Annotated in this window: 50 protein-coding genes (1 of these 50 running past the window's edge); 40 read left to right on the forward strand and 10 right to left on the reverse strand. The window is 73.9% G+C overall.

Annotated elements, in window-relative coordinates:
- Positions 1–86: 86 nt before the first annotated feature.
- Positions 87–824 carry a D-Ala-D-Ala carboxypeptidase family metallohydrolase gene (locus ACLQ2V_RS19890; protein ID WP_425720023.1) on the reverse strand — a complete coding sequence of 246 codons (738 nt, stop codon included), beginning with the start codon at positions 822–824 and terminating at the stop codon, positions 87–89.
- 386 nt (positions 825–1,210) lie between these two features.
- Here ACLQ2V_RS19890 and ACLQ2V_RS19895 point away from each other — a divergent pair, with 386 nt between their 5' ends.
- Positions 1,211–1,723, forward strand: a complete 513-nt coding sequence (locus tag ACLQ2V_RS19895) for an HIT family protein (protein ID WP_425720125.1) — start codon at positions 1,211–1,213, stop codon at positions 1,721–1,723.
- Between the two features lie 168 nt (positions 1,724–1,891).
- Here ACLQ2V_RS19895 and ACLQ2V_RS19900 read toward each other — a convergent pair whose 3' ends face one another.
- A complete protein-coding gene (locus ACLQ2V_RS19900) occupies positions 1,892–4,015 on the reverse strand; it encodes an elongation factor G-like protein EF-G2 (RefSeq protein ID WP_425720024.1) in 2,124 nt (707 codons plus the stop codon).
- Between the two features lie 244 nt (positions 4,016–4,259).
- Here ACLQ2V_RS19900 and pgsA point away from each other — a divergent pair, with 244 nt between their 5' ends.
- From pgsA to ACLQ2V_RS19940, 8 genes are all read left to right on the forward strand, one after another.
- Positions 4,260–4,889 (forward strand): phosphatidylinositol phosphate synthase, encoded by a 630-nt coding sequence (gene pgsA / locus ACLQ2V_RS19905; protein WP_425720025.1) that lies wholly within the window; start codon positions 4,260–4,262, stop codon positions 4,887–4,889.
- Positions 4,886–5,836 (forward strand): phosphatidylinositol mannoside acyltransferase, encoded by a 951-nt coding sequence (locus tag ACLQ2V_RS19910; protein ID WP_425720026.1) that lies wholly within the window; start codon positions 4,886–4,888, stop codon positions 5,834–5,836. Before pgsA ends, ACLQ2V_RS19910 begins: the two co-directional genes overlap by 4 nt.
- Positions 5,837–5,853: 17 nt before the next feature.
- Complete coding sequence (locus tag ACLQ2V_RS19915; RefSeq protein ID WP_425720027.1) at positions 5,854–7,014, forward strand: glycosyltransferase family 4 protein; 1,161 nt, start codon at positions 5,854–5,856, stop codon at positions 7,012–7,014.
- An 86-nt stretch (positions 7,015–7,100) separates the two neighbouring features.
- Positions 7,101–7,601: a hypothetical protein gene (locus tag ACLQ2V_RS19920; RefSeq protein ID WP_425720028.1), complete on the forward strand. Its 501-nt coding sequence runs from the start codon at positions 7,101–7,103 to the stop codon at positions 7,599–7,601.
- A 177-nt stretch (positions 7,602–7,778) separates the two neighbouring features.
- Positions 7,779–8,696, forward strand: coding sequence for a pyridoxal 5'-phosphate synthase lyase subunit PdxS (pdxS, locus tag ACLQ2V_RS19925; protein ID WP_425720029.1), 918 nt, complete (start codon positions 7,779–7,781; stop codon positions 8,694–8,696).
- A gap of 79 nt (positions 8,697–8,775) precedes the next feature.
- Positions 8,776–9,381, forward strand: coding sequence for a pyridoxal 5'-phosphate synthase glutaminase subunit PdxT (gene pdxT, locus ACLQ2V_RS19930; protein ID WP_425720030.1), 606 nt, complete (start codon positions 8,776–8,778; stop codon positions 9,379–9,381).
- A 264-nt stretch (positions 9,382–9,645) separates the two neighbouring features.
- Positions 9,646–10,395 (forward strand): YebC/PmpR family DNA-binding transcriptional regulator, encoded by a 750-nt coding sequence (locus ACLQ2V_RS19935; RefSeq protein ID WP_425720031.1) that lies wholly within the window; start codon positions 9,646–9,648, stop codon positions 10,393–10,395.
- 171 nt (positions 10,396–10,566) lie between these two features.
- Positions 10,567–11,223, forward strand: a complete 657-nt coding sequence (locus ACLQ2V_RS19940; RefSeq protein ID WP_425720032.1) for a DUF402 domain-containing protein — start codon at positions 10,567–10,569, stop codon at positions 11,221–11,223.
- A 46-nt stretch (positions 11,224–11,269) separates the two neighbouring features.
- Here ACLQ2V_RS19940 and ACLQ2V_RS19945 read toward each other — a convergent pair whose 3' ends face one another.
- From ACLQ2V_RS19945 to ACLQ2V_RS19960, 4 genes are all read right to left on the reverse strand, one after another.
- Positions 11,270–12,331 carry an ABC transporter permease gene (locus tag ACLQ2V_RS19945; protein ID WP_425720033.1) on the reverse strand — a complete coding sequence of 354 codons (1,062 nt, stop codon included), beginning with the start codon at positions 12,329–12,331 and terminating at the stop codon, positions 11,270–11,272.
- On the reverse strand, positions 12,328–13,221 hold the full coding sequence (locus ACLQ2V_RS19950) for an ABC transporter ATP-binding protein (protein ID WP_425720034.1): 894 nt from the start codon (positions 13,219–13,221) through the stop codon (positions 12,328–12,330). Before ACLQ2V_RS19950 ends, ACLQ2V_RS19945 begins: the two co-directional genes overlap by 4 nt.
- Positions 13,222–13,413: 192 nt before the next feature.
- A complete protein-coding gene (locus ACLQ2V_RS19955; protein ID WP_425720035.1) occupies positions 13,414–14,355 on the reverse strand; it encodes a permease prefix domain 1-containing protein in 942 nt (313 codons plus the stop codon).
- Positions 14,352–14,693: a PadR family transcriptional regulator gene (locus ACLQ2V_RS19960; protein WP_425720036.1), complete on the reverse strand. Its 342-nt coding sequence runs from the start codon at positions 14,691–14,693 to the stop codon at positions 14,352–14,354. The genes ACLQ2V_RS19955 and ACLQ2V_RS19960 overlap by 4 nt, the downstream gene beginning before the upstream one ends.
- 233 nt (positions 14,694–14,926) lie before the next feature.
- Here ACLQ2V_RS19960 and dnaE point away from each other — a divergent pair, with 233 nt between their 5' ends.
- From dnaE to ACLQ2V_RS20015, 11 genes are all read left to right on the forward strand, one after another.
- Positions 14,927–18,463: a DNA polymerase III subunit alpha gene (gene dnaE / locus ACLQ2V_RS19965; RefSeq protein WP_425720037.1), complete on the forward strand. Its 3,537-nt coding sequence runs from the start codon at positions 14,927–14,929 to the stop codon at positions 18,461–18,463.
- 69 nt (positions 18,464–18,532) lie between these two features.
- Positions 18,533–19,570 carry an aminotransferase class V-fold PLP-dependent enzyme gene (locus ACLQ2V_RS19970; protein ID WP_425720038.1) on the forward strand — a complete coding sequence of 346 codons (1,038 nt, stop codon included), beginning with the start codon at positions 18,533–18,535 and terminating at the stop codon, positions 19,568–19,570.
- A 143-nt stretch (positions 19,571–19,713) separates the two neighbouring features.
- Positions 19,714–20,331 carry a transcriptional regulator gene (locus tag ACLQ2V_RS19975; RefSeq protein WP_425720039.1) on the forward strand — a complete coding sequence of 206 codons (618 nt, stop codon included), beginning with the start codon at positions 19,714–19,716 and terminating at the stop codon, positions 20,329–20,331.
- A 168-nt stretch (positions 20,332–20,499) separates the two neighbouring features.
- A complete protein-coding gene (gene ruvC, locus ACLQ2V_RS19980) occupies positions 20,500–21,027 on the forward strand; it encodes a crossover junction endodeoxyribonuclease RuvC (RefSeq protein WP_425720040.1) in 528 nt (175 codons plus the stop codon).
- Entirely contained in the window at positions 21,024–21,626 is a 603-nt protein-coding gene (gene ruvA, locus ACLQ2V_RS19985; RefSeq protein ID WP_425720041.1) for a Holliday junction branch migration protein RuvA, read from the forward strand. The genes ruvC and ruvA overlap by 4 nt, the downstream gene beginning before the upstream one ends.
- Positions 21,623–22,693, forward strand: coding sequence for a Holliday junction branch migration DNA helicase RuvB (gene ruvB / locus ACLQ2V_RS19990; protein ID WP_425720042.1), 1,071 nt, complete (start codon positions 21,623–21,625; stop codon positions 22,691–22,693). Before ruvA ends, ruvB begins: the two co-directional genes overlap by 4 nt.
- A gap of 180 nt (positions 22,694–22,873) precedes the next feature.
- The gene (yajC, locus tag ACLQ2V_RS19995) at positions 22,874–23,188 is read left to right on the forward strand and encodes a preprotein translocase subunit YajC (protein WP_425720043.1); all 315 of its coding nucleotides are present in this window, start codon (positions 22,874–22,876) and stop codon (positions 23,186–23,188) included.
- Positions 23,189–23,410: 222 nt separating this feature from the next.
- Positions 23,411–25,327, forward strand: a complete 1,917-nt coding sequence (secD, locus tag ACLQ2V_RS20000; protein WP_425720044.1) for a protein translocase subunit SecD — start codon at positions 23,411–23,413, stop codon at positions 25,325–25,327.
- 1 nt (position 25,328) lies between these two features.
- Positions 25,329–26,525, forward strand: coding sequence for a protein translocase subunit SecF (gene secF / locus ACLQ2V_RS20005; RefSeq protein WP_425720045.1), 1,197 nt, complete (start codon positions 25,329–25,331; stop codon positions 26,523–26,525).
- A 44-nt stretch (positions 26,526–26,569) separates the two neighbouring features.
- Positions 26,570–27,193, forward strand: coding sequence for an adenine phosphoribosyltransferase (locus ACLQ2V_RS20010; protein WP_425720046.1), 624 nt, complete (start codon positions 26,570–26,572; stop codon positions 27,191–27,193).
- 435 nt (positions 27,194–27,628) lie between these two features.
- On the forward strand, positions 27,629–30,100 hold the full coding sequence (locus tag ACLQ2V_RS20015; RefSeq protein WP_425720126.1) for a RelA/SpoT family protein: 2,472 nt from the start codon (positions 27,629–27,631) through the stop codon (positions 30,098–30,100).
- Between the two features lie 69 nt (positions 30,101–30,169).
- On the opposite strand, the gene ACLQ2V_RS20020 is transcribed toward ACLQ2V_RS20015, so the two are convergent.
- Together ACLQ2V_RS20020 and ACLQ2V_RS20025 are read right to left on the reverse strand one after the other, a co-directional pair.
- A complete protein-coding gene (locus ACLQ2V_RS20020) occupies positions 30,170–31,003 on the reverse strand; it encodes a peptidylprolyl isomerase (RefSeq protein ID WP_425720047.1) in 834 nt (277 codons plus the stop codon).
- A gap of 61 nt (positions 31,004–31,064) precedes the next feature.
- Positions 31,065–31,955, reverse strand: a complete 891-nt coding sequence (locus tag ACLQ2V_RS20025; RefSeq protein WP_425720048.1) for a peptidylprolyl isomerase — start codon at positions 31,953–31,955, stop codon at positions 31,065–31,067.
- Between the two features lie 240 nt (positions 31,956–32,195).
- Between ACLQ2V_RS20025 and ACLQ2V_RS20030 the strand changes: the two genes are divergently transcribed.
- The 9 genes from ACLQ2V_RS20030 (at position 32,196) to ACLQ2V_RS20070 (ending at position 43,324) form a co-directional block, all read left to right on the forward strand.
- Positions 32,196–32,915 carry an MBL fold metallo-hydrolase gene (locus ACLQ2V_RS20030; RefSeq protein ID WP_425720049.1) on the forward strand — a complete coding sequence of 240 codons (720 nt, stop codon included), beginning with the start codon at positions 32,196–32,198 and terminating at the stop codon, positions 32,913–32,915.
- Between the two features lie 98 nt (positions 32,916–33,013).
- Positions 33,014–34,342 carry a histidine--tRNA ligase gene (gene hisS / locus ACLQ2V_RS20035; protein WP_425720050.1) on the forward strand — a complete coding sequence of 443 codons (1,329 nt, stop codon included), beginning with the start codon at positions 33,014–33,016 and terminating at the stop codon, positions 34,340–34,342.
- A 109-nt stretch (positions 34,343–34,451) separates the two neighbouring features.
- The gene (locus ACLQ2V_RS20040) at positions 34,452–35,390 is read left to right on the forward strand and encodes an acyl-ACP desaturase (protein WP_425720051.1); all 939 of its coding nucleotides are present in this window, start codon (positions 34,452–34,454) and stop codon (positions 35,388–35,390) included.
- Between the two features lie 330 nt (positions 35,391–35,720).
- Complete coding sequence (locus ACLQ2V_RS20045; RefSeq protein WP_425720052.1) at positions 35,721–36,770, forward strand: S1 family peptidase; 1,050 nt, start codon at positions 35,721–35,723, stop codon at positions 36,768–36,770.
- Between the two features lie 139 nt (positions 36,771–36,909).
- Entirely contained in the window at positions 36,910–38,532 is a 1,623-nt protein-coding gene (locus ACLQ2V_RS20050; protein ID WP_425720053.1) for an MFS transporter, read from the forward strand.
- A 131-nt stretch (positions 38,533–38,663) separates the two neighbouring features.
- Complete coding sequence (aspS, locus tag ACLQ2V_RS20055; protein WP_425720054.1) at positions 38,664–40,484, forward strand: aspartate--tRNA ligase; 1,821 nt, start codon at positions 38,664–38,666, stop codon at positions 40,482–40,484.
- Between the two features lie 74 nt (positions 40,485–40,558).
- Positions 40,559–41,374, forward strand: coding sequence for a sugar nucleotide-binding protein (locus ACLQ2V_RS20060; protein WP_425720055.1), 816 nt, complete (start codon positions 40,559–40,561; stop codon positions 41,372–41,374).
- A gap of 85 nt (positions 41,375–41,459) precedes the next feature.
- Complete coding sequence (locus tag ACLQ2V_RS20065) at positions 41,460–42,053, forward strand: ArsR/SmtB family transcription factor (protein ID WP_425720056.1); 594 nt, start codon at positions 41,460–41,462, stop codon at positions 42,051–42,053.
- The gene (locus ACLQ2V_RS20070; RefSeq protein WP_425720057.1) at positions 42,050–43,324 is read left to right on the forward strand and encodes an MFS transporter; all 1,275 of its coding nucleotides are present in this window, start codon (positions 42,050–42,052) and stop codon (positions 43,322–43,324) included. Before ACLQ2V_RS20065 ends, ACLQ2V_RS20070 begins: the two co-directional genes overlap by 4 nt.
- 106 nt (positions 43,325–43,430) lie before the next feature.
- On the opposite strand, the gene ACLQ2V_RS20075 is transcribed toward ACLQ2V_RS20070, so the two are convergent.
- Entirely contained in the window at positions 43,431–44,168 is a 738-nt protein-coding gene (locus ACLQ2V_RS20075) for a GNAT family N-acetyltransferase (protein WP_425720058.1), read from the reverse strand.
- A 177-nt stretch (positions 44,169–44,345) separates the two neighbouring features.
- On the opposite strand from ACLQ2V_RS20075, the gene ACLQ2V_RS20080 reads away from it, so the two are divergent.
- The 11 genes from ACLQ2V_RS20080 (at position 44,346) to ACLQ2V_RS20130 (ending at position 57,045) form a co-directional block, all read left to right on the forward strand.
- Positions 44,346–44,570, forward strand: a complete 225-nt coding sequence (locus ACLQ2V_RS20080) for a hypothetical protein (protein ID WP_425720059.1) — start codon at positions 44,346–44,348, stop codon at positions 44,568–44,570.
- Positions 44,571–44,645: 75 nt separating this feature from the next.
- Positions 44,646–46,142, forward strand: coding sequence for a replication-associated recombination protein A (locus ACLQ2V_RS20085; RefSeq protein WP_425720060.1), 1,497 nt, complete (start codon positions 44,646–44,648; stop codon positions 46,140–46,142).
- A 2,246-nt stretch (positions 46,143–48,388) separates the two neighbouring features.
- A complete protein-coding gene (locus ACLQ2V_RS20090) occupies positions 48,389–49,000 on the forward strand; it encodes a hypothetical protein (protein ID WP_425720127.1) in 612 nt (203 codons plus the stop codon).
- Positions 49,001–49,151: 151 nt separating this feature from the next.
- Positions 49,152–49,613 (forward strand): DUF948 domain-containing protein, encoded by a 462-nt coding sequence (locus ACLQ2V_RS20095; RefSeq protein WP_425720061.1) that lies wholly within the window; start codon positions 49,152–49,154, stop codon positions 49,611–49,613.
- A gap of 28 nt (positions 49,614–49,641) precedes the next feature.
- Positions 49,642–49,947, forward strand: a complete 306-nt coding sequence (locus tag ACLQ2V_RS20100; protein WP_425720062.1) for a hypothetical protein — start codon at positions 49,642–49,644, stop codon at positions 49,945–49,947.
- Entirely contained in the window at positions 49,944–52,622 is a 2,679-nt protein-coding gene (gene alaS / locus ACLQ2V_RS20105) for an alanine--tRNA ligase (RefSeq protein WP_425720063.1), read from the forward strand. The genes ACLQ2V_RS20100 and alaS overlap by 4 nt, the downstream gene beginning before the upstream one ends.
- A gap of 72 nt (positions 52,623–52,694) precedes the next feature.
- Entirely contained in the window at positions 52,695–53,153 is a 459-nt protein-coding gene (ruvX, locus tag ACLQ2V_RS20110; RefSeq protein WP_425720064.1) for a Holliday junction resolvase RuvX, read from the forward strand.
- Positions 53,150–54,352 (forward strand): endolytic transglycosylase MltG, encoded by a 1,203-nt coding sequence (mltG, locus tag ACLQ2V_RS20115; RefSeq protein WP_425720065.1) that lies wholly within the window; start codon positions 53,150–53,152, stop codon positions 54,350–54,352. The genes ruvX and mltG overlap by 4 nt, the downstream gene beginning before the upstream one ends.
- On the forward strand, positions 54,352–55,194 hold the full coding sequence (locus ACLQ2V_RS20120; protein ID WP_425720066.1) for a shikimate dehydrogenase: 843 nt from the start codon (positions 54,352–54,354) through the stop codon (positions 55,192–55,194). The genes mltG and ACLQ2V_RS20120 overlap by 1 nt, the downstream gene beginning before the upstream one ends.
- A 112-nt stretch (positions 55,195–55,306) precedes the next feature.
- Positions 55,307–56,485, forward strand: a complete 1,179-nt coding sequence (aroC, locus tag ACLQ2V_RS20125; RefSeq protein ID WP_425720067.1) for a chorismate synthase — start codon at positions 55,307–55,309, stop codon at positions 56,483–56,485.
- Between the two features lie 53 nt (positions 56,486–56,538).
- A complete protein-coding gene (locus ACLQ2V_RS20130; protein ID WP_425720128.1) occupies positions 56,539–57,045 on the forward strand; it encodes a shikimate kinase in 507 nt (168 codons plus the stop codon).
- Here ACLQ2V_RS20130 and ACLQ2V_RS20135 read toward each other — a convergent pair.
- Positions 57,035–57,671, reverse strand: the 3' portion of a protein-coding gene (locus ACLQ2V_RS20135; RefSeq protein ID WP_425720068.1) for a cytochrome c oxidase assembly protein. It continues 158 nt past the right edge of the window; the window shows 637 of its 795 coding nt (coding positions 159–795); the start codon falls outside the window, past its right edge; the stop codon is at positions 57,035–57,037. The genes ACLQ2V_RS20130 and ACLQ2V_RS20135 overlap by 11 nt on opposite strands.

The following is a 57,671-nucleotide window of genomic DNA, read 5'->3' on the forward strand; positions in this document are numbered from 1 at the left end:
CGCCCCCGGGCCGGGGCGCCCCCGCGCGCCCGCCGCGGGCGCGGCCGCCCCCGGGGGGGCGCCCCCCCCCCGCCGCGCGTACGGGATCAGATGCCGCAGTTCGGCGCCGACCAGCCACCGACCGCAGCGACGTGGGTGTGGTCGTTGTGGTCCGGGTAGCCGGGGCCGAGGATCTGCCCGAAGCCGTGGTAGCGGGCCTGCTGGGCCAGGCGGCAGAACGACGGGGAGCCGACCAGGTCCACTCCGTCGCCGTACATGTGTCGGCTGTTGGACGCCCCGCCGACCGCGCTGTTGCAGGAGGCGCTGCGGAAGCCGCTGCTGATGCTGATGTTCACGTCGCCGAGGGCGTGCCGCAGGGCCTGGAGCTTCCACATCGACACGAGCGCGTTGAACCGGGCGGTGCTCGCGGAGACCGCGCCGCCGGCCCAGGTGCTGTTGCAGTTGTTCAGCTCGGCGTAGCTGAAGTTGACCGGGGTGCAGTCGTCGTCCTGGAGCGCGTAGAGCTTGTTGAAGGTCTGCGTGCCGGCGGCACCGTCGGCGGTGAGGCCGTACGCCTGCTGGAAGCGGATCAGCGCGGCGCGGGTGCCCGGGCCGAAGCTGCCGTCGATGGCCACGGAGGAGTTGTAGCCGGGGTAGCCGGCGATGCGGATCTGGAGCTGCCGGACGTCCTCGCCGGTGGCGCCGGAGGTGAGCGCCCGACCCCAGGTGTAGCAGCCGTCGGCGTGTGCGGCGCCGGTGGTCGCGGTCAGGCCCACCAGGGTGGCGGCGGCGGCGAGTACGCAGGCGGTCAGCGCCTTGCCGAGCCGGCGGAATGCGGTCTTCACAAATTTCCCCCATCGACGTTCGTCATGATCGATCGAAGGGCAGTCTCTATTGACGGGGGTCGCTGCGTCAAGATCTGCGTCCCCCTGTTCCTGCCGGCGGCACCGCCGCCCGTGTCCGCCGCCCGTGCCCGCCGCCCGGCCGTTGCCGCCATCAGCGTCCGCCCGTCGTGCCGCCGTCGTCCGCCCGTCGTGCCGTCGCCGTCCGCCCGTCGTGCCGCCGTCGTCCGCCCGTCGTGCCCCGCCGTCAACCCGCCCCGGCCCCGGCCGGTATCCGTCCCGCAGCCGTTCTGCGGCCTTCGGCGGGCCCGTGCTCCGGCGCTCGACGGCGCGCGGCGGGAACGTAGGATCGTGGCGTGACAGGGGAGGAACGGCACACGGACAGCGACATGACCGACGGCCTGGATCGGCTCTGGACCCCGCACCGGATGACCTACGTCACCGGTGAGGACCGTCCCGAGGGCGGCTACGAGCCGGTCACCGGCTGCCCGTTCTGCCGGGCACCCGGGCTGCCGCCGCAGGAGAGCCTGGTGGTCGCCCGGGGCGAGCACGTCTTCGCCGTGCTCAACCTCTACCCGTACAACCCGGGGCACCTGCTGGTCTGCCCCTACCGGCACGTGGCCGACTACACCGACCTGGACCTGCCGGAGACCACCGAGCTGGCCGCGTTCACCCAGACCGCGATGCGGGTGGTCCGCAAGGTCAGCAGCGCGCACGGGTTCAACCTGGGCATGAACCAGGGCGGGGTGGCCGGGGCCGGGATCGCCGCGCACCTGCACCAGCACGTGGTGCCCCGCTGGGGCGGCGACGCCAACTTCATGCCGGTGATCGGGCGCACCAAGGTCCTGCCCCAGTTGCTCACCGACACCCGGGATCTGCTCACCCGCGCCTGGCCGCACTGACCACCCCACCCCACCCCCCCGCCCCGCCCCCCGCCCCACCCCCACCCCGTCGATCATGGACTTGTGGTGCCGGATATGAAGCATTTATCCGGCGTTTCCCCCACCACGAGTCCATGATCGACGCGCCGGGCGGGCGGGGGCGGGCGGGGGCGGGCGGGGGTTAGGGGGTTAGGGGGTGGGGAGGGGGGTGTGGCGGAGGTAGGTGCGGCGGAAGGTGCCGGCGCCGGAGGTGAGCGCGCGCAGCTCGACGGCGTACCGGAGCAGTTCGGTGGCCGGCACCTCGGCGCGGACCAGGGTCCGGCCGTCGGCCTCCGGGTCCGCCTCGGTGCCGAGCACCCGGCCGCGCCGGCCGGCGAGGTCACCGAGCACCGCGCCGACGACGTGGTCCGGCACCCGGATGATCACCTCGTCCACCGGCTCCAGCAGGGTCGGTCGGCCGCGCTCGGCGGCGTCGCGCAGGGCCAGCGCCCCGGCGGTCTGGAACGCCGCGTCGGACGAGTCGACGCTGTGCGCCTTGCCGTCGACCAGGGTGACCCGCAGGTCCACCACCGGGTGACCGGCGAGGACTCCCCGCTCCAACTGCGCCCGCACGCCCTTCTCCACGGAGGGGATGTAGTGGTGCGGCACCGCGCCGCCGACCACCCGGTCGACGAACTCGAAGCCGGCGCCCGGGGGCAGCGGCTCCACCTCGATGTCGGCCACGGCGAACTGCCCGTGACCCCCGGACTGCTTGACGTGCCGGCCGTGACCCCGGGCGGGGGCGGTGAAGGTCTCCCGCAGCGGCACCCGGACCGGCTCGGTGTCCAGCTCGGCGCCGCCGCCGCGCAGCCGGTCGAGCACCACGTCGGCGTGCGCCTCGCCCATGCACCAGAGCACCAGCTGATGGGTCTGCGGGTTGCGTTCCAGCCGCAGCGTCGGGTCGCCGGCGACCAGCCGGGCCAGGTTGCGCGCCAGGGTGTCCTCGTCGGCGCGGCTGCGGGCGACGACCGCCACCGGCAGCAGCGGCTCGGGCATCTCCCACGGGGCGACCAGCAGCGGGTCGTCCTTGGCCGAGATCGTGTCGCCGGTCTCGGCGCTGCCCGACTTGGTGATCGCGCAGATGTCGCCGGCCACGCAGGCCGGCACCTCGCGCAGGGCCGCGCCCAGCGGGGTGTAGACGTGCCCGACCCGCTCGTCGGCGTCGTGGTCGGGGTGGCCCCGCTCGGCCAGGCCGTGCCCGGCGACGTGCACCGTCTGCTCGGGGCGCAGGGTCCCGGAGAAGACCCGGACCAGGGAGACCCGCCCGAGGTGCCGGTCCACGGTCGTGCGGACCACCTCGGCGACGAGCGGGCCGTCGGGGTCGCAGGTCAGCGGCGGCCGGGGGGAGCCGTCGGCGCCGGTGACGGCGGGCAGCTCGCGCTCCGGCGGCGCCGGGAACGCCGAGACCAGCCCGTCGAGCAGCACGTCCAGCCCGAGGCCGGTGGCCGCGCAGACCGGCAGCACCGGGTGGAAGTGCCCCCGGGCGACGGCCTTCTCCAGGTCGGCGACGAGCACCCCGGTGTCGATCTCCTCGCCGGCGAGGTAGCGGTCCATCAGGGTCTCGTCCTCGCTCTCGGCGATGATCCCCTCGATCAGCTCGTTGCGGGACTCGGCGATCGCCGGCAGGTGCTCCGGCTCCGGCTCGCGCACCTGCGCCGGCAGGCCGGCGGTGTAGTCGAACACCCGGCGGGTGACCAGGCCGAGCAGCCCCGCCACCGACTCGCCGTCGTCGCCGAGCATCGTCAGGTGCAGCGGGAGCACGTTGTCGCCGAAGACCCGCTGGCAGAGCGCCACGGCGTTGTCGAAGTCGGCGCGCGGGTGGTCGAGCCGGGTCACCGCGACCGCCCGGGGCATGCCGACGGCGGCGCACTCCTCCCAGAGCGCGGCCGTGGCGGCGTCCATCCCGTCGACGGCGGAGACCACGAAGAGCGCGGCGTCGGCGGCGCGCAGGCCGGCGCGCAGCTCGCCGACGAAGTCGGCGTAGCCGGGGGTGTCCAACAGGTTGATCTTGACGCCGGCGTGCAGCAGCGGGGCGCAGGCCAGGCTCACCGAACGCTGCTGGCGCACCGCCGCCGGGTCGTGGTCGCAGACCGTGGTGCCGTCGGCGACCGTGCCGGCCCGACCGATCGTGCCGGTCGCCGCCAGCAGCGCCTCGACCAGGGTCGTCTTGCCCGCCCCGGAGTGCCCGACGAGCACCACGTTGCGTACGCCGGTGGGCTCGGTCACCACCGGCACGCCGCCGGCGGCACCCTTGTCGTGACTCCTCTGCGCCATGGGGCGCCTCCCTCAGCCGTGGTTGGTGGCCGCCGCCGTGCGACGGGAAGCGGCCCGGTGCGGGCTCCGCGGCGTCATCCTCCGGCGGTCCGCCGGGTGACGGGCACGGGACGGCCCCGGGGTGAGCTGGCTCACTCCCAGGTGCGATCCCACACCCGCCGCGGGGGCACGCACAAGTCTTCCCCGGGCGGGTCGGCGACCGGGCGTATCGTCGCCGGAGGCAGGCCGTTATCGTGGGACCCCCATGGCGAAGATCTTCCAAGTGTCGGTCCGGGCGGGGATGACCCGCGTCGTCGAGCCGATCGCACGCGGCCTGCTCCGGGCGGGCGTGTCCCCCAACGCTGTCACCGTGACCGGCACCCTCGGGGTGCTCGCCGGCGCGCTCGGCCTCGGTGCCCGTGGCCATCTGGTCGCCGGTGCCCTCGTCGTGACCTTCTTCGCGCTCACCGACCTGCTCGACGGGACGATGGCGCGGATGAGCGGCGGTTCGACGAGATTCGGGGCGTTCCTCGACTCGAGCATGGACCGGGTGGCCGACAGCGCCGTCTTCGGCGCGGTGGCCTACTGGCTGGCCACCCAGGGCGACCACGGCGGGGTCGCGGCGGCGCTGCTCTGCCTGGCCGCCGGCGGCCTGGTCTCCTACGTCAAGGCCCGCGCCGAGGGGCTCGGGATGACCTGCAACGTGGGCATCGCCGAGCGCACCGAGCGGCTGCTCATCGTCGGCGTGGGCGGCATCCTCACCGGCGTCGGCGTCCCGTACGCCCTGCAGGTCGCGCTCTGGCTGCTGGCCGCCGTGTCGATCTTCACCGTCGGGCAGCGGATGGCCCACGTCTACCGGCAGGCCGTCACGGCCCCGCAGGGGCCGCAGGGGTGAACCTCACCGAGCTCGGCTACGTCGCCGGCTGGCGTCTGGTCCGCGCGCTGCCCCGGCCCGTGGCCGCGGCGGCCTTCCGGGTGGGCGCCGACCGCGCCCACCGCGCAAACGGCAGGGGTACGGCCCGACTGCGCGCCAACCTGCGCCGGGTCGTCGGCCCCGAACTGCCCGAGACGGAGCTGGACGACCTGCTCCGGCGGGCCCTGCGCTCCTACGCCCGGTACTGGATGGAGGCGTTCCGGCTGCCCGCGCTGAGCCGCGAGCAGATCCTCGCCGGGTTCCGGCTCGACCCGCAGGGGGTGCGGTGGCTGGCCGCCGACGTCGCCGCCGGCCGGGGCGCGGTGGTGGCGCTGCCGCACGCCGGCAACTGGGACGCCGCCGGCGCCTGGGTGGCCGCCACCGGCTGGCCGATCACCACGGTCGCCGAACGACTCAAGCCCGAGGGCCTCTACCAGCGCTTCCTGGCCTTCCGCCGGAGCCTGGGCATGGAGATCCTGCCCACCCACGGCGGCGAGCGGCCCGCCTTCGACGTGCTGGTGGAGCGGCTGGCCGCCGGGACGGTGGTGCCACTGCTGGCCGACCGGGACCTCTCCGCCCGGGGCGTCGAGGTCGACTTCTTCGGCGGGCGGACCCGGATGCCGGCCGGCCCGGCCCTGCTGGCGATCCGCACCGGCGCACCGCTCTACGTCGCCTCGTTGTGGTACGAGGCGGACGTCGCCTGCGCCGCGCTCTCCGAGCCGCTGCCCCTGCCCGACCCGGCCAGCGGCACGCTCGACCAGCGGGTGCGGGTGTTGACCCAGCGGATTGCCGACGGTCTGGCGGCGGGCATCGCCCGACATCCGCAAGACTGGCACATGTTGCAGCGGATGTGGCTGGACCAGCTCGGCACCGGCGACGACGGGCCCCGGCCCGTCGACACACCGCCGGCCGCCACCGGGACGGTCTGAGGCTAAGGGGCGCTGGAATGCGGATCGGCATCGTGTGCCCGTACTCCTTCGACGTGCCCGGCGGGGTGCAGAACCACGTCATCGACCTGGCCGAGGCGCTGATCGGGCTGGGGCACGAGGTGAGCGTCCTCGCGCCGGCCGACGAGGACTCCCCGCTGCCGCCGTACGTGGTGCCGGCGGGCCGCGCCGTGCCGCTGCCGTACAACGGGTCGGTGGCCCGGATCGCGTTCGGCCCGGTCTCCACCGCCCGGGTGCGGCGGTGGATCGCCCGGGGTGAATTCGACGTGCTGCACGTGCACGAGCCGCTGACGCTGAGCCTGTCGATGCTCGCCGTGCTCTCCGCCCGGGGGCCGGTGGTGGCGACCTTCCACACCGCGATGACCCGCTCCCGGGTGCTCGCCGCCGCGCAGGGGCTGCTGCAGATCGTGCTGGAGCGGATCACCGCCCGGATCGCGGTCAGCGCGCTGGCCCGCAAGGTGCAGGTGGAGCACATGGACGGCGGGGCGGTGGAGATCCCCAACGGGGTCACCGTGGCCAAGTTCGCCCACTCCACCGCGCTGCCCGGCTGGCCGGGGGAGTGCGCCACCGGCACCGGCGGCACGCTGGGCTTCCTCGGCCGCTTCACCGAGGCCCGCAAGGGCTTCCCGATCCTGCGCGACGCCTTCGTCGAGCTGGCCCGCTCCCGGCCGGGGCTGCGGCTGCTGGTGGCCGGGCCGGGCGAGGCCGACGACCTGTTCGGCCGCTTCCCCGCCGACCTGCGCGACCGGGTCACCTTCCTCGGCTTGGTCTCCGAGCCGGACAAGGCGCGGATGCTGCGCAGCGTGCACCTCTACGTGGCGCCGAACACCGGCGGGGAGTCGTTCGGGATGATCCTCACCGAGGCGCTCGCCGCCGGCACCACGGTCGTGGCCAGCGACCTGGACGCGTTCCGCCGGGTGCTCGACGGCGGCCGGGCCGGGCAGCTCTTCCCGGTCGGGGACGCGTCCGCGCTGCGCTCGGCCCTGGCCGGGCTGCTCGACGACCCGGCCCGGCGGGCCGCGCTGACCGCCTGCGGCGACCAGGTGGTGGCGCACTTCGACTGGCCGGTGGTCGCCCGGCGGGTGCTGGAGGTCTACGCGGCGGCGATCGAGGCGACCGACGGGCGGGTCATCGACCAGGAGTGGGCGGAGCCGGGCTGACCCCGGCGCGGCCGGTGGTGCCCACACCGACGCGGAGGTGGTCGGCGGCTCACGCCCCGGCCGGAGGCGAACGGAGCAGCACTACGATGCCGGGCATGTGGTGGTGGGTGGGCGCGGTGGCGGTCGTCGGGCTGCTCTCGGCGTACCTGACCTGGACCGTGGGCCGGGTCGAGCGGCTGCGCCTGCGCGCGGAGGCCGCGACCCGGGCCCTGGAGGCGCACCTGCTGCGCCGGGCCGCCGCCGCCGCGGTGCTGGCGGAGCGGCGCTACGGCGTGGAGCTCTACGCGGCGGCGCGGATCGCCCTCGACGCGGAGCCGCAGGAGCGGGAGGCGGCGGAGAACGACCTGACCCGGCAGTTGCGGGCGGCCCGGCTGGACCCGACCGACCCGGACTGCGAGCCGGTGATCGCGGCGAGCCGGCGGCTGGCCCTGGCCCGGCAGGTGCACACCGACCTGGTCCGCGACGCCCGCACGGCGCGGGGGCGACCGCTGGTGCGGCTGCTGCGGATGGGGCGTCGGCACCCGTGGCCGCGCTACTTCGACATCGACGACCCGACCCTGGTCTTCCCCGCCGACGTGCCCGCCTGAGGGCCTGTTGTGGTGGGTTGGACCCGGTTGCGTGGTTCGTCCGGTCGGGTGGCCGCCGGTGGTGATGACGGCCACAGAGCAAGCCACCCGGGGTCTGATTGGCTGTCGGAGGGGCGTTGACCCCGTCGTAACATTCAGGCTGAGCCACCCCCCGAGCACGCCGAGGAGCGATTACCCGTGCCCGACACCACTTCCCCGAACACCGGTGCCAACCCCGTCGTCGGCACCGCCCGCGTGAAGCGCGGCATGGCCGAGATGCTCAAGGGCGGCGTGATCATGGACGTGGTCACCGCCGAGCAGGCCAAGATCGCCGAGGACGCCGGGGCCGTCGCGGTGATGGCCCTGGAGCGGGTCCCCGCCGACATCCGCGCCCAGGGCGGGGTGTCCCGGATGAGCGACCCCGACATGATCGACGGCATCATCAACGCCGTCTCGATCCCGGTGATGGCCAAGGCCCGCATCGGCCACTTCGTCGAGGCGCAGATCCTGCAGTCGCTCGGCGTGGACTACGTCGACGAGTCCGAGGTGCTGACCCCGGCCGACTACGCCAACCACATCGACAAGTGGGCGTTCACCGTTCCCTTCGTCTGCGGGGCGACCAACCTGGGCGAGGCGCTGCGCCGGATCACCGAGGGCGCGGCCATGATCCGCTCCAAGGGCGAGGCCGGCACCGGTGACGTCTCCAACGCCACCACCCACATGCGCAAGATCCGCCAGGAGATCCGCCGGCTGCAGAACCTGCCCACCGACGAGCTCTTCGTCGCGGCCAAGGAGCTGCAGGCCCCGTACGACCTGGTCAAGGAGATCGCCGAGACCGGCAAGCTCCCGGTGGTGCTCTTCACCGCCGGCGGCATCGCCACCCCGGCCGACGCCGCCATGATGATGCAGCTCGGCGCCGAGGGCGTCTTCGTCGGCTCCGGCATCTTCAAGTCCGGCAACCCGGCCCAGCGGGCCGCCGCCATCGTCAAGGCCACCACCTTCCACGACGACCCGGACGTGCTGGCCAAGGTCTCCCGGGGCCTCGGCGAGGCCATGGTCGGCATCAACGTCGACGAGATCCCGCAGCCGCACCGCCTGGCCGAGCGCGGCTGGTGACGGCACGGAAAGGGGCCCGTTCCCGACGCCTTCGGCGGGGGAGGGGCCCCTTTCCGACGATTACAGGAGGGAGACGACCGTGTCGGCACCCGAGATCGGTGTGCTCGCGCTGCAGGGCGACGTCCGGGAGCACATCGCGGCCCTGACCGGCGCGGGGGCCGCCGCCCGCCCGGTGCGCCGCCCCGAGGAGTTGGCCGCCGTCGACGCCCTGGTGATTCCCGGCGGCGAGTCCACCACCATCAGCAAGCTCGCCGACATCTTCGAGATGCGCGAGCCGATCGAGAAGCGGATCGCCGCCGGGATGCCGGTCTACGGCTCCTGCGCCGGCATGATCATGCTGGCCACCGAGGTGCTGGACGGCCGCCCAGACCAGCGGGGCTTCGCCGGCATCGAGATGACCGTCCGGCGCAACGCCTTCGGCCGGCAGGTCGACTCGTTCGAGGCGCCGGTGGTGGTCGCCGGGGTCGACGGCGAGCCGTTCCACGCGGTCTTCATCCGGGCGCCGTGGGTCGAGCGGGTCGGCGCGGGCGTCGACGTCCTCGGCGAGGTGACCGAGGGGCCGTCGGCCGGGCGGATCGTCGCGGTGCGGCAGGGCAACCTGCTGGCCACCTCGTTCCACCCCGAGCTGACCGGCGACCTGCGCCTGCACCGCTACTTCGTGGACCTGGTCCGCGCCACAGTCTGACCGGCGGGCCCCGACCGGCGTGGTGCCGGGCGGCCCGGGTGCTGCGGTGGTGCCGGGTGTTCCCGTGGTGCGACGGTGGCGGGTGTGACGCCGCCGGGTGCCTCCTCGGTAGGATTACCGGCGGTTCGGCAGGGCCGCGGTCCGCCGCCCGCCACGCGGAGCCGCCCGGCCCCGGCCTCCGGTCGGTGGCGCGCGGCGCCCGGTGGTGGCGCGGAGTCGGTGCGGGCAGTCGGCGCAGGCGTGATCAACAGACGGAGGTAGCAGATGTCCGGCCACTCAAAGTGGGCGACCACCAAGCACAAGAAGGCCGTGATCGACGCCAAGCGCGGCAAGATGTTCGCCAAGCTGATCAAGAACGTCGAGGTCGCGGCCCGCACCGGCGGCGGCGACCCCTCCGGCAACCCCACCCTCTACGACGCCATCCAGAAGGCGAAGAAGAGCTCCGTACCGAACGACAACATCGACCGGGCGGTCAAGCGCGGCTCCGGCCTGGAGGCCGGCGGCGCCGACTGGCAGACCATCATGTACGAGGGGTACGGCCCGAACGGCGTCGCCATGCTCATCGAGTGCCTGACGGACAACCGCAACCGGGCGGCGACCGAGGTGCGCACCGCGCTGACCCGCAACGGCGGCTCGCTGGCCGACGCCGGCTCGGTGTCGTACATGTTCTCCCGCAAGGGCGTGGTGATCGTTCCCAAGGCCGGCACCACCGAGGACGACGTGATGTTGGCGGTCCTCGACGCCGGTGCGGAGGAGGTCAACGACATCGGCGAGGCCTACGAGGTGGTCTCCGAGCCGACCGACCTGGTCGCCGTGCGCACCGCCCTGCAGGACGCCGGCATCGAGTACGAGTCGGCCGAGTCCTCCCTCATCCCCAGCATGAACGTCCCGCTCGACGAGGACGGCGCCCGCAAGATCTTCCGGCTGATCGACGTGCTGGAGGACTGCGACGACGTGCAGAACGTCTACGCCAACTTCGACGTCTCCGACGAGGTCATGGCCGCCGTCGACTGACCCCGCCGGCTGCGGCGCGCGCAGTGGGTGCCCGGAGCGCCGCCGGCTGCTGACACCGGTCGGCCGGCGGCGGTGCTCCGGGCACCCACCTGCCCGTACGCGATCGGCGACGCCGGACCCGCCGGGTTCGTGATCCCGGGCGCGGGGGCCTCGCCTCGCTAGACTGCCCGGGTGGTTCATCCGATTCGTCCCGATGGTGGCGAAGGTCGGGCGGGCGGGGGGCGCCGCTTCGCGCCCGGCGACCTGGTCGTGCGACGCGAGGTCCTCCGCGACGAGGTGTGGTTCGGCTGCCCGACGATCTGCGTCGAGGACTCGCCGGACCTGCTGGCGCTCTACCTGCCCCCGGGCGCGGAGTTCGGGTTCCCCGCGACCGGGCGGTTTCCGTGCGGCCGGCACCCGTGGCAGGTCGGCGGGCATCGGGCGTGGCGCGGGCATGGCAAGTTGATGCTGCACCGCCCGGGCGAGGCGCACTCCGTCGACGTCTTCTGGGCCGGGCCGGAGCGGGCCTTCGCGGGGTGGTACTTCAACCTCCAGGATCCGGTGCGGCGGACACCGATCGGGGTGGACACCCTCGACCACGAGCTCGACCTGTGGTGGGAGGCCGACGCCGACGGGTACGTCTGGAAGGACGTGGAGTTGTTCGCCCAGCGCCTCGACGAGGGACGCTACCCGGGCCGGGCCGACGCCATCCGGGCCGAGGGCGACCGGATCGCCGCACTCCTGGACGCGGGGCAGCGCTGGTGGGACGAGTCCTGGTCGGCCTGGCAGCCGGACCCGGCCTGGCCGGTGCCGGCGTTGCCGCCGGGCTGGGACACCGTCGCGCCGTAGCGCCCCGCACTCCGCAGGCGGCAGGAGTGCGGGGCGCGCGTCCCGGTCAGCCCGCCGTCTCGCGCGAGCGCCAGGCCGCCCGGATCGAGGTGCGGCCGTTGGTACGCAGCAGCGAGCCCTCGTACACCCGGGCCCCGGCGGCCACGAACGCGGCGGCGGCCACCAGCAGCAGGGCCAGCGAGACCAGCGGCTCCCAGCCGGCGGCGTCGCCGTGGAACAGCCGCAGCGGCATGGCCGTCGGCGAGGAGAACGGCACGTAGGAGAGCACCGTCATGGCCGTCGGGTTGTCGTTGAGGAAGCTCACGGCGAAGAACGGCGCCATGATCGCGATCTGCACGGGCGTCGACACGGCGGAGACGTCCTCCTGCCGGTTGGCCAGCGCCCCGGCCGCCCCCCACATGGCCGCGAGCAGCACGAAGCCGAGCAGGAAGAACGGCAGGAACCAGCCGATCGCCGGGGCCAGCAGCGAGAGCAGCTCGCCGCTGTCGCCGAACCGCATGCCGACCACGGTGATCAGGGCGATCAAAGCGATCTGCCCGAAGGCCAGCACCGTCCCGGCAAGGATCTTGCCGGCCAGCAGTGCCCGCGCCGGCACCGCCGCCACCAGGATCTCCACGATCCGGGTCTGCTTCTCCTCGACGACGCTCTGCGCGATCTGCAGGCCGAAGATCTGCGAGGTGATGAAGAAGATGAACGCGAAGATGAGCGGCACCAGGTAGGCCAGCACCGGGTCCAGCGCGTCGGGGTCCAGCAGCCGCAGCGCGGGCCGCGTGCTCAGCGCCGTCATCACGTCGTCGGGCGCCTCGTCCATGGCCAGCACCGTCGGCCCGGAGACCACCGCGGCGTCGACGTCGCCGTCGCGTACGGCCCGCTCGGCGGCGGCGTCGTCGGCGACGGTGCGTACGTCGAGCCCCGCCGCGCGCAGCGGAGCGGCCGCCGCCTCGGTGACCGCCACGCTGGTCGTGCCGCCGGCGAAGATCGCCGGCAGGATGGTCGCGCCGGCGACGATCAGCAGGAAGAACAGGGTGCTGTACAGGAAGGTCTTGTCGCGCAGCGTGACCCGGACCTGCCGGGCGGCGACGAGCCGGGTGGCCTGGACGGTGTTCACTGGGTGACCTCTCGGAAGATCTCGGCGAGCGACGGGCTGACCGGGCGGAACGCGCGGACCGGCCCACGGGCCAGCGCCGCGTGCAGCACGCGCTGCTCGTCCGCGCCGGGCGCGAGGTCGAAGACGGCGCGGGCGCCGTCCAGGTCGACCAGGGTCACCCCGGGCTGGTCCCGCAGCCAGCCGGCGTCGGTCTGCACCACCAACTCGTAACGGGGCACCGTGTACGCCGCGCGCAGCTCGTCGCGGCTGCCGGCGGCCCGGATCGCGCCGCCGCTGATGATCACCAGGTCGTCGCAGAGCCGCTCGACGACGTCCAGTTGATGGCTGGAGAAGAGCACCGGTGCCCCCGCGGCGGCCCGTTCCCGCAGGACCCCCACGACCGTGTCCACGGCCATCGGGTCGAGGCCGGAGAATGGCTCGTCGAGCACCAGCACCTCGGGGTCGTGCACGAGGGCGGCGGCGATCTGGGCGCGCTGCTGGTTGCCCAGCGACAGCGTCTCCAGCAGATCGTCGCCGCGCTCGGCGAGCCCGACCCGCTCCAACAGCGCGTCGGTGTTGCGGCGGGCGGCGGTGGGCGTCATCCCGTGCAGCCGGCCCAGGTAGACCACCTGCTCCCGGGCGCTCATCTTGGGGTAGAGGCCGCGTTCCTCGGGCATGTAGCCGAAGCGTTGGCGGGCCTGGCGGGTCAGGGGCGTGCCCTGCCAGGTGACCTGGCCGGCGTCCGGGGCGAGTACCCCGAGGATGATCCGCATGGTGGTGGTCTTGCCGGCGCCGTTGCCGCCCACGAAGCCGGTCATCCGGCCGGCCGCCACGTCGAAGGACACGTTCTGAAGCACCTGACGGTCGCCGAAGCTGCGGTCGACGCCGTCGAGGTGGAGCACGTTGGTCACGGGACCCACGTTAGGCGGCGGGCCGCCGGGCGTCGTCCGCCGCGAGATCGAACGTGAGGTCCCTCTCGCACCGACGGGCACCCGGGGGCCCGGCCGGGACGCGGTGGCCCGGACGAGGCTGCCGGGCCCGGTGCCCGGACAACGCGGCGGCCCGGCACGCCGTGGGGCGTGCCGGGCCGCCGTGCCGGTGGGTCAGCCGCGGTTGCGGTGCGCCTTGACGGCGCTGTCGATGACGCTCCAGAGCGCCACCAGCACGGTGCCCACGACCACGGCGAGCGCCAGGTGCCGCAGGTTGTCGCCCTCGCCGAGCCACTCGAAGCGGGCCACGAAGTCGGGGTTGAGCAGCCGGTCGGTCGACATCAGCCAGACCACCGGCGCGGCGAACGCCACGTCGAGGGCCGCGTTCGCGGCGACCAGCGGCCAGGTCCAGCGGCCGACCCGGTACTTGGCGATCTCCAGGCCGATGCTGGCGACCAGCACCGCGATCAGCAGCGGCAGCCAGAAGCTCCACAGCGCCGGATCGAGGATCGGCAGGTTGCCGTCGTCGCCGGCCGGCACGAACGACCGGAAGTGCTGCAACGGCAGGTACGCGATGAGGAGCACCAGGAAACCGATCGAGCAGGCGGCGTCGACCAGGGTGATCTGCCGGCCGGTGGTGTCCTCCGGCAGTCGGTCGACGCTCCAGGCGGGCAGGTGCAGGGGGGTGTTGGTGCGTTCCAGGACCGCGAAGACCACGGTGACCCAGAAGGCGATCTGGACGGCCACCGTGATGGCGGCGGAGATGCCCTTGCCGATGCCCTGGCCGCCGTCGGCGGCCTCGACCAGGCCGACCAGCACGCCGACCAGCGCCGGGACGAAGCTGAGCAGCAGCTTCAGCAGCCGCTCCCAGGCCAGGTAGTAGGTCGGGCCGATGAGCTGCAACCGGCGGTCGGCGTACCGGGCGGCGAGCGTGTCCGGGTCGCCCAGCTCGGTGAGCACCTCACGCTCGGCGGCGGCGGCGTCCTGTCCGCCGGCCGTGCGGCCCTCGACCATGTCCTCGATCGAGGCGCGCAGCTCGGTGGCGATGCCCTCGCGGCGGGCGGCCGGCACCGAGCGCAGGGTCGCGGCGAGGTAGCGGTCGGTCAGGGTGGTCATCGGTCGGCTCCTTCGATCAGCCCGGTCAGGGAGGTCTGCACTGCGGCGAGGTCGGTGAGCAGGCGGTTCAGCACCGACTCGCCGTCGGCGCTGGTCCGGTAGAACTTGCGGGGCCGGCTCTCCTCGGTGTTCCACTCGCTGGTCAGCAGGCCCTGCTCCTCCAGCCGCCGCAGCAGCGGGTAGAGCGTGTTGGCCTCGACCGGGAAGCCGCAGTCGGAGAGGCGTTCCAGCAACGCGTAGCCGTAGTCGGGGCGGCGCAGCGCGACCAGGCTCGCCACCACGACGGTGCCTCGACGCAGCTCCTGGAGGTGAGTCCGGAGGATCTCATCGCTAACCATGCATCACACCATAGTGTGTGCCACACACCATTGTCTAGCGTTACATCATCGTGCCCGACGGTATCGGTGTGTTCGGGCATGACGAGTCGGGCAACCGACTCCGGCGTCGGCACGGAGATCCGCGCCACCCGCCCCGCCGCCCCCCGCGCGGCTGCTGGAGGTGGCCCGGCGGCCGGGGATAGGGTGTGCCGACCGACCTCGACAACCCATGAGACCGACGCGGGGGGCCACGCATGGGCGATTCGTTCGCGCATCTGCACGTGCACACGGAGTACTCGATGCTCGACGGTGCGGCCCGGCTGAAGGACCTCTTCGCCGAGGCCAACCGGCTCGGGATGCCGGCGGTCGCGATGACCGACCACGGCAACATGCACGGCGCGAACGACTTCTACAAGCAGGCCATGGCCGCGGGGATCACCCCGATCCTGGGCGTCGAGGCGTACGTGGCGCCGGAGTCGCGCTACCACAAGGCGCGGGTGAAGTGGGGCCGGCCGGAGCAGAAGAGCGACGACATCTCCGGCAACGGCGCCATCACCCACAAGACCATGTGGGCGCGCAACGCCAAGGGGCTGAAGAACCTCTTCACCCTCAACTCCCGCGCCTCGATGGAGGGCCACTACGTCAAGTGGCCCCGGATGGACATGGAGCTGATCGCCGAGCACGCCGAGGGGATCATGGCCACCACCGGCTGCCCGTCGGGCGCGGTGCAGACCCGGCTGCGGCTCGGCCAGTTCGACGAGGCGCTCAAGGTCGCCTCCGCGTACCAGGACATCTTCGGCAAGGAGCACTACTTCCTGGAGCTGATGGACCACGGGCTGAGCATCGAGCAGCGGGTCCGCGAGGGGCTCACCGAGATCGGCAAGAAGCTCGGCATCCCGCCGGTGGTCACCAACGACTCGCACTACACCCACGAGGCGCAGGCCGAGGCGCACGACGTCCTGCTCTGCGTGCAGACCGGCAGCAACGTCGCCGACCCGAACCGGTTCCGCTTCGAGGGCGGCGGCTACTTCATCAAGTCCGCCGAGCAGATGCGCGCGGTGGACTCCTCAGAGCTGTGGTTGGAGGGCTGCCGCAACACTTTGCTGGTCGCCGAGAAGGTCGACCCGGCCGGGATGTTCGAGTTCCACAACCTGATGCCCCGCTTCCCCGTGCCCGAGGGGGAGACCGAGGAGTCCTGGTTCCGCAAGGAGACCTTCGTCGGGCTGGCCCGCCGCTACCCCGGCGGTATCCCCGAGGGCCACGTCGTGCAGGCGGAGTACGAGCTGGGCGTCATCATCCAGATGGGCTTCCCGTCGTACTTCCTCGTGGTCGCCGACTTCATCCAGTGGGCGAAGAACCAGGGCATCGCGGTGGGCCCGGGGCGTGGCTCGGCCGCCGGCTCCCTGGTGGCGTACGCGCTGGGCATCACCGACCTGGACCCGATCCAGCACGGGCTGATCTTCGAGCGGTTCCTCAACCCCGAGCGCGTCTCGATGCCGGACGTCGACATCGACTTCGACGAGCGTCGGCGCGGCGAGGTGATCAAGTACGTCACCGACAAGTGGGGCGAGGACAAGGTCGCCCAGATCGCCACCTTCGGCACGATCAAGGCGAAGGCCGCGATCAAGGACTCGGCCCGGGTGCTGGGCTTCCCGTACGCCGTCGGCGACCGGATCACCAAGGCGATGCCCCCGGCCGTGATGGGCAAGGACATCCCGCTCACCGGCATCTTCGACCCGAAGCACCCCCGCTACGCCGAGGCCGGCGAGATCCGTGGCCTGTACGAGTCGGACCCGGACGTGCGCAAGGTGATCGACACGGCGAAGGGCATCGAGGGGCTGATCCGGCAGACCGGCGTGCACGCCGCGGGCGTCATCATGTCCGCCGAGCCGATCATCGACCACATCCCGCTGATGCGCCGGGACGCCGACGGGGTGATCATCACCCAGTTCGACTACCCGACGTGCGAGTCGCTCGGGCTGCTGAAGATGGACTTCCTCGGCCTGCGCAACCTGACGATCATCGATGACGCGGTCAAGAACATCAAGCTCAACCACGGCCTCGACCTGGACCTGCTGGGGCTGCCGCTGGACGACCAGGCCGCCTACGACCTGCTCGCCCGGGGCGACACCCTGGGCGTGTTCCAGCTCGACGGCGGGCCGATGCGCTCGCTGCTGCGGCTGATGAAGCCGGACAACTTCGAGGACATCTCCGCCGTCCTGGCGCTCTACCGGCCCGGCCCGATGGGCGTGGACTCGCACACCAACTACGCGCTGCGCAAGAACGGCCTGCAGGAGATCACCCCGATCCACCCGGAGCTGGCGGAGCCGCTGCGGGAGATCCTGGCCCCCACCCACGGCCTGATCGTCTACCAGGAGCAGGTGCAGCGCGCCGCGCAGATCCTCGCCGGCTACACCCTGGGCCAGGCCGACCTGCTGCGCCGGGCGATGGGCAAGAAGAAGAAGGAGATCCTGGACAAGGAGTTCGTCCCGTTCCGGGACGGCTGCCGCGAGCGCGGCTACTCCGACGAGGCCATCCAGGCGGTCTGGGACGTGCTCGTCCCGTTCGCCGGGTACGCCTTCAACAAGGCCCACTCCGCCGCGTACGGGCTGGTCTCCTACTGGACGGCGTACCTCAAGGCGCACTACCCCGCCGAGTACATGGCCGGGCTGCTCACCTCCGTCGGCGACGACAAGGACAAGATGGCGCTCTACCTGGCGGAGTGCCGGCGGATGGGCATCCAGGTCCTGCCGCCCGACGTCAACACCTCCGCCGGGCCGTTCACCCCGGTCGGCAAGGACATCCGCTTCGGCCTCGCCGCGATCCGCAACGTCGGCGCGAACGTCGTCGCGTCGATCATGCGCTGCCGGCAGGAGAAGGGCGAGTACGCCGACTTCTACGACTTCCTCTCCAAGGTCGACGCGGTGGTCTGCAACAAGAAGACCATCGAATCGCTGATCAAGGCCGGGGCGTTCGACGTGATGGGCCACCCCCGCAAGGGGCTGCTGGCCGTGCACGCCGACGCCATCGACGCGTACGCCGACGTCAAGCGCAAGGAGGCCGTCGGCCAGTACGACCTCTTCGGCGCGGGCTTCGGCGACGCCGAGGCCCCCGGTGGCAGCACCACGGTCATGCCCACCATCGGCGACGCCGAGTGGGACAAGCGCGACAAGCTGGCCTTCGAGCGGGAGATGCTCGGCCTCTACGTTTCCGACCACCCGCTCTTCGGCCTGGAGCACGTGCTCGGCGCGGCGGCCGACTGCACCATCGCCTCCCTCTCCGAGGAGGGCACCGTCCCCGACGGGGCGGTGGTCACCCTCGCCGGCATCCTCTCCGGGGTGCAGCGCCGGGTCACCAAGCAGGGCCGGGCCTGGGCGTCGGCCACCCTGGAGGACCTCGCCGGCGGGGTGGAGGCACTCTTCTTCCCCAACACCTACGAGGTGATCGGCCAGTACATCGCCGAGGACGCGATCGTGGTGGTCAAGGGGCGGGTGGACCGCCGCGACGACACCCCCCGGATCATGGCGATGGACATGCAGATGCCCGACGTCAGCAGCACCCCGGGGAGCAAGCCGGTCACCCTGACCATCCCGGTGCACCGCTGCACGCCTCCGCTGGTGGAACGGCTCAAGGAGACCCTGGTGCTGCACCCCGGCGACACCGAGGTGCACGTCAAGCTGCAGAACGGCGGCAAGACCACCACGCTGCGGCTCGGGCCGTTCCGGGTCGCCGCCACCACCGCGCTGATGGGCGACCTGAAGAGCGTCCTCGGCCCGGCCAACGTGAGCTGACCGGCGGGTGGCCACGGGCGGCGGATTGGCTCTGCCCGGCCGACCCCGGCGGGCCATAGCGTCGACGGCATGGAGCTGGAGCAGGCGCGGAAGTTGTGGCAACCGGAACCCGGCTGGCTGAACACGGCGACCTACGGGCTGCCGCCCGAGCCGGCCTGGGCGGCGTTGCAGGAGGCGCTGGCCGACTGGCGGGTGGGGCGCACCTACTACGACAACTGGGAGGCGGCGACCGGGCGGTCCCGGGCGGCCTTCGCCGGGCTGGTCGGGGTGTCGGCGGCCGACGTCGCGATCGGCAGCACGGTCTCCCAGGTGCTGGCCCCGGTCGCGGCGTGTCTGCCGGCCGGCGCGACGGTGCTGGCTCCGGAGATCGAGTTCACCGCCAACCTCTTCCCCTGGCTGGCGCAGGCCGAGCGGGGCGTCACGGTGCGCACGGTGCCGGCCGCCGACCTGGCCGCCGCGATCGACGCCGACACCGACCTGGTCGCGTTCAGCCTGGTGCAGTCCGCCGACGGCACCATCGCCGCGTACGACGAGATCGTCGCCGCCGCCCGCGCGCACGACGCCCTGGTGGTCGTGGACGCCACCCAGGCATGCGGCTGGCTGCCCTTCGACGCCGGCCGCGCCGACGTGGTCGCGGTCGGCGGCTACAAGTGGCTGATGGCCCCGCGCGGCACCGCCTTCGCCTACCTGGCCCCCGCGCTGCGCGAGCGGCTGCGCCCCGACGCGGCCGGCTGGTACGCCGCCGAGGACCCCACCGCCGCCTTCTACGGCCCGCCGCTGCGGCTGGCCGCCGACGCCCGCCGGTTCGACATCTCCCCGGCCTGGTTCAGCTGGGTCGGGGCCGCCCCCGCCCTGGACCTGCTGGCCGAGGTCGGGGTGGCGGCGGTGCGTGCGCACAACGTGGCGCTGGCCAACCGGTTCCTCGCCGGGTTGGGCCGCCCGCCCGGCGAGAGCGCGATCGTCACCGTCGAGGTGCCCGGGGCCTCGGAGCGGCTGGAGCGCGCCGGGGTGCGGGCGGCGGTGCGCGCCGGCCGGGTCCGGGCCTCGTTCCACCTCTACACCTGCGAGGCCGACGTGGACCTGGCCCTGGCCGCGCTGACCGACTGACGCCCGCACCGGACGCGGTGGGCCCCGCCGCGCGGCGAACCCGCGCCCGCCCCACCGCGCGACGAAATCCGACGCTCCCCGCATCCGAACCGTGCCGCCCGGACGAACCCTGCGGTAGTGACCGTCTATCCGGGGGGTTCGTCGTGCGGACAGATCCGATGCCGGCCGAGGTCGTCGAGGGCCTGCGCGGGCGGCTCGCCGCCGCCGCCGAGGACCTGGACGCCAACCAGGTCGCCGCCCTGCTGCTGCAGGTGACGGCCGAGTACGGGGTGGCGGCGTGCTGGGAGCAGCTGTGCGTCCCGCTGCTGGCCACCCTGCGGGGGCGGACCGCCTTCGAGGTCGCCACCGAGCACGCCCTCGTCGAGGGGGTCCGCGTCGGCCTGGACGGGGTCGGTCGTGAGCCCGCCCGGCACCTGCCCGCCGGTGGCGTGCTGCTGGCCGGTGCGGAACAGGAGACGCACTGCCTGGGCCTGCACGCGCTCGCCGCCGCGCTGCGCGAGCGGGGGCGGGGCTGCCTGCTGCTCGGGCCCGCGCTGCCGTGGGTGGCGCTGGACCGCGCCGTGCGCCGCGCCGGCCCGACGACCGTGGTGGTCTGGGCGCAGACCCCGGTCGCCGGCCGCGCCCACCGCCTGGCCCGCCTCGCCCGCGCCTTCCCGGGGGTACGGGTGCATGCGGCCGGGCCGGGCTGGGCGGAGCCGCTGGCGCCCCCGTCGGCCCGCCTCGCCACCCTCACCGCCGCGACGGCCGCCTGCCTGCGCTGAGGGTGCCGCCGAGCCGGCCGGCGTGCCGACCATTCTGGACCGCACCGCCGCGCCGGTCGTCCGCCCCGCGCCCGGCCGGGGTGCCGGCGTGTCCCCGGCGGAGGGTGTCCGGGGCGACCAGTAGGGTGTCGAACACACGTACTGCCGGCGAGTCGGGGAGGTGGCGGGGTGCGGGTGCTCGGCGTCGACCCGGGGCTGACCCGGTGCGGGGTGGGCGTGGTCGAGGGCGTGCCGGGGCGGCCCTGCACCCTGGTCGCCTACCACGTGGTGCGCACCGACCCCGACGACGACCTGCCGCTGCGCCTGCTGCACCTGGACCGCGCGCTCACCGACCTGGTCGCCGAGCACCAGCCGGACGCCGTGGCCGTCGAGCGGGTGTTCAGCCAGCACAACGTCCGCACCGTGATGGGCACCGCCCAGGCCAGCGGGATCGCCGTGCTGGCCGGGGCGCGGGCCGGGCTGCCCGTGCAGACGTACACCCCGAGCGAGGTCAAGGCGGCCGTGACCGGCTCCGGCACCGCGGACAAGGCGCAGATCACGGCCATGGTCACCCGGCTGCTGCGGCTGGCCGAGCCGCCGCGCCCGGCCGATGCGGCCGACGCCCTCGCGCTGGCCATCTGCCACGTCTGGCGCGGCGGCACGCGCTCGAAGCTGGCCGAGGCGACCGACCGGGCCCGACGAGGAGGAGCACGATGATCGCCAGTGTGCGCGGCACGGTGACCGCGACCGGCCCGGACCACGCGGTGGTGGAGGTCGGCGGGGTGGGCCTGGCGGTGCACTGCGCCCCCGGCACGCTCGCCGACCTGCGGGTCGGCCAGCCCGCCCGGCTGGCGACCAGCCTGGTCGTCCGGGAGGACTCGCTCACCCTCTACGGCTTCGCCGACGACGACGCCAAGCAGCTCTTCGAGCTGCTCCAGACCGCCAGCGGGGTGGGGCCCCGGCTGGCCCAGGCGGTGCTCGCCGTGCACCCCCCCGACGCGGTGCGCCGGGCGATCGCCAACGCCGATACCTCCGCGCTGACCCGGGTGCCCGGCATCGGCAAGAAGGGCGCCGAGCGGCTGGTGCTGGAGCTGCGGGACCGGATCGGCCCGGTGCCGGTGGGCGCCGACGGCGCGGCCGGGGTGACCGGGGGCGGCTGGTCCGAGCAGGTCCGCCAGGCCCTGGTGGGGCTGGGCTGGACGGCCGGGCAGGCCGATCAGGCGGTCGCCGCCGTGGCGGAGACCGTCGACGGTCCGCCGCCGCCGGTGCCGGTGCTGCTCAAGCAGGCCATCCGGCTGCTCGGGCGGACCAGGTGACCGGCCCGGACGGCGGGCTGGTCTCGGCGTACGCCAGCGACGCCGAGCGGGACGCCGAGGTCAGCGTCCGGCCCAAGCGGCTGGAGGAGTTCATCGCCCAGCACCGGGTCCGCGACCAGCTCGACCTGCTGCTGCAGGGGGCGATGCGGCGCGGCGCCCCACCCGACCACATCCTGCTGTCAGGGCCCCCTGGCTTAGGTAAGACGACCCTGGCCAACATCGTGGCGGCCGAGCTGGGCGCGGGCATCCGGGTGACCAGCGGCCCGGTGATCGAGCGCTCGGGCGACCTCGCGGCGATCCTGACCAGCCTCGCCGAGGGCGACGTGCTCTTCATCGACGAGATCCACCGCATCGCGAAGCCGGCCGAGGAGCTGCTCTACAGCGCGATGGAGGACTTCCGGGTCGACGTGATCGTCGGCAAGGGGCCGGGGGCCACCGCGATCCCGCTGGACGTGGAGCCGTTCACCCTGGTCGGCGCGACCACCCGGTCGGGCCTGCTGACCGGCCCGATGCGGGACCGCTTCGGCTTCGTCGCGCACCTGGACTTCTACTCCCCGGCCGACCTGGAGGTCCTGCTGCGCCGCTCGGCGCGCATCCTCGGCGTGCCGATCACCGACGAGGGCGCGGTGGAGATCGCCGGCCGGTCCCGGGGGACCCCCCGCATCGCCAACCGGCTGCTGCGCCGGGTGCGCGACTTCGCCGAGGTCCGGGCCGACGGCGTGGTCACCCTGGAGACCGCCCGCGCGGCCCTGACGGTGTACGACGTCGACGCGCTCGGGCTGGACCGGCTGGACCGGGCCGTGCTCAGCGCGCTGGTCGACTCGTTCCGGGGCGGCCCCGTGGGGCTCTCCACCCTGGCCGTGGCCGTGGGGGAGCAGCCGGACACGGTCGAGGAGGTCTGCGAGCCGTTCCTGGTCCGGGCGGGGCTGCTGGCCCGCACGCCCCGGGGTCGGGTGGCCACGGAGGCGGCCTGGCGGCACCTCGGCCGTACCCCGCCAAATGGTACATTCGGCACCGATGTTCGCACCGGGCCCGATCTTTTCTCGGTCCCGCCGGATCAGCCGTGATCCCACCGTGATCTGTGCCGCCTGCGGCATTCCCAGGTCCAGGGGCTAGACTCGCCGCCGTCTGCACAGGATGTGAGAATCCGCCTCCGCTCCGGCACCCCGCCGAGCCGGAGGCCAATCGGAAGGTCAGTAACCTTGCTCGTTTACGCAGCAGAGGGCGGCGGCGGAGCCGGCGGTCTCATGCCGATCCTGATGATCGCCCTGCTCTTCGGCGTCATGTACTTCATGATGATCCGCCCCCAGCAGAAGCGCCGCCGCGAGGCGGAGCAGATGCAGGCCGCCCTCGCCCCGGGCGACGAGGTGGTCACCATCGGCGGTCTCTACGGCACGGTCGCCAGCGTGGACGACGACACCGTCCTGCTCGAGGTCGCTCCCGGCGTGCAGACCCGCTACGCCCGGCCGGCCATCGCCCGCGTGGTCAGCCAGGCGGATCGCGTCGAGGCGGTCGAGGCGACGGAGCCGCTCACCGAGGACGCCGCGGCCGTCAAGGAGTGACCGCCTCCCCTGACGGGGCAGCGGAGACGACGTTAAAACTGGATAGTTGGGTCGACACCCGACGCCGACATCTCCAAAGCTGCCGGTCGATGCCCCCACATCGACTCCGGTCAGCTGTGTCGGCGTCGGGCCGCCGGCCCGGACACCCGTCGCCGGGACCCCCGGCCCGACTTCTCGTGTCGCCGCAGCGGCGGCGCGACCGTAACAGGGAGACAGACAGCCGTGGCACCACCATCCCAGGGACAGATGCGGCCCGGACGGCAACTCGCCGTGCTCGGGCTCATCTTCGTCGTCCTCTATCTCTTGGTGTTCTTCTCGGGCGGTGCCAGCGGTGGCTTCAAGGACCGGCTCGAGCCCCGGCTCGGCCTGGACCTGATCGGCGGCACCCGGCTGACGCTGGAGGCGACGAACAGCCTCGACGGCAAGCCCCCGACGGCGGAGAACCTCGAAGAGGCCCGCCAGATCATCGAGAGCCGGGTCAACGCCTACGGCGTGGCCGAGGCCGAGGTGGTCACCGAGGGCAACCGGAACATCGTCGTCTCCCTGCCCGGCGAGAACCGCGAGCTGACCGACGTCGGCGACGCCGCCGAGCTGCGCTTCCGCAAGGTGCTCAAGGTCGCCGACGGCAGCGGCACGGTGACCCCACCGGCGGCCAACGCGACCCCGGTGCCCTCCGGCAGCGCCGCCCCGGCCCCGTCGGGCAGCGCCGCGCCCAAGCCGTCGGCCAGCGCCTCCGGCGGGGCGAAGGCGACCGCATCGCCGAGCGCCGGCGGTCAGGGTGGCATGGCCCCGGCCCCGACCCCGTCGGCGTCCGCCGCGTCGCCGAGTGCCGCCGCGCCGTCGGCGAGCGCCAGCGCCGAGCCGGTGCCACAGGGCGTGGAGGATCAGCGCAAGGCCGTCCAGCAGAAGGTCGGCGCCGCCGCCTGGCAGGCCGCCAGCGGCCTGCAGGCCCCGGCCGACCTGACCGCGGACCCGTCGCTGGCCGAGAAGCTCAAGCCGTTCGGCACGCTCTCCCCCCGCGAGGTCGCGGTGCTGCCGACGGAGATGCAGTTCAACGTCCCCACCATCGGCTGCGTCCAGCTCGACCAGCGCCCGGCGGCGTCGGTCAAGGACGAGAAGCAGAAGGCCGTCGCCTGTGAGGACGGCGTCCAGAAGTACCTCCTGGACGTGGCGAAGGTGCTCGGCACCGACGTCGGCGACGCCAGCGCGGTGCTCGACCAGACCAGCTCGTGGGTGGTCAGCCTCGACTTCAAGGGCGGGGGGCAGGAGAAGTGGACCGCCCTGACCCGGGAGGCGTTCACCAACGAGGGCCAGGCCTGCGACCAGACCGCGCTGGGCCAGGACGGCAAGTGCCGCGTCGCGGTCGTGCTGGACAACAAGGTGGTCTCCTCGCCGGAGATCCAGGGCGTGCTCACCGGTGACTCGCAGATCACCGGCAGCTTCGACAACAAGACCGCCAGCGCCCTGGCCGGTCAGCTGCGCTACGGCGCGCTGCCGGTGACCTTCGAGGCGCAGGAGCGGCAGAACGTCACCGCCACCCTGGGCGCGAGCCACCTGCGCGCGGGCCTGCTGGCCGCCGGCATCGGCATGCTGCTGGTCATCATCTACTCGTTCTTCTACTACCGGCTGCTCGGCTCGGTCATCTTCCTGAGCCTGGTGCTGTCGGCGTTGCTGGTCTTCGGCGCACTGGTGGTGCTCGGCCGGCAGATCGGCTTCACCCTCACCCTCGCCGGCATCGCCGGCATGATCGTCTCGCTCGGTGTGGCGGCGGACTCGTTCGTCATCTACTTCGAGCGGCTCAAGGACGAGATCCGCGAGGGCCGCAGCCCGCGCAGCGCGGTGCCGCGGGCGTGGGTCCGGGCCCGCCGGACGATCATCTCGGCCAACGCGATCACCCTCATGTCGGCCGTGGTGCTCTACGTCGTCTCGGTCGGCACGGTGAAGGGCTTCGCCTTCGCGCTCGGCCTGGCCACGGTGCTCGACCTGGTCGTGGTCTTCCTCTTCCGACACCCGATCATGACGATGTTCGCCCGGACCAAGGCGTTCCTCTCGCCGCGGGTCAGCGGTCTCGGCCGCGCCCTGCCCGCCCGGACCACCGAGCCGGCCACCACCCGCACGTCGCGCGTCAAGGAGGCCTGAGATGGCTAAGACTGGGTTGGCGAGCCGCCTCTACCGGGGCGAGGCCGGCGTCGACGTCGTCGGCAAGCGCAAGCTGTGGTTCACCATCGCCGGGGTGCTGATCCTGATCTCGTTGCTCAGCTTCGGGATCCAGAAGTTCAGCCTGGGCATCGAGTTCGCCGGCGGCAACTCGTTCCAGGTCCCGGCCAGCGTGGGCACGCTGGAGCATGCCGAGACGACGGCCGACGAGGTGCTGGCGACCACCGCGGGCGGGGCCGAGGTGGTCACGGCCCAGAAGGTCGGCGGCACCGGCGGCGACTACTACGAGCTGCGCACCTCGCAGCTCAGCGCCGAGCAGGCCGACGAGGCCAAGGCGGAGATGGCCCGGAAGTTCGGCATCCAGGCCGACCAGATCAGCGGCAACCAGGTCAGCGAGGCGTGGGGCAGCCAGGTCACCTCCCGGGCGCTGCTGGGCCTGGTGATCTTCATTGCGGTGGTGATGGTCTACCTGATCCTGCGCTTCGAGTGGCGGATGGCGGTGGCCGCCGTGGCCTCGCTGTTCATGAACCTGATCCTCACCGCCGGCATCTACTCGCTGGTCGGGTTCGAGGTGACCCCCTCGACGATCATCGGGTTCCTCACCATCCTCGGCTTCGCGCTCTACGACGTGGTGGTGGTCTTCGACAAGGTCCAGGAGAACACCCGGGGCATCACCGCCAACAACAACCAGACCTACGGCGAGGCGGCCAACCTGGCGGTCAACCAGAGCCTGATGCGGTCGCTGAACACGTCGGTCGTGGCCCTGCTCCCGGTCGGTGGTCTGCTCTTCATCGGCGCGGGCCTGCTGGGCGCGGGCACCCTGAAGGACCTCGGCCTGGTGCTCTTCGTCGGCATGGCGATCGCGTTCCTGACCTCGATCCTGCTGGCCACCCCGCTGCTGGTGCTGCTGAAGAACTACGAGCCGCGGATCCAGGCGCACAACAAGCGGGTCCTGGCCCGGCGGGGCGCCCTGTCCCGGGGCGAAATCACCCCGAGGGGCGCCCCGCGCCCGGCCGGGGAGGCCGACGAGCCGATCGACCCGGAGGCGGAGACGGCGGCCCTGGCCGGGGCCGCGCCGAAGGTGGGCGCCCGGCCCACCGGCAAGCGTCCGAGCGGCGCGCGGGGCGGCCGCCCCGCGGGCGGCGGCGGCAACCGGCCGGGCGGCGCGAAGCGCCGCTGAACCTAGGGGGGAGACCCCGGTAGACGGCCACGACGGCGTCCTTCATGCTGTGCGAGCGGCGTGCGGGACGCCGTCGTCGTTCGAGGGGAGACGGAACCGCCGTGACGGAGACGTACCGCGCCGGGGCGCGGGGAGACAGCGGCCCAGAGGTCGCCGAGCTGGTCGCCAGCCGCGTGCTGGACGTGCCGGACTTCCCGAAGCCGGGCGTCATGTTCAAGGACCTGATGCCGCTCTTCGCCGACGGCGCGGTGTTCCGTGAGGTGGTCGACGGGATCGTGGCGTACCACGGGCGCGAGTCGTTCGACGCGGTGGTGGGCATCGAGGCCCGGGGGTTCGTGATCGCCGCGGCGATCGCGTACGCCACGGGGGTCGGCGTGGTGCCGGTGCGCAAGGCCGGCAAGCTGCCCCGACCCGCCTACTCGGCCTCCTACGCCCTGGAGTACGGCGAGGCGACGCTGGAGTTGCACGAGGACGCCTTCACCGCCGGGCACCGGGTGCTGGTCGTCGACGACGTGCTGGCCACCGGGGGGACCGCCGAGGCCACCCTGGGCCTGGTGGAGCGGGCCGGCGGGACGGTCGCCGGTTTCACCGTACTGCTGGAGTTGGGTTTTCTGGGTGGCCGCGAGCGGCTCGCCCCGCGCCCGGTGCACGCCCTGCTCCGGGTCTGAGCGCCGCCCGCCGCCCGGCCCGGGGCGACCCCGGGGTCGGGCGCGGCCGGCGTGGCTCGGCCCCGCCACGGGGGTGCCGGGCGGCCTGGTGCGCTCCGCCTGGCGGGGCGCGGCGCGCGGATTCGCCCACCGACGGCCCGGCGGGCCGCAGGAGGCCCGATCCGTGCCGCGCTGACCAATTGGTCGCCAGGGCCGGTGGGACGGCGGGATGCGGTACGTCCGGGGGAGCGGCGGGGCACCGTGCGTGCGGGTAGCATTGCCCTTTGCTGACCGGGCGGGAGACCGTCCGGGTGGCGCAAGACCAGGCCGGCCGGCGACTCGGCCGGCGTACCCCGGCGAGCGGTGAGGAGGCCGGTGTCTCACGATGTCGTTCCTCCGGTGGAGGGCACGGTGCACCCGACAGGCGAGGCTGACGGTTCGCTGACCGATCCGGGAGTGGGCGCCCCGGCCGTGAGCGCCGACGGCGAGGCGTCTCCCGCCCGCGTCGACGGCGCCGTCGCGCCGGCCGGTGTCGCCGCGCAGTCCGGTGCGGCTCCGCAGGTCGGTGCTGCTCCCCAGCCCGGTGCGGCTCCGCAGGTCGGGGTCCTGACGCCGCTGTCCGCCGACGAGGACCTCGACGACCCGTTGCCGGGTGCCGGCTTCGGCCTGTCCAACGCGCCCACCGGCCGGCGGGTCCGCGCCCGCCTGGCCCGGTTCAACGCACCCTGGCAGACCTCGCAGGTCAGCGAGGTGCTGGAGCCGCTGATCTCCTCCCACCGGGTGAACCACCCGAAGGCCGACGCCCGGCTGCTGCAGCGTGCGTTCGACCTGGCGGCCCGCTGGCACTCGGGTCAGTACCGCAAGTCCGGCGACCCGTACATCACCCACCCGCTGGCGGTGGCCACCATCCTGGCCAACCTGGGGATGGACACCACCACCCTGGTCGCCGCGCTGCTGCACGACACGATCGAGGACACGGAATACACCCTCGACCAGATGAAGGCGGACTTCGGCGCCGAGGTCGCGCTGCTGGTCGACGGGGTGACCAAGCTCGACAAGGTCAAGCTCGGCGACGCCGCCAAGGCGGAGACGATCCGCAAGATGGTCGTGGCGATGGCGAAGGACCCGCGGGTCCTGGTGATCAAGCTGGCCGACCGGCTGCACAACATGCGTACCCTCTCCTTCCTGCCCGTGCCGAAGCGGGAGCAGAAGGCGAAGGAGACGCTGGAGATCCTGGCCCCGCTGGCCCACCGGCTGGGCATGAACACGATCAAGTGGGAGCTGGAGGACCTGGCCTTCGGCACGCTCTTCCCGAAGCGCTACGAGGAGATCCTCCGGCTGATCGGGGAGCACCAGCCGCAGCGCGAGGCGCTGCTGCGTCAGGTCACCCAGAAGGTGCAGACCGACCTGAAGGCCGCCAAGATCAAGGCGGAGACGACGGGCCGGCCGAAGCACCTCTACTCGATCTACCAGAAGATGATCGTGCGGGGCCGCGACTTCAACGACATCTACGACCTGGTGGGCGTGCGGATCCTGGTCGACACGGTGCGCGACTGCTACGCGGCGCTGGGCGTGATCCACGCGAACTGGCAGCCGGTGCCGGGCCGGTTCAAGGACTACATCGCGATGCCCAAGTTCAACATGTACCAGTCGCTGCACACCACGGTCATCGGCCCCACCGGCAAGCCGGTGGAGATGCAGATCCGCACGTACGCGATGCACCGCACCGCCGAGTTCGGCATCGCCGCGCACTGGAAGTACAAGGAGCACAAGGGCACCCAGATCGTCGGCCCGCCCGCGCACATCGACGAGATGACCTGGCTGCGGCAGCTGCTGGACTGGCAGCGGGAGGCGGCCGACCCGAGCGAGTTCCTCGACGCGCTGCGCTTCGACCTGTCCAGCCAGGAGGTGTACGTCTTCACCCCCAAGGGGGACGTCATCCCGCTGCCGACCGGGTCGACGCCGGTGGACTTCGCCTACGCGGTGCACACCGAGGTGGGGCACAAGTGCATCGGGGCGCGGGTCAACGGCAAGCTGGTGCCGCTGGAGTCGACGCTCTCCAACGGCGACGTGATCGAGATCTTCACCTCGAAGTCCGACACGGCCGGCCCCACGCAGGACTGGCTGGGCTTCGTCAAGAGCCCCCGGGCGCGGACGAAGATCCGCCAGTACTTCAACAAGGAGCGGCGCGAGGAGGCGATCGAGGCCGGCAAGGACTCGATCGTCAAGGCGATGCGCAAGCAGGGCATGCCGTTGCAGCGGATGCTCACCTCGGACGCGTTGATGGCGATCGCCCGGGACCTGCACCTGGCCGACGTGGCGTCGCTCTACGCGGCGGTCGGCGACAGCCAGGTCTCCGCCCAGTCGGTCGTGCAGAAGCTGATGGCCGCGTACGGGGGCGAGGAGGGCGCGGCGGAGGACATCGCCGAGACCGCCGTGGCGACCCGGCCGCCGCGCAGCCGGCAGAGCAGCGCCGACCCGGGTGTGGTGGTGCGCGGCGTCAGCGACGTCTGGATCAAGCTGGCCCGGTGCTGCACCCCGGTGCCACCGGACTCGGTCTTCGGCTTCGTCACCCGCTCCGGCGGGGTGAGCGTGCACCGCGACGACTGCGCCAACGCCGAGGACCTCAAGGTCCAGCAGGAGCGGGTGGTCGAGGTGAGCTGGAAGCTCACCTCCGCCTCGACGTTCCTGGTCGCCATCCAGGTCGAGGCGCTGGACCGGCACAAGCTGCTGGCCGACGTGACCCGGGTGCTCTCCGAGGAGCGGGTCAACATCCTCTCGGCGACGGTCACCACCACCCGCGACCGGGTGGCGGTGAGCCGGTTCAGCTTCGAGATGGCCGACCCGAAGCACCTGGGGCACCTGCTGGCGGCGGTCCGCAAGGTCGACGGGGTCTTCGACGCCTACCGGGTCACCTCGGGCTCCTGAGCCCCTGCTACGCGACAGCGCCCGCCGGCTCCAGCCGGCGGGCGCTGTCGTGGCGCGGGGAGAGCGGGCTCAGCCCTGCGGCTCGCTCATCGTCAGGTCCTTGATGACGACCTCCTTCTTGGGGTGGCCGCCGCCGTTCTGGGCGAACGCCTTGTCGTCGCCGGCCTTGGCGACGGCCTTGACGATCTCCATGCCGCCGGTGATCGTGCCCAGGACGGTGTAGTTCGGGTCGAGCTGCGAGTCGCCGTAGACGATGAAGAACTGGCTGCCGGTGGTCCCGGGCCCCGCGTTGGCCATCGCGATGACCCCCTCCGGGTACGGCGGGCGCTTGTCGGTGGGCAGGTTCTCCTCGGCCAGCTTGTAGGCCGGGCCGCCGGTGCCGTCGGTCTCCCGCCAGCCCTTGCCGGTCGCGCTCGGGTCACCGCACTGCAACACCTGGATGCCCTGGGTGACCAGGCGGTGACACTTGGTGTTGTCGAAGAAGTTCTTGCTGGCCAGGTGGGTGAAGCTGGCCGCGGTGCACGGGGCACCGGCCCGGTCCACCTTGGCGGTGATCGGGCCCAGGTTGGTGTCGATGGTCAGGGTCTGCACCCCGGTGTTGGCCTGCTGGGCCGTCGGCATCCCGACGTCCTTGATCTGCTTCGGGCGGCCCTGCGTGGGCACCTCGGTGAACGCGCACTGCACGAAGCCGCTGGCGGCGGTGGTGTCCTTCTTCTTGTCGTCGTCGCCGCCGACGGTGGTGGCCAGCCAGACGGTGCCGGCGACCACGAGCAGCAGGGCCGCCCCGGCGCCGACGATCGCCTGGGTCTGCCGGCGCTTGCGGGCCCTGGCCGCCTGTGTGGCCATGTTCCGCTGCAGTCGGGCCTTCGCCGCCGCGCGCTGCCGCTCTTTCGTGGACGTCACGGTCGATCCTCCTGGGCTGGGTCTTCGGCGCGGTCGGTGCCGCGGTACGGGTCGGGGCCGCTCAGCCGGCGCTCGGGCTGGCCGCCGGAGCGCCCGACGCCGGAGCGGTCGCGGCCGGCTCCGACCCCGTCGTCGGCTCGCCGACGGTGAGGCTCTGGATCACCACGTCGGCACCCGGCTTGACCTTGGCTCCACTGCCATTGTCCACGGTCTTCAGCGCACCGACCTTCGTGACCACGTCGAGCCCGCCGGTGACCTTCCCGACGATCGGGTAGGCCGGCTTGGCGGGATCGAAGTCCTTGAAGAAGACGAGGAACTGGCTGCCGTTGGCGCCCGGCGGGTTGGCGATCATCGCCACCGTGCCCTTCGGGTACGCCGGGGGCTGGCCGGGCGAGGGGCTGGCCGACGGGCTCGCCTCGGGCACCTCCGGGACGTTCTCGTCGTAGAACGAGTAGCTCGGGCCGCCCAGGCCGGTGCCGCTGGGGTCGCCGCAGCGCAGCGCGCCCTCGGCGGTGATCTCGTGGCACTTGGTGTTGTCGTAGAAGCCCCGGCCGGCCAGGTGGGCCAGGCTGGCCCCGGCGCAGGGGGCGGAGGCGAGGTCGAGGGCGACGGTGACGGGGGCGCCCTGGTTGGTGGTGACCGTCATCGCCCGGGTGCCCTCGGTCGGCACGTCCTTGCTGGGCGGGGTGCCGACGTCCTTGAGGTTGGTGTTCGCGGTGGCGTCCTGCGGCGTCCAGAGGCAGACGTCCTCGTCGGCCGCCTTGGTCTGCGGGTCGTCGTCGAAGGCGCCCAGCGCCCACGCCGAGCCGGCCACGATCAGCACGAGCACCACGGCCGCGCCGATGCCGGCCTGGATCTGCCGACGCCGCCTGGTCCGGGAGGCTCGTCGGGCCAGCTGGCGGTCGAGCTTGGCCCGCGCGAGTTTGCGCTGCCGGTCCCTGCTGGAAGCCACCCGTGCGCCCCTTCCTCTACCCTGATGGTCGTCGGCGGCAGGCGTCGCGCCCCGTCGGGTGCGCACGTGCGCCACGCCACACGCCCGCCAGAGTGTACGGGTAGCGGCTGGGAAAGTGGGGTACGAGGTCGGGCGGGGTTCTCCACCGTGCCCCAGCGGGGCGGGTGGGGCGGCGCATTCCGCTCGCCGCTGGGGCTAGGCTGCCGTGCAGGGACGACAGCTCGACGGAAGGGGACCGGCGTGCTCGTGGCGAGCTTTCCCGCGGACGCCTTCGGCACCAACTGCTATGTGGTGGCGACCGCGCCGGGGGAGCAGTGCGTGGTGGTCGACCCGGGCATCGGGGTGCTCGACCGCCTCGACGCCGTGCTCGCCGAGCACCGCCTGCACCCGGCCGCCGTGCTGCTCACCCACGGCCACCTCGACCACACGTTCTCCGTCGCGCCGGTCTGCGGCGCCCGGGGCGTCACCGCGTACGTGCACCCCGCCGACCGGGAGCTGCTGGCCGACCCGGGCAAGGCGCTGTCGATGGACCTCAACCAGCTCTTCGGGGGGCGGCTGCCCTACACCGAGCCCGACGACGTCGCCGAGCTGACCGACGGGGCGACGCTCTCCCTGGCCGGCCTGGAGATCAGCGTCGACCACGCCCCCGGCCATACCGGCGGGTCGGTGCTGTTCCGGCTGCCCGCCGCCGGCTCGCGCTGGGACGCCGAGCAGGTCTGCCTCTCTGGCGACGTGCTCTTCGCCGGCTCGATCGGGCGCACCGACCTGTGGGGCGGCAGCATGCCCCGGATGCTCACCAGCCTGCGGGAGAAGATCCTTCCGCTGGCCGACGACACGGTGGTCCTGCCCGGCCACGGCCCGGCGACCACGATCGGCCGTGAGCGGGTGAGCAACCCGTACCTGCTCGAGGTGGCGGCCTCGGGCGACGCGCGCCCGGCCGGGCCCCGCCGCGGCCTGTAGCTCCTCCGCCCGCCGTCGCGGGCCCAGACCCGTACCGCCCGCCGTCGCGGGCCCACGCCCGCCCCGCGCCCCGCGCGCGGCCGCCAAGGAGCACGCCAATGAGCAAGCCCACGCCGATCTCCGGCTTCCCCGAGTGGACGCCCGCGCAGCGGATGATCGAGCAGTTCGTCCTGGACCGGATCCGCAGCACCTTCGAGCTGTACGGCTTCGCCCCGCTGGAGACCCGCTCGGTGGAGCCGCTGGACCAGCTGCTGCGCAAGGGGGAGACCTCCAAGGAGGTCTACCTGCTGCGCCGGCTGCAGGCCGACGCCGACGGCCCGGCCGGTGACGACTCCCTCGGGCTGCACTTCGACCTGACCGTGCCGTTCGCCCGGTACGTGGTGGAGAACGCCGGGAAGCTGCAGTTCCCGTTCCGCCGCTACCAGATCCAGAAGGTGTGGCGCGGCGAGCGCCCGCAGGAGGGGCGCTACCGGGAGTTCCTCCAGGCCGACATCGACATCGTCGACCGGGACACCCTGCCGGCGCACTACGAGGCCGAGATGCCGCTGGTCATCGGCGACGCGCTGCGCTCGCTGCCGATCCCGCCGGTGCGCATCCAGGTCAACAACCGCAAGATCTGCGAGGGCTTCTACCGGGGCATCGGGCTGACCGACCCGGAGGCGGCGCTGCGCGCGGTCGACAAGCTCGACAAGATCGGCCCGGCGAAGGTGGCCGAGCTGCTGGCCGAGACGGCCGGGGCGAGTGAGTCCCAGGCGAACGCGGCGCTGGCGCTGGCCGGGATCTCCGCCCCGGACGCCTCGTTCGCCGACGCGGTGCGCGCCCTCGGGGTGAGCGACCCGCTGCTCGACGAGGGAATCGAGGAGTTGGTGGCGGTGGTGGAGACCGCCGCGGCGCACGCCCCGGGGCTCTGCGTGGCCGACCTGCGCATCGCCCGGGGCCTGGACTACTACACCGGCACCGTGTACGAGACGCAGTTGGTCGGCTACGAGCGCTTCGGCTCGATCTGCTCCGGCGGCCGGTACGACAACCTGGCCAGCTCCGGGGCCACCCGCTTCCCGGGCGTCGGCATCTCGATCGGTGTCACCCGGCTGCTCGGCCTGCTCTTCGGCGCCGACGCGCTGTCGATCTCCCGCGCCGTGCCGACCTGCGTGCTGGTGGCGGTCACCAGCGAGGAGCGGCGGCCGGCCAGCAACGCCGTCGCCGACGCGCTGCGCCGCCGGGGGGTGCCCACGGAGGTGGCCCCGAGCGCGGCGAAGTTCGGCAAGCAGATTCGCCACGCCGAGCGGCGCGGCATCCCGTACGTCTGGTTCCCGGGCGTCGACGGGGCGGCGGACGAGGTCAAGGACATCCGCTCCGGCGAGCAGGCGGCGGCCGTGGCCGACCGGTGGAGCCCGCCGCCGGCGGACCTGATGCCGCAGGTGGGCTGAGCGGGGCGCGGCGGCCGGCCGAGCGCCGGCGCGCGGGCGGGGCGTTACTGGCGCGTACGGCGGGGAAGACCTACGGTGGCGAAAGTTACGCCACCGTAGGGAGACCGTCGTGACCGCACTGAACGAGACCGCCCTGCTCGTCGAGCTCGAACCCGTCGTGGAGAAGAACCTCGACCGCCACCTGGCGATGGCCAAGGAGTGGTTCCCGCACGAGTACGTGCCGTGGAGCGAGGGGCGCACCTTCGACGGCCCGCTCGGTGGCGAGGCGTGGGCGGAGACGGACTCGACGCTGCCCGAGGTGGCGCGGACGGCGTTGATCGTGAACCTGTTGACCGAGGACAACCTGCCCGCGTACCACCACCAGATCGCGGCGCTCTTCGGCCGCGACGGCGCGTGGGGCACCTGGGTCAACCGGTGGACCGCCGAGGAGGGGCGGCACGGCACCGCCATCCGCGACTACCTGACGGTGACCCGGGCGGTCGACCCGGTGGCCCTGGAGCGGGCCCGGATGGTGCACATGGGCGCCGGGTACTCCAACTCCCACGACCAGTCGATGCTGCGCTCGCTGGCGTACGTGTCGTTCCAGGAGCTGGCGACCCGGATCTCGCACCGCAACACGGGCCGGGTCACCGGCGACCCGACCTGCGAGGCGCTGCTGGCCCGGGTGGCCGCCGACGAGAACCTGCACATGGTCTTCTACCGCAACCTGCTGGCGGCGGCGTTCGAGCTGGCCCCGAGCCAGACGATGCGGGCGGTCGCCGAGGTGCTGGCCGACTTCTCGATGCCCGGGGTGGGCATCGAGGGCTTCACCCGCAAGTCGGTGACGATCGCCCTGGCCGGCATCTACGACCTGCGGCAGCACCGCGACGACGTGGTGGTCCCGGTGCTGCGCCAGTGGGACGTGTTCAACGTCGCCGGCCTGGACGCCGACGGCGAGGCGGCCCGGGAGGAGATCGCCGCGCAGCTCGACAGCCTGCAGCGGCAGGCATCCCGGTTCGAGGAGAAGCGCGACGCCCGCGCCGCCCGCCTGCTGGCCGCGCGTTCCTGACCCCGCTTCCCATCGCCCCGTCCCACCGTGCGCCGTCCGCGGCGCGGTGGGGCGGGGCTTTGTGTCGTCGGCCTGCGGCACCGGGGCGACACTATCATGGATTTCGATGTGGCCGATCGTCGAAAATCGATCTCAATATGACGCGGGTAAACGTGATGTTGCAGGTGGACGTCGGCTGTGACCGGATGGAAACGGTATGGAACCGGGGCTTGCGGGCAATCTTAAGTATGTGAATACTTCAGTTCAGCCGGCCGGTTCCCCCGATCCGATCGCCGGCTCTCGGGTCCGTCACCCCCGGCGTGACCCGTCCCCCTTCCGGGAGGTTTGTACATGCGACCCACCAGGTCCTCGCTCCTCCGCGCCGCGTCCGTCGCCGCAGCCGGCACGCTGGTCGCCACCGCGCTGATCGGCGCGCCCGTGCAGGCCGCGCCCTCGCCGGCCTCGCCCGACGCCGCGGCCACCCTGGCCGAGCGGCTCGGTGACCGCTCCGCCGGCACGTACGCCGACGCCAGCGGCAAGATGGTCGTCACCGTGACCGACGAGGCCGCCGCCCGTCAGGTCCGCGCCTCCGGCGCGACCGCCAAGCTCGTGAAGCGCGGCGCCGCGGAGCTCAACCGGGCCACCGCCGAGCTGGAGCGCTCGGCCGCGATCCCGGGCACCGCCTGGTGGACCGACGCGGTCACCAACCAGGTCGTCGTCTCCGTCGACAGCACCGTCACCGGCGCCAAGCTGGAGCGGGTCAAGGCCGCCGCGGCCCGCACCGGCGGCGCCGTCCGCGTCGAGGCCGAGGCCGGCGTGCTCAGCACCCGCATCTCCGGCGGCCAGGCCATCTACGCCGGTGGCGGCGGGCGCTGCTCGCTCGGCTTCAACGTGCGCAACAGCGCCGGGACGACGTTCTTCCTGACCGCCGGGCACTGCACCAACATCTCGTCCAGCTGGTACAGCAACTCCGGCCAGACCAGCGTGCTGGGCACCCGCACCGGCACCAGCTTCCCGGGCAACGACTACGGCATCGTCCGGCACAGCAACTCCGCCAACGCCACCGGCAACGTCTACCTCTACGGCGGCTACCAGGAGATCAGCGGCGCCTCCAACGCCTACGTCGGCCAGAGCGTGCGGCGCTCCGGCAGCACCACCGGCGTCAAGAGCGGCTCGGTGACCGCTCTCAACGCCCGGGTGAACTACGCCGAGGGCTCGGTCTCCGGCCTGATCCGCACCACCGTCTGCGCCGAGCCCGGCGACAGCGGCGGCTCGCTCTTCGCCGGCACCAGCGCCCTCGGGCTCACCTCCGGCGGCAGCGGCAACTGCTCCTCCGGCGGCACCACCTACTTCCAGCCCGTCACCGAGGCGCTGAGCGCCTACGGCGTCAGCATCATCTGATCCCACCGCACCGACGCGCGAGCGGGTCGCCGGCCTCCGGCGGCCCGCTCGTCCGCGTACCCCCTCGGGGGGTGACCGGGCGGCGCGGGGGGCGAGCCGGGTTCGCGTTGGTCGACTGGACGCGGACCAAGCGGGGTACATGCCCCCGGTGAGCGCCGCACCGACACCGACAGCGCACCCCGAGGCGTCCGGCTCCGCCTGGGCCCCCCTGCGCATCGCCGCCTTCCGCAGCCTCTGGCTGGCCGTGCTGGCCAGCAACGTCGGCACCTGGATGCAGACCGTCGGGGCCCAGTGGCTGCTGGTCGACCAGCCCAACGCGCCGACCCTGGTCTCGCTGGTGCAGACCGCGAGCATGCTGCCCGTGCTGCTGCTGGCGCTGCCGGCCGGCGCGCTCGCCGACACCCTCGACCGGCGGCGGCTGCTGATCGGCGTGCAGAGCTTCCTGGCCGCCGTGGGGGTGCTGCTGACCGCACTCACCGCCGCCGACCGGATGCCCCCGGCCCTGCTGCTCACCCTCACCTTCGCCCTGGGCGTCGGGCAGGCGCTGACCCTGCCGGCCTGGCAGGCGGTGATCCCCGAGCTGGTGCCCCGGGAGCAGATCGTCTCCGCCGCCGCCCTCGGCTCGGTCAGCGTCAACCTGGCCCGCTCGGTCGGCCCGGCGGTGGCCGGGGTGCTGGTCGCCCAGGCCGGGGTGGCCGTGGTCTTCGCGGTCAACGCCGTCTCCTTCGCGATCTTCGCGCTGGTGCTGCTGCGCTGGCGGCCCGAGCGCCGCGCCGCCGACGCCACCCCGGAACGCTTCACGGCCGCGCTGCGCGCCGGCGGCCGGTACGTGCGGCACTCGCCGGTGGTGCGGCGCATCCTGTTGCGGGCCGGGCTCTTCGTGGTGCCGGGCAGCGCGCTGTGGGCGCTGCTGCCGCTGGTGGCCAGCCGCCGCCTGGGGCTGGGCTCCGGCGGGTACGGCCTGCTGCTGGCCGCGCTCGGCGTCGGCGCGGTCGCCGGCGCCCTGGTCCTGCCCCGGATCCGCCGCAGCATCTCCAGCAGCCAACTGCTGGCCGTCGCCGGGGTGGTCTACGCCGGGGTGCTGCTGATCCTCGCGCTGGTGCCGGTGCCGGCCCTGGCGACGGCGGCGCTGGTGCCCGCCGGGCTGGCCTGGATGACCGTGATGTCCACGATCAACGCCGCCATGCAGCTCTTCCTGCCGGGCTGGGTGCGCGCCCGGGGGCTCTCGGTCTACCAGATGGTCTTCGCCGGTGGGCAGGCGCTCGGCGCGCTGGCCTGGGGTGCCCTCGGCGAGCTGACCAGCCTGGTCGTCGCGCTCGGCGTCGCCGCGGTGGTGATGGCCGGCTGCGCGCTGACCGTGCCGCTGTGGCCGCTGCGCGACACCCGGGGGGTCAACCGGGACCCGGCGATCTACTGGCCGGAGCCGCACCTGACCCCGGAGAGGGCCCCGGGCGCCGGCCCGGTGCTGGTGACCGTCTCCTACACCGTGGCCCCCGAGCGCCACGACGCCTTCGTCGAGGCGATGCGGGCGGTGGGCCGGTCCCGGCGGCGCACCGGGGCGGTGCGCTGGGGGCTGTTCCGCGCGGGGGAGCGGGCCAACGGCTTCGTCGAGGTCTACCAGGTGCCGTCCTGGGAGGAGCACCTGCGCCAGCACGGCGGCCGACTCACCGGCGCCGACCAGGCCATCGAGGACCGCGCCCGGGCCCTGGCCGAGGAGCCGGTGCGGGTCAACCACCTCCTGCCCACCGGCGACGAGGACTGAGCCGGGGCCTCCGGGATCCGCTGGCCGCCGTCGCCCCGCAGCCCGGCAACCGCGCCCGGTGACGGTGGCGGCCGGGGCAGCCTGACAGAATGCGGGGGCAGACCGATCCGCAGATGAGGGAGACGCAAGCCGTGATCCGTACCCATGACGCCGGCAGCCTGCGCGCGACGGACGCCGGCACCACGGTGACGCTCGCCGGGTGGGTGGCCCGCCGGCGCGACCACGGCGGTGTCGTCTTCGTCGACCTGCGGGAGGCCTCCGGCGTCGTCCAGGTGGTCCTGCGCGAGGAGGACGCGCACGCGCTGCGCAACGAGTTCTGCGTGCAGGTGACCGGCGAGGTGACCCGCCGCCCCGAGGGCAACGAGAACCCGGAGCTGCCCACCGGCGAGATCGAGGTGACCGCCAGCGCGCTGGAGGTGCTCTCCGAGGCCGCCCCGCTGCCGCTGCCCGTCGACGACCAGGTCGAGGCCGGCGACGACATCCGCCTGAAGTACCGCTACCTCGACCTGCGGCGCAGCGGCCCGGCGCGGGCGCTGCGGCTGCGCTCGCGGGCCAGCCAGCTCGCCCGGGGCGTGCTGCACTCCCGCAACTTCCTGGAGATCGAGACCCCGACGCTGACCCGCTCCACCCCCGAGGGCGCCCGCGACTTCCTGGTCCCGGTGCGCCTGCAACCGGGCAGCTGGTACGCGCTGCCGCAGTCCCCGCAGCTGTTCAAGCAGCTGCTGATGGTCGGCGGCATGGAGCGGTACTACCAGATCGCCCGCTGCTACCGCGACGAGGACTTCCGCGCCGACCGGCAGCCGGAGTTCACCCAGCTCGACATCGAGATGTCCTTCGTCACCGAGGACGACGTCATCGCCCTCGGCGAGGAGATCGTCGCGGCGCTCTGGTCCGACCTGGCCGGCCACGAGATCACCCGGCCGATCCCGCGCATCACCTGGCACGACGCGATGGCCCGCTACGGCTCCGACAAGCCGGACCTGCGCTACGGCGTCGAGCTGACCGAGCTGACCGAGTACCTGCGCGGCACCACGTTCCGGGTCTTCGCCGGGGCGATCGACGCGGGCGGGTACGTCGGCGCGGTCGTCATGCCGGGCGGGGCGGGCCAGAGCCGCAAGGAGCTGGACGGCTGGCAGGACTGGGCCAAAGCGCGCGGGGCCCGGGGCCTGGCGTACGTGGTGCTCGACGCCGAGACCGGCCAGGCACGCGGCCCGGTGGCGAAGAACCTCTCCGAGGCGCACCTGGCCGGCCTGGCCGACGCGGTCGGGGCGAAGCCCGGCGACGCGGTCTTCTTCGCCGCCGCCGCCGACGCCCGGGAGGCGCAGGAGCTGCTCGGCGCGGCCCGCGTCGAGATCGCCAAGCGGGCCAAGCTGATCGACGAGTCCGCCTGGGCGTTCTGCTGGGTGGTCGACGCGCCGATGTTCGAACGGACCTCGGACGACAATGGCGGGGCGGGTGGCTGGACGGCCGTGCACCACCCGTTCACCTCCCCGAACGGCGACTGGGTCGACCGCTTCGAGCAGGCCCCCGACCGCGCCCTGGCGTACGCGTACGACATCGTCTGCAACGGCAACGAGATCGGCGGCGGCTCCATCCGTATCCACCGGGGCGACGTGCAGAAGCGGGTCTTCGACCTGCTCGGCATCACCCCCGCCGAGGCGCAGGACAAGTTCGGCTTCCTGCTGGAGGCGTTCAAGTACGGCGCCCCGCCGCACGGCGGCATCGCGTTCGGCTGGGACCGGGTCTGCATGCTGCTGGCCGGCGCGGACTCGATCCGCGAGGTCATCGCGTTCCCGAAGACCCGGGGCGGCTTCGACCCGCTGACCGGCGCGCCGACCCCGATCACCGGCCAGCAGCGCGCCGAGGCGGGCATCGACGGCAAGCCGAAGCCGGCCGCCGCCGCGCACACCGGCACCGCCGGCCCGGCCGCCCCGGTGGCCGACCCGGTCTGAGGCGGTCCTTTCGTGAGGTAGGGCGGGGCGTCACTTCGGTGACGCCCCGCTTCCGTGGCTTGAGGGGGAGCGACGTGACGCTGCTCGTGGTGGGTGCCAGCGGGTACCTCGGCGCGCAGGTGTGCCGGCAGGCCGTCGCGGCGGGGCGGCGGGTGGTCGGCACGTACCACGCCAACCCCGTCGCGCCGCCCGGCGTGCGGACGCACCGGCTCGACGTCACCGACCGGGCCGCCGTGCGCGCGCTGGTCGCGGCGGTGCGCCCGACCGCCGTGGTGAGCACCCCCTACCGGTACGCCGACTGGACGGTCACCGCCGACGGGGCGGCCCACGTGGCGTACGCCGCCGCCGAGGCGGGGGCCCGGCTGGTGCACCTGTCCAGCGACGCGCTGCACGGCGGGCGCCCCGAGCCGTACGCCGACGACGACGTGCCCACCCCGGTCTTCGCGTACGGGGCGGCGAAGGCGGCGGCGGAGACGGCCGTGCGGGCGATCGACCCGTCCGCCGCGCTGGTGCGTACCTCGTTGATCATCGGCGACGAGCGGAGCAAGCAGATCCGGCTCTGCCTGGACGCCCTGGCCGGCCGGGGGAGCCTCTTCACCGACGAGCTCCGCTGCCCGGTCGACGTGGCCGACCTGGCCGCCGCCGTCCTCGAGCTGGCCGGGGGCGACCACGCCGGCCCGCTCAACGTGGCCGGCCCGGAGGCGGTCAGCCGCGCCGAGCTGGGGCTGCTGGTGGCCCGCCGCTACGGCATCGACCCGGCCGGCCTGCGCACCAGCACCGCCGCCGCGTCGGGCCTGACCCGCCCCGCCGAGGTGCGCCTCGACAGCTCCCGGGCCGCCGACCTGCTCGGCGTCCGCCTGCGCGGCGTCACCGAACTCCTCGCCCCCTGAGCCTGCTCGCCCCCTGCACGGCCCAGGCACACTTTCTATGCACAACTATTGTGCATAGAAAGTGTGCACGGATATTGTGCACCGCATGGGACGCGAGGAGACGACCGGCCAGCCGCGCCAGGTCCGGCTGGACCATCGGCAGGTGCGGGTGCTGGCGCACCCGCTGCGGCTGCGGCTGCTCGGCGCGCTGCGCACGCACGGGGCGGCCACCGCCACCGGGCTCGCCGAGCTGCTCGACACCAACACCGGCGCCACCAGCTACCACCTGCGCCAGCTCGCCGACGCGGGGCTGGTCGTCGAGGATCCCGACCGGGCCGCCGGCCGGCAACGTTGGTGGCGGGCGGCGCACGAGATCAGCAGCTGGGAGTCGACCGACTTCGACGACGACCCCGACGCCCGGGCCGCGGTCGAGTGGATCCAGGGCGACCAGGTGCGGCTGATCGCCGAGCAGTCCGAGCGGTGGTTCGCCGCCCAGCAGGGCTGGTCGCCCGCCTGGCGGGACGCCATCGGGATCGACGACGCCCTGCTGCACCTCGGGCCCGACCGGCTCCGGGCGCTCAAGGCGGAGATGTGGCAGGTCCTCATGCGCTACCGCGACGAGTCCACCCCCGACGAGCCGGACGCCCAGCCGGTGAACGTCCACCTGGTGGCGTACCCGCTGATCGGCCCGCGGCGGTGAGCGCGCTGACCGTACGCCAGGTGCGGTTCCGCTTCCTGGCCCTGCACGGCCTGCGCTGGCTCCCGGTCGGCCTGCGGGTCCCGGTCATGGTCCTGCTGATGCAGGAGCGCGGCCTGACGCTGTCGCAGATCGGCCTGGCCTTCACCGCGCAGGGCCTGGTGGTGCTGGCGCTGGAGCTGCCCACCGGCGGCCTGGCCGACGCGCTGGGCCGCAAGCCGGTGCTGGTCACCGCCGGGGCGCTCAACCTGGTCTCCCTGGCGCTCTTCGCGGTGGCCGACTCCTTCGCCCTGTTCTTCCTGGTCTTCGCGGTGCAGGGGGCCTACCGGGCGCTGGACAGCGGCCCCCTGGAGTCCTGGTACGTCGACGCCACCCTCGCCGCCGACCCCGACGCCGCCTACGAGCGCGGCCTCGGCCACGGCGGCGCCGTCGCCGGCCTGTCCATCGCCGGCGGCGCGCTGCTCGCCGGAGGGCTGATCGCCCTGGGCCCGGTCGGTCCGGTGAGCGCGCTGACCGTCCCGGTGCTGGCCGCCCTCGCCGCGCAGGCGGCGGCGCTGGCCGCCCTCCTCGCCCTGCTGACCGAGATCCGGCCCGGCCGGGGCTCGCGGGCGCTGCGCGCGTCGGTCGCCGAGGCCCCCCGGATGGTCGGCCAGGCGTTCGGGCTGCTGCGCCGCTCCCGGGTGCTGCTCGCCCTGGTGGCGGTGGAGCTGTTCTGGGGCTTCGGCATGGTCACCTTCGAGTCGCTGCTGCCGGTCCGGCTCGCCGAGGTGGTCGGCGACCCCGAGCGGGCCGCCGCGCTGCTCGGCCCGGCCAGCTCCGCCGCCTGGCTCGCCTCCGCCGCCGGTGCGGCGCTGACCCCGCTGCTGCTGCGCTGGCCGGGGGCCGCCCCCGGCGCGGCGCTGCTGCGGATCCTCCAGGGCGCGACCGTGGTCGGGATGGGGCTGCTCGCCGGCCCGGTCGGGGTGCTGATCGCCTACCTGGCCTGCTATGCCGTGCACGGCGCGTCGAACCCGCTGCACACCGGCCTGCTGCACCGCCAGGTCGACGGCCCGTACCGGACCAGCGTGCTCTCGCTGAACTCGATGATGGCCCAGCCGGCCGCCGCGCTCGGCGCGGTGGTGCTGACCGCGCTAGCCGACCGCACCAGCGTCAGCGCGGCCATGCTGGTCGGCGCGGCGGTCCTCGCCGTCGCCGCCCCCCTCTACCTCCCCGCCTGGCCCCCCACCCCCACCCCCACCCCCACCCCCACCCCCACCCCCACCCCCGACCGATGACCCCAACGCCGTCCCGGCGCCCGCCGAGACGCGTTGATCAAGAGGTTTGCGTCAATCTCGATCTCTACGGTGACGCAAACCTCTTGATCGACCTGAAAGGTCACGGTCAGGCGAGGTGGGCTGAGGTGCGGGGGAGGACGTTGGTGAAGCCGAGGCGTTGGTGGAGGCGGGCCGCCCGCGCGTTGTCGGTGTAGACGTTGAGCGTGGCGTGGTCGTACCTGGCGAGCAGCGCCCGGGTCATCGCGGCGGTGAGGGCCGCGCCGAGGCCCCGCCCCCGCCGGTCGGGGGCGACGGCCAGGCCGGCGAGCGAGCCGACGTCGCCCCGGCTGCGGTCCGCCCCGCAGGCGACGAGCCGGTCGCCGTCGCGGATGCCGTACCAGTCGACGACGCCCGGATCCCCCGGGCGGGAAATGGTGCTCGGGAAGGCGGCCTCGATCAGCGCCGCCAGGGCGGGGTGGTCGGCTCCGGTCAGCCGGACCACCCGCTCCTCGCCCGGCTGGGGCGGCGGGGCGACGCTGGTCCAGCGGAAGTCCCAGTGGCCGAGCCGACCCACCGCGAGCCGGCCGGCCAGCGCGTCGGCGTCGAGGCGGGGCAGGTGCACCCGCTGGCCGGGGCCGATCACCCCGGCGGCGACCAGGGCGCCGACGAGCTCCACCGCCGGCCGCGCCTCGCCGAGCACGGCACCGGCCGGTCCCCGGCCGGGCGGGAGCAGCCAGGCCACCGCGCCGCCCCGTCGCCAGCCGCGCAGCGCGTCGTCGCGCCCCAGCAGGTGCCGGACGTACGGGTGGTGGCCGGTGGCGTCGAGGATCGCGGCCCGACCCGACAGGACCTCGGCGGTGATCATGTCGCCAGCCTAGAACGCCCCGTGGAGCGGGTCGGAAAGCCGCCGCCGGTCACGGCGGGTCACCGCTGGCGGCGATCGCGGTGAGCGTCGATCGTGGCGGTCCACCTCGGAGATTGACGGACGGACCGATTGGGTACATGACCCGACGACCCACTGAACCCCCACCGGAGGACCCCCATGCTCGCCATTATCGCGGCTATCGTCTTCGGCATCGCCTTGTTGGTCGACCTGCTGGACACCAACTTCGGCGCTCCCGTTTTGTTCAACGTGCACACCCTGATGCTGCTCGGCCTGCTGCTGCTCTCCCTCTACCTCGCCGGGGTCGGCAGGGGCCCCCGTGGCGGCGGCGGCGGTGGCGGTGGCGGTCGCTGGTACCGGGGCCGGCGCCCCGGTCGCGGCTGACCGGAAACGATCACTCCGGGGTGGGTCCGCGCCGCAGTTCCGGCGACGCGGACCCACCCCGGTACTGTCTTTGCGATGGAGTCCGACGCCCTCTTCTCCCTCGGCTCACCCGCCGGGGCGCCCGCCGCCCCCACGGGTGCCGTCGGCGTCGACGGTTTCACCCCGGTGTCGACCGACTCGCCCCTGCCGGTGCGGATGCGTCCGGCCGGCATCGACGAGCTGGTCGGGCAGGAGCACCTGCTCGCACCGGGGGCCCCGCTGCGCCAGCTCGTCGGCGGTGCCACCCCGATGTCGGTGATCCTCTGGGGACCGCCAGGCTGCGGCAAGACCACCATCGCGCACCTGGTCGCCGGGGCCACCGACCGCCGCTTCGTGGCGATGTCGGCGCTCTCCGCCGGGGTCAAGGACGTCCGCGCGGTGATCGAGGCCGCCCGCCGGCAGCGTCGCTCCGGTGGCCCGCAGACGGTGCTCTTCATCGACGAGGTGCACCGGTTCAGCAAGACCCAGCAGGACTCGCTGCTGGCCGCCGTCGAGGACCGGACCGTGACCCTGCTGGCGGCCACCACGGAGAACCCGTACTTCTCGATCATCTCGCCGCTGCTGTCGCGGTGCGTGCTGCTCACCCTCCAGCCGCTGGACGACGACGCCGTGCGCGGCCTGCTGCGCCGCGCGGTCACCGACCCCCGGGGCCTCGGCGGCGCGCTCACCCTCGCCGCCGACGCCGAGGACCACCTCGTACGCCTCGCCGGCGGTGACGTGCGCAAGGCGCTGACCGCGCTGGAGGCCGCCGCCGCCTCGGCCGAGGCGCTCGGCGTCGACCGGATCGAACTCTCCACCGCCGAGCAGGCGGTGGACGTCGCGGCGGTGCGCTACGACCGCGCCGGCGACGCCCACTACGACGTCACCAGCGCCCTGATCAAGAGCATGCGCGGCTCCGACGTGGACGCCGCCCTGCACTGGCTGGCCCGGATGCTGGTGGCCGGCGAGGACGCCCGGTTCATCGCCCGCCGCCTGGTCATCTTCGCCAGCGAGGACGTCGGGATGGCCGACCCGGGCGCGTTGGGCGTGGCCACCGCCGCCGCCCAGGCGGTCGAGTTCGTCGGCCTGCCCGAGGTCCAGCTCAACCTCGCCCAGGCGGTGATCCACCTGGCCACCGCGCCGAAGTCCAACTCGGCGACCACCGCGATCGGGGCCGCGATGGCCGACGTGCGCGCCGGCCGGGGCGGGGCGGTGCCCCGCAACCTGCGCGACGCCCACTACCCCGGGGCCCGAGGGCTGGGCCACGGCACGGGCTACCGCTACCCGCACGACGACCCCCGTGGGGTGGTCACCCAGCAGTACGCTCCGGACGATCTTGTCGGAGCCGACTACTACCGTCCCAGCGGGCACGGTGCCGAGCGGTCGGTGGCCACCCGGCTGCCGCTGCTGCGCCGGATCGTCCGAGGGCTGCCGGCCCCGGCGCGTCCGGACGGCGCCGCGCCCACCGGGAACGGCCGCCACCCGTCGGGCAACGGGCACGCCACCGTGGCGGACGAGGACGGCGCTGACGCCGTCGGGGAGGGCCAGCAGTGAGATCCCGTGGTTCGGAGCGACCGGAGGACGGCCCCGACGAGCGGCGCGAGCAGCGCGCCAAGGGGCGTCGGTGGGGCCGGAGCCGACCCGACAGCGAGCCCGAGGAGCCGGTCAGCGGCGAGGAGTTCGGCTGGATCGACGACCTGCGCTCCGCCAAGCAGCAGCGCACCGACCTGGGCCCGCAGGCCGGAGCCCCCGGCACGGCCCCCCCGCCGGGGCGGGCCGCGCCGGAGCCTCGGCAGGGCCCGGCCGGCCCGCCCGGAGCGCCGGCCGGGCCCCCCGGGCGTGCCGGTTCGGCGGCCGAGGCCGGCCCCACCCGGCCCCGCCCGCCGGCCGGGCTCTGGCCCGGCTCGGCCGAGCCCGGCCGCCGACCCGGCCCGACCGAACCGCCCCGTGCGCCGCACGGCTCGCCCCCGCAGTCGGGGGTCCCGGCCGGCCGGGCGACACCGGGCCAGCTCCCGCCGGCCGCGCCGACCTCGGCGCAACCCGGCCGGCCCGCGCAGGGCCCGAATCCGCCGTCCCCGCCGCCGGCGGGGGTGGCCCGTGCGCCGCAGCTCGGCGCGCAACCGGCCCGTCCGCCGTACCCGGCGCAGCCGGCTCCCCGGCACCCGCAGGCCGACGGGGAGCAGCCCGGGCCGGCGGGGCAGCCCGTCCCGGCTCCCGGCGCACCCGGGCAGGCCCCTCGGCCCGGCGTGCCGGCGGCCCCTCCCGTACGCGGTGGCCAGCCCCCGGCCGGCCGGGGCGCCGTCCCGCTGCCGTCGGCGGCGCGTCGGGCCGCCCTGGGACAGCCCCCCGCCGCCGGGACGCACCCGGCCCCGGTCGACGGCCCGGCGGGCGAGCGTCCCGGCGCTGCCGTCCCGGCCGGGACGGGCGAGCCGACCGGGCGTGGCACCGCCGCGCCGCCACCCGCGGCGCCCCCGGTGGGCCGCCGCCGTGCCGCCGAGGAGCCGCCGCCGGTGGTTCCGCTCAGCGGCAACGCCCCCCCGGTGCCCGGCACGCCGGCCGGCCCGCAGCCGCCCGTCGACCGGGCCGAGGGCAGCCGGCGGGGCCGACCCGAGCAGGGCCCGGGTGAGCAGAGCGCCGCCCACACCGATCCGACGGGCGAGCACACCGGGGAGCGGAGCGGGCCGCCACCGTCGCGTGGTGAGCGTCCGCAGCGCCCGGCGCAGTGGCTGCGCAGGGCGGGCCGGGGCACCCACACCGACCCCGGCCTGCCCACCGTCGACCCGGCGGCCGGGCCACCCCCGCCGCCCTCCGCCGCAACCGAGCCCGGCCACCACCACCGCAGCGCCGACGGCGGTCGGTCGCCGGTCGGCCGCGACCGACCCGACGGCGCTGCCGTCACCGGCCCCGAGGGCTCCGGCCCGCCGCGCGAGAGCCGCGACCCGGCCCAGCCCGGTCCGGCCGGGGGGGTACCAGGGCCGGGTGCGGCCCCACTTCGCGGCGGGGCGGCGGTGCCGGGCGCTCCCGGTTCGGGCGCGACCGCCGGCTCGCGGGCGGCCAAGGCCGCCCGAGCCGGCCTGGCCGGCCTCTGGCCGGGCTTCGAGTCCAGCGCCGCACGCCCGACCCAGCCCGGGGCCGGCCCCGGGGGAGGGGACCCGTCCCAGTCCGGGGTGCGGCCCGCAGGCGCGGAGCCGTCCCAGTCCGGGGTACGGCCCGGGAGCGCGGGTCCGACCGAGTCCGGGGTGCGGCCCGGGGGCGCGGAGCCGTCCCAGTCCGGCGTGCGGCCCGGCGGCCCTGCCGGCCGGCCCGCCGCACGGGCCGCGGCCCCCGTGGCCCGTCCCGAGGGTGGCCCCGACGAGCGGTCCGCCGGCCCCGCGAGCCCGCCGCGCGAATCCGGTCGGGCCGAGGTCGGTCGGGCGGCCCCGCCGCACGAGGCCGGGCGGGCCGAGGTCGGTGGCGCCGAGGTCGGTCGGGCCGAGGTCGGTCGGGCCGAGGTCGGTCGGGCCGAGGTCGGTCGGGCCGAGGTCGGTCGGGCGGCCCCGCCGCGCGAGGCCGGGCGGGCCGAGGCCGGCGGGGGGCGCGCGACCGTGCCGCCGGTCCGCCCCGAGCCGCAGCCCGCAGTGGCCCGCGCCGCCGTGGTGGTGCCCGCCCCGGGCGGCCCCGCCGGGGCGGAGTTCGCCGGCCGGGCCGAGGCCACCGGCGGTATCACGCTCCGGCGGCCCGACGAGCCGGATGCCCCCGACGGGCCCGCGCCCACGGGCCCCGGTGGCCTGCGCGGCGCCCGATCCGAGCTGCGCCGGCAGATGCGGGAACGCCGTCGGCTGCGGATGGGCGTGCTGGCCCTGGTCAGCCTGGTGCTGCTCGGCGCGGTCCCGCTCTACTTCGGCCTGCGGACGCTGAGCCACGATCCGGTCTTCGACACCCTCGACGAGCTGAACGTGCCCGGCTGGGCGGCCGCCGAGACCGTCGACAACGTCAGCGGCAGCCGCTGGTGCCTGGAGGAGTGCCGGCTGCGGGAACGCACCGTCTCCTCCGAACGGGCGGTCAAGGAGACCGCGCAGGCCTACCGGGGAGCCCTGACGGCCGACGGCTGGCAGCCGTGGAAGGTCAGCCGCTGCCCCGAGCCGGAGACGAAGGGCGATTACACCTGCTGGCGTCGCGACGAGCTCACCCTCGACCTCTGGGTCCGGGAGCGGCCCTGCGTCCCGCCGCCGGTGGACGGCGAGCCCGCGCCGTTGGCCTCGCCCGCAGCGCAGGAGTGCGCCGGATCGTTGGTGTCGGTGAAGGTTCGCAACGCGATCGACGACGAGCGGACCCGGCCGCAGCCGAGCACCGACCCGTCACTCACCGGAGAGGATCCCTTCCCGACCTTGAGTGAGGACCCGCTCGACGAGCCGACCCCCTCACCGTCGTGAGCCGGGACGGGTAACTGACGGTAGGGTCTGGGGCTGGCAGGCCCCGCCCGCTCCCGCCGACCCGTAGCAGGGTCACCGGCGTCGGCGCGGGGCATGACGGTCGCGCGTTCCGGGGCGTCGGGTCCCGGAACTCTGCTCGAGGAGGACAGGCGTGAGTTTTGGAGAGGTCGCGGCCCTGATCGCGGCGATCGCGTTCGCGATGCTCGTGTTGATCCTGACGCTGCCCATCCTGCGGCTGCGGCACACCGTGGACGCCACCACCCGGATGATCAACGACCTCAACGACCGCACCGCGCCGCTGCTCGGGGACGTCAACACCACGGTGAAGAACGTCAACGTCGCGCTGGAGCAGGTGCAGACCTCGCTGGACGGGGTGAACCTCCAGCTGGCCAAGGTGGACACCATGACCAGCCACGCGCAGAACGTCACCGCGAACGTGGCGAACCTGGCCACCGTGGTCTCCGCCGCGGCGGCGAACCCGCTGGTGAAGGTGACCGCGTTCGGCTACGGGCTGCGCCGGGCCGCCTCCGCCCGCCGCAACGCCGAGACCGAGCGTGAGGTGCGCGACACCATCAAGCAGCAGCGCCGGGCCGCCAAGCGCGGCAACCGCTGAGCCGGCCGGCGACGGAGGGAACGAGAGCATGAGACGCCTGTTCTGGTTGGGCATCGGGTTGGCCGTCGGCGTGGTGGTGGTCCGCAAGGCCACCCGCACCGCGCAGGCGTACACGCCGGCTGGCATGGCCGAGGGCCTGGCGCATTCCGCTGGCGGGTTGATGGAGTCGCTGCGTAGCTTCGTGGAGGACGTCCGGGTCGGGATGGTCGAACGCGAACAGGAGATCCACGAGGCGTTCGCCCGGGGCGAGGCGTTCGACGACCAGTTCGCCGAGCTGCGCGACGACCCGCGCATCGGCGACCGAGAGATCTTTCCGGAGGAGCACCAGCGATGAAGACGGCGGAGATCAAGCGGCGGTACCTCGCCCACTTCGAGGCGAACGGCCATGTCGTGGTGCCGTCCGCTCCGCTGCCCGCCATCAGCGACCCGAACCTGCTGTTCGTCAACGCCGGCATGGTGCAGTTCGTCCCCTACTTCCTGGGGCAGCAGAACCCGCCCTTCTCCCGGGCCGTGAGCGTGCAGAAGTGCCTGCGCACCCCGGACATCGACGAGGTCGGCAAGACCAGCCGCCACGGCACGTTCTTCCAGATGAACGGCAACTTCTCCTTCGGTGACTACTTCAAGGCCGGGGCGATCCCGCTCGCCTGGGACCTGGTCACCCGGCCCATCGCCGAGGGCGGCTTCGGGCTGGACGGCGACCGGGTCTGGCCGACGGTCTACCTCGACGACGACGAGGCGTACCAGATCTGGCGTTCCGTCGGGGTGCCGGCGGAGCGGATCGTGCGCCGGGGCAAGGCGGACAACTTCTGGTCCATGGGCATCCCCGGCCCGGCCGGGCCCAGCTCCGAGCTCTTCTACGACCGGGGCCCCGCCTACGGTCGGGAGGGCGGGCCGGCGGTCGACGAGGACCGCTACATGGAGTTCTGGAACCTCGTCTTCATGCAGTACGAGATCGCCGACGTCGCCAGCAAGGAAGACTTCCGCATCGTCGGCGACCTGCCGGCGCGCAACATCGACACCGGCATGGGCCTGGAGCGGATGGCCTCCATCCTGCAGGGCGTCGACAACCTCTACGAGATCGACGAGGTCCAGCCGATCCTGGCGCGGGCCGCCGAGCTGACCGGCAAGCGGTACGGGGCGCACTCCGGCCAGGTGGCCAGCGAGTCGCACCCCGACGACGTGCGGCTGCGGGTGGTCGCCGACCACGTCCGCACCGCGCTGATGCTGATCGGCGACGGGGTCACCCCGGGCAACGAGGGGCGCGGCTACGTGCTGCGCCGGATCATGCGCCGGGCCATCCGCGCGGTCCGGCTGCTGGGGTACGGCGACCGGGCGCTGCCCGAGCTGCTGCCGGTGGCGCGGGACTGCATGGCCCCGTCGTACCCGGAGCTGGCCACCGAGTTCGACCGGATCTCGCAGTACGCGTACGCCGAGGAGGACGCCTTCCTGGCGACGCTGCGCGCCGGGACGACGATCCTGGACACGGCGATCGCCGAGACCAAGTCGGCGGGGAAGCCGGCCCTGGCCGGCGAGAAGGCGTTCCAGCTGCACGACACCTACGGCTTCCCGATCGACCTGACCCTGGAGATCGCCGCCGAGCAGGGCCTCGCCGTGGACGCCGACGGCTTCCGCCGGTTGATGGCCGACCAGCGCAACCGGGCCAAGGCCGACGCGCGGGCCCGCAAGACCGGGCACACCGACGTGTCGGCGTACCGGTCGGTGCTCGACGCGGGCGGGCCGGTGGAGTTCACCGGGTACACCGAGCTGACCCGGGAGTCGCGGGTCCGCGCGGTGCTGGCCGGCGGCGACCAGGTCGGCGCGGCGGCGGAGGGGGACACCGTCGAGCTGGTGCTCGACACCACCCCGTTCTACGCCGAGGGCGGCGGTCAGCAGCCCGACCAGGGGCTGATCACCGTCGGCGGCGGGCAGGTCGAGGTCTTCGACGTGCAGCAGCCGGTGCCGGGCCTGATCGTGCACCGGGCCCGCGTGGTCCGGGGCGAGGTGCGCGCCGGCGAGACCGGGTACGCCGAGATCGACGCGACCCGGCGGCGGGCGATCTCCCGCTCGCACACCGCCACCCACCTGGTGCACCAGACGATGCGCAACTTCCTCGGCGAGTCGGCCACCCAGGCCGGTTCGCTGAACGCCCCGGGGCGGCTGCGGTTCGACTTCAACACCCCGACCGGGGTGGCACCGAGCGTGCTGCACGACGTGGAGCAGCAGGTCAACGAGGTGCTCCTGGCCGACCTGGAGGTGCACGCCTTCGTCACCACGCAGGAGGAGGCCCGCCGGATCGGCGCGATGGCGCTCTTCGGCGAGAAGTACGGCGAGCGGGTCCGGGTCGTCGAGGTCGGCGACTACGCCCGCGAGCTCTGCGGCGGCACCCACGTGGCCCGCTCGGCCCAGCTCGGCCTGGTCAAGATCCTCTCCGAGGCGTCGGTCGGCTCCGGGGTGCGCCGGATCGAGGCGCTGGTCGGCATGGACGCCTTCGGCTTCCTGGCCCGCGAGCACCTGCTGGTCTCCCGGCTCGCCGAGCTGTTCCGGGTCCCCGGCGACCAGGTCGCCGACCGGGTGCAGCAGACCGTCACCCAGCTCCGCGACGCCGAGCGCGAGTTGGAGAAGCTGCGCGCCCAGCTCGTGCTCGGCGGGGCGGCGGCGTTGGCGGCCCAGGCCAAGGACGTGCACGGGGTGGCGTACGTCGGCACCGAGGCCCCCGAGGGGGCGGCCGGCAACGACGTGCGGACCCTGGCCCAGGAGATCCGGGGCCGCATCGACGTGGCCCGCCCGGCCGTGGTGGCCGTGGTGGCGCGGGCGAACGGCAAGGCGTCGCTGGTGGTGGCCGTGAACGCCGCCGCCCGCAGCCGGGGCCTGACCGCGAAGGACCTGGTCAAGGCCGCGTTCTCCGGTCGGGGCGGCGGCAGCGACGACCTGGCCCAGGGCGGCGGCCTGCCGGCGGGCGAGGCGCCGAAGCTGCTGGCCACCGTCGAGCAGGCGATCGCCGGCGCGTGATCGCATCGCAGCTCGGGTCAGGGCGGACCGTCACGGTTCGCCCTGACCCGTATCAGGCAGGATGAACGAGAGATGACCGAATCGTTGCGCGGGGTCCGGCTCGGGGTGGACGTGGGGCAGGTGCGGGTCGGGGTGGCCCGCTCCGACCCGCACGGGGTGCTGGCCACCCCGCTGGTCACCCTCGCCCGGGACCTGACCGCCGGCGACGGCGTGCCCAGCGACATGGCGCAGCTCGTCGCGTTGATCGCCGAGCACGAGTGCGTCGAGGTCGTCGTCGGTCTTCCGATCAACCTGGCCGGCCGGCACGGCCCAGCGGCGCAGAACGTGAAGGCGTACGCTGACCAGCTAGCTGACGTGATAACCCCCGTTCCGGTAACGCTCACCGACGAGAGGATGTCGACCGTGGTGGCTTCTCGTAGGCTGGCCGAGCGAGGCGTGCGGGGGAAGCGCCAACGCGCGGTGGTCGACCAGGCCGCCGCGGTGGAGATCCTGCAGAGCTGGCTGGACGCGCAGCGGAGGCGGACGCGATGATCGACGATCTGGACCTCGGATTCGACGAGTCGGATCGCAGTGGCGACAAGGGCAAGCACCGGCGCAGCTACGTGCGCAAGCGCAAGGGCGAGTCCTCGGGCGGCCGGGGCAAGACGGCCTTGGCCCTGCTGATGGCCTTCGTCCTGCTCGGCGTGATCGGCGGCGGCGCCTTCTACGGCTTCGACCGGGTGCAGAGCTACTTCGTCACCCCCGACTACGACGGGGCCGGCACCGGCGAGGTGACCGTCGAGATCAAGCAGGGCGCGTTGATCGCCGACATGGCCGACGCCCTCCAGGTCGCCGGGGTGGTGAAGAGCTCCAAGGCCTTCATCGAGGCCGCCGAGGAGAACGCGCGCAGCAAGAACATCCAGCCCGGCACCTACAAGGTGCGCAAGCAGATGAGCGCCGAGCAGGCCATCGTCATGCTGCTGGACCTCAAGAACAAGGTCGTCACCGGGCTCACCATCCCCGAGGGGACGACGGCCAAGGGCATCTACAAGCTGCTGTCGAAGCAGACCAAGATCCCGGTCAAGGAGTTCGAGGCCGCCGCGAAGGACCCGAAGGGGCTCGGCGTGCCGGACTGGTGGTTGAAGCGCACCGACGGCAAGCCGATGAAGAAGTCGGTCGAGGGCTTCCTCTTCCCGGACACCTACGAGATCCCGCCGAAGGCCACCGCCGAGAGCATCCTCAGCATGATGGTGGACAACTTCCTCACCGTCACCGGCGAGATGAAGTTCGCCGACCGGGTCCGGGAGGAGCGCGGCGGGATCAGCCCGTACGAGGCGCTGATCGTCGCCTCCCTGGCGCAGGCCGAGGCGGGGAACAAGGACGACCTCGGCAAGGTCGCCCGGGTGGCCTACAACCGGGTGTACAAGCCGTTCCCGTGCCAGTGCCTGGAGATGGACGTCACGGTCAACTACTACTTCGAGTCCATCGGCCAGGAGGGCAAGCGGTCGAAGGACATGACCCCCGCCGAGCTGGACAACCCGAAGAACCCGTACAACCGCAAGCTGACCGGCATGATCCCCACCCCGATCAACAACCCGGGCAAGCAGGCTCTGGAGGGTGCGATGGACCCGCCGGAGGGCAAGTGGCACTACTTCGTGGCGATCGACGAGGAGGGGCACTCCGAGTTCGCCGAGACCTACGAGCAGCATCAGAAGAACGAGGCGAAGGCGCGGGAGGCCGGGATCATCTGATGACCGCGCCTCGGCGGGCGGCGGTGATCGGCAAGCCGATCGACCACTCCCTCTCCCCGGTGATCCACAACGCCGGCTACGCCGCCGCCGGCCTCGCCGGGTGGTCGTACACCAGGATCGAGTGCGCGGCGGCGGAGCTGCCGGCCCTGGTCGCCGGCCTCGGCCCCGACTGGGCCGGGCTGTCGGTGACCATGCCCTGCAAGGAGGCCGCCCTGGCCGTCGCCGCCGAGGCCTCGCCGGTCGCGGCCGCGCTGGGCGCGGCGAACACCCTGGTCCACCGCCCCGACGGCACCTGGTACGCCGACAACACCGACGCCGCCGGCATGATCGCGCTGCTCGGTGCGGCCGGCGTGCGCTCCGGCGCCCGGGTGAGCGTGCTCGGCGCGGGCGGCACCGCGCGGGCCGCCCTGGCCGCCGCCGCCCGGCTCGACGCGGCGGCGGTGACCGTGCTGGCCCGCCGCGCCTGCGCGATCGACGAGCTGCGCCCCGCCGCCGCCGCGCTCGGCGTGCGGCTGACCGGCGTCGACTGGGCCGACGCCGCCCGGCACACCGACGCCGACGTGGTGGTCTCCACCGTCCCGAAGGGCGTCGCCGACCCGTTGGCCGCCGCCGCCCGGTGGCGGCCGGGGGCGGTCTACTTCGACGCGCTCTACGACCCGTGGCCGACCCCGCTCGCGGCCTCGGCCGGGGCGGCCGGGTGCCGGGTGGTGTCCGGGCTGGACCTGCTGCTCGCCCAGGCCGTCGGCCAGTTCGCGCACTTCACCGGCGTGTCGGCCCCGGTGCCGGCGATGGCCGCCGCGCTCTCCGCGGCGGCCGGCACCGAGATCCGCCCGCCCCGCTAGCCCGACGTCGACCCGGGCGCGGCGGCGCGTCGTCGCTGCTGGGGGCGTCCGCAGGGCGGGACACGACGGGCGGTGCCGTGGGACACCCTGCGGTCGTGACAGACTTGCCGACGTGTTGCGTTGGCTGACTGCAGGTGAATCGCACGGTCCTGCCCTGGTCGCGATGATGGAGGGCGTGCCCGCCGGGGTCGAGGTGACCACCGGCGAGATCGCCGGTGAGCTGGCCCGCCGCCGGCTCGGGTACGGCCGGGGGGCCCGGATGTCCTTCGAGCGGGACGAGATCGAGGTGATCGGCGGCCTGCGGCACGGCGTGACCCTGGGCAGCCCGTTCGCCGTCCGGGTCGGCAACTCCGAGTGGCCCAAGTGGCAGACGGTGATGGCCGCCGACCCGGTGGACGCGGGCGAACTGGCCCAGCAGGCCCGCAACGCGCCGCTGACCCGCCCCCGTCCGGGCCACGCCGACCTGGCCGGCATGCAGAAGTACGGCCACACCGACGCCCGGCCGATCCTGGAGCGCGCCAGCGCCCGGGAGACCGCCGCGCGGGTGGCCGTCGGCACCGTGGCGAAGGCCCTGCTGCGGCAGGCGCTCGGCGTCGAGATCGTCTCGCACGTCGTGGAGTTGGGCCCCGTCGCCGTCAAGCCGGGGCTGCGCCCGACCCCGCAGGACGCGCAGCGCATCGACGCCGACCCGCTGCGCTGCCTCGACCCGGAGGCCAGCGCCCGGATGGTCGCGGAGGTCGATGCCGCGAAGAAGGCCGCCGACACCCTCGGCGGCGTGGTCGAGGTGCTGGCGTACGGGGTGCCGCCGGGCCTGGGCAGCCACGTGCAGTGGGACCGCAAGCTCGACGCCCGGCTCGCCACCGCCCTGATGTCCATTCAGGCGATCAAGGGCGTGGAGATCGGCGACGGTTGGCAGCAGGCCCGCTCCCGGGGATCCGAGGCCCACGACGAGATCATTCCCACCGCGACCGGGGTGCGTCGGGTCACCGACCGGGCCGGCGGGCTGGAGGGCGGCATCACCACGGGCGAGCCGCTGCGGGTGAAGGCGGCGATGAAGCCGATCTCCTCGCTGAACCGGGCCCTGGCCACCGTGGACGTGACCACGGGGGAGGCGGCGACGGCGATCAACCAGCGCTCCGACGTCTGCGCGGTGCCGGCCGCCGCCGTGGTCGCCGAGGCGATGGTGGCCCTGGTGCTCGCGGAGGCCGCCACGGAGAAGTTCGGCGGCGACTCGGTCGCCGAGATCCGCCGCAACCTGGCCGGGTACCTCGACGCCCTGGTGATCCGGTGAGCGCCGCGCCCGACGGGGTGGAGCGGGACGAGGCCGAGCGGGACGCCGTCGCGGTGACCCGGCCGGTGGCCGTGCTCGTCGGGGCCCCGGGATCGGGCAAGACCACCGTCGGCCGGCACCTCGCCGCGCTGCTCGGGGTGGAGTTCCGCGACACCGACGCCGACATCGAGCGGCTGGCCGGCAAGCCGATCCCGGAGATCTTCGTCGACGAGGGGGAGGAGCACTTCCGGGCCCTCGAACGGGCCGCCACCGCCGCGGCGTTGGCCTCCTGCTCCGGGGTGCTCGCCCTCGGCGGCGGCGCGGTGCTGGCCGAGGAGAACCGGGCGGCCCTGTTCGGGCACACGGTGGTGCACCTGAGCGTCGAGCTGACCGACGCGGTGAAGCGGGTCGGGTTGGGCGCGGGCCGACCGCTGCTGGCGATCAACCCCCGGGCGACGTTGAAGTACCTGATGGACCAGCGCCGGCCGCTCTACGCCGAGGTGGCCACCGCGACCGTGGTCACCGACGGACGCGCCCCGCAGGAGATCGCCGCCGAGGTCGCGGCCCTGCTCAAACCCTGACGGCCCGACCCGCCGCCGGCTCACCCTGCGGGGGCGCCTTGCGCTCCGGGCGCCAGGTGGCCAGCAGCGCCAGGGCCAGGGCGATCTCGGCCAGGTCGCCGCCGTAGTACATCACCGTCGCCCCGGCGCGCAGCTGCTCCGGCGGGGCCGGGACGTCCACGGCGAGCCCGGCGTAGAGCAACTGGGCCAGGGCGGCGTGCGCGGCGACGGCGACGCCGAGCACCACCAGCCGCACCGGCACCCGGGGGCGGTGCGGGCCGGGGTCGGGGCCGGCGATCGACCAGGTGAAGAGCAGCCCGGCCAGCAGGAAGTGCAGGTGCGTCAGGTGGTGCAGCGCCGGGTGCGCCAGGGTGGCCCGGTACAGCGGGGTCAGGTAGAGCAGGTAGAGCCCGCCGGTGCTCAGCGCCAGGCCGGTGACCGGGTGGGCGAGCGGCCCCAAGGCCCGGTGGCGCAGCAGGCGGACCAGCGCCCGGCCGCGCCGCCGGGGCAGGGTGCGCAGGGCCAGGGTGACCGGCGCGCCGAGCACCAGCCCGAGCGGGGCGAGCATGCCGATCAGCAGGTGCTGCCACATGTGCGCGGCGAAGCCGCCGCCCGGCAGGCCGAGGCCGACCGTGAGCAGGGCCGCG

It is taken from the genome of Micromonospora sp. DT233 (genome assembly GCF_049841815.1).
Lineage (GTDB): Bacteria > Actinomycetota > Actinomycetes > Mycobacteriales > Micromonosporaceae > Micromonospora.

Excerpts from the sequence above, each read along its gene's own strand:
- ACLQ2V_RS19895 (WP_425720125.1), top strand. The coding sequence starts at position 1,211 with ATGACCGACGGCCTGGATCGGCTCTGGACCCCGCACCGGATGACCTAC.
- ACLQ2V_RS19900 (WP_425720024.1), bottom strand. The coding sequence starts at position 4,015 with ATGGCGCAGAGGAGTCACGACAAGGGTGCCGCCGGCGGCGTGCCGGTG.
- pgsA (WP_425720025.1), top strand. The coding sequence starts at position 4,260 with ATGGCGAAGATCTTCCAAGTGTCGGTCCGGGCGGGGATGACCCGCGTC.
- ACLQ2V_RS19915 (WP_425720027.1), top strand. The coding sequence starts at position 5,854 with ATGCGGATCGGCATCGTGTGCCCGTACTCCTTCGACGTGCCCGGCGGG.
- ACLQ2V_RS19920 (WP_425720028.1), top strand. The coding sequence starts at position 7,101 with ATGCCGGGCATGTGGTGGTGGGTGGGCGCGGTGGCGGTCGTCGGGCTG.
- ACLQ2V_RS19935 (WP_425720031.1), top strand. The coding sequence starts at position 9,646 with ATGTCCGGCCACTCAAAGTGGGCGACCACCAAGCACAAGAAGGCCGTG.
- ACLQ2V_RS19955 (WP_425720035.1), bottom strand. The coding sequence starts at position 14,355 with ATGACCACCCTGACCGACCGCTACCTCGCCGCGACCCTGCGCTCGGTG.
- ACLQ2V_RS19960 (WP_425720036.1), bottom strand. The coding sequence starts at position 14,693 with ATGGTTAGCGATGAGATCCTCCGGACTCACCTCCAGGAGCTGCGTCGA.
- dnaE (WP_425720037.1), top strand. The coding sequence starts at position 14,927 with ATGGGCGATTCGTTCGCGCATCTGCACGTGCACACGGAGTACTCGATG.
- ACLQ2V_RS19970 (WP_425720038.1), top strand. The coding sequence starts at position 18,533 with ATGGAGCTGGAGCAGGCGCGGAAGTTGTGGCAACCGGAACCCGGCTGG.
- ruvA (WP_425720041.1), top strand. The coding sequence starts at position 21,024 with ATGATCGCCAGTGTGCGCGGCACGGTGACCGCGACCGGCCCGGACCAC.
- yajC (WP_425720043.1), top strand. The coding sequence starts at position 22,874 with ATGCCGATCCTGATGATCGCCCTGCTCTTCGGCGTCATGTACTTCATG.
- secF (WP_425720045.1), top strand. The coding sequence starts at position 25,329 with ATGGCTAAGACTGGGTTGGCGAGCCGCCTCTACCGGGGCGAGGCCGGC.
- ACLQ2V_RS20010 (WP_425720046.1), top strand. The coding sequence starts at position 26,570 with ATGCTGTGCGAGCGGCGTGCGGGACGCCGTCGTCGTTCGAGGGGAGAC.
- hisS (WP_425720050.1), top strand. The coding sequence starts at position 33,014 with ATGAGCAAGCCCACGCCGATCTCCGGCTTCCCCGAGTGGACGCCCGCG.
- ACLQ2V_RS20045 (WP_425720052.1), top strand. The coding sequence starts at position 35,721 with ATGCGACCCACCAGGTCCTCGCTCCTCCGCGCCGCGTCCGTCGCCGCA.
- ACLQ2V_RS20050 (WP_425720053.1), top strand. The coding sequence starts at position 36,910 with ATGCCCCCGGTGAGCGCCGCACCGACACCGACAGCGCACCCCGAGGCG.
- ACLQ2V_RS20065 (WP_425720056.1), top strand. The coding sequence starts at position 41,460 with ATGGGACGCGAGGAGACGACCGGCCAGCCGCGCCAGGTCCGGCTGGAC.
- ACLQ2V_RS20075 (WP_425720058.1), bottom strand. The coding sequence starts at position 44,168 with ATGATCACCGCCGAGGTCCTGTCGGGTCGGGCCGCGATCCTCGACGCC.
- ACLQ2V_RS20080 (WP_425720059.1), top strand. The coding sequence starts at position 44,346 with ATGCTCGCCATTATCGCGGCTATCGTCTTCGGCATCGCCTTGTTGGTC.
- ACLQ2V_RS20085 (WP_425720060.1), top strand. The coding sequence starts at position 44,646 with ATGGAGTCCGACGCCCTCTTCTCCCTCGGCTCACCCGCCGGGGCGCCC.
- ACLQ2V_RS20090 (WP_425720127.1), top strand. The coding sequence starts at position 48,389 with ATGCGGGAACGCCGTCGGCTGCGGATGGGCGTGCTGGCCCTGGTCAGC.
- ACLQ2V_RS20100 (WP_425720062.1), top strand. The coding sequence starts at position 49,642 with ATGAGACGCCTGTTCTGGTTGGGCATCGGGTTGGCCGTCGGCGTGGTG.
- alaS (WP_425720063.1), top strand. The coding sequence starts at position 49,944 with ATGAAGACGGCGGAGATCAAGCGGCGGTACCTCGCCCACTTCGAGGCG.
- ruvX (WP_425720064.1), top strand. The coding sequence starts at position 52,695 with ATGACCGAATCGTTGCGCGGGGTCCGGCTCGGGGTGGACGTGGGGCAG.
- mltG (WP_425720065.1), top strand. The coding sequence starts at position 53,150 with ATGATCGACGATCTGGACCTCGGATTCGACGAGTCGGATCGCAGTGGC.
- ACLQ2V_RS20120 (WP_425720066.1), top strand. The coding sequence starts at position 54,352 with ATGACCGCGCCTCGGCGGGCGGCGGTGATCGGCAAGCCGATCGACCAC.